The sequence below is a fragment of the Embleya sp. NPDC020630 genome, from assembly GCF_044334985.1.
Classification (GTDB): Bacteria; Actinomycetota; Actinomycetes; order Streptomycetales; family Streptomycetaceae; genus Embleya.
Genome location: NZ_JBIRUB010000005.1, coordinates 366,672 through 424,026 on the forward strand (window position 1 = coordinate 366,672; position 57,355 = coordinate 424,026).

General features: G+C 72.7%; 49 protein-coding genes and 1 riboswitch (2 of these 50 only partly in view). Of the genes, 23 read left to right on the forward strand and 26 right to left on the reverse strand.

Annotated elements, in window-relative coordinates; all coding sequences use genetic code 11:
• Together ACH4XV_RS20415 and ACH4XV_RS20420 are read right to left on the reverse strand one after the other, a co-directional pair.
• Positions 1-1,286 carry the 5' portion of a sensor histidine kinase gene (locus tag ACH4XV_RS20415; protein WP_395791666.1) on the reverse strand. Its footprint begins 112 nt before the window's first position, so the window shows 1,286 of its 1,398 coding nt (coding positions 1-1,286); it begins with the start codon at positions 1,284-1,286; its stop codon lies off the left edge, out of view.
• A complete protein-coding gene (locus tag ACH4XV_RS20420; protein WP_078979118.1) occupies positions 1,286-2,017 on the reverse strand; it encodes a response regulator transcription factor in 732 nt (243 codons plus the stop codon). The genes ACH4XV_RS20415 and ACH4XV_RS20420 overlap by 1 nt, the downstream gene beginning before the upstream one ends.
• A 376-nt stretch (positions 2,018-2,393) precedes the next feature.
• On the opposite strand from ACH4XV_RS20420, the gene ACH4XV_RS20425 reads away from it, so the two are divergent.
• Both ACH4XV_RS20425 and ACH4XV_RS20430 read left to right on the forward strand, forming a co-directional pair.
• Positions 2,394-3,233: an enoyl-CoA hydratase family protein gene (locus ACH4XV_RS20425; RefSeq protein ID WP_395791668.1), complete on the forward strand. Its 840-nt coding sequence runs from the start codon at positions 2,394-2,396 to the stop codon at positions 3,231-3,233.
• A gap of 52 nt (positions 3,234-3,285) precedes the next feature.
• Entirely contained in the window at positions 3,286-3,948 is a 663-nt protein-coding gene (locus ACH4XV_RS20430) for an alpha-ketoglutarate-dependent dioxygenase AlkB family protein (RefSeq protein ID WP_395791670.1), read from the forward strand.
• A gap of 4 nt (positions 3,949-3,952) precedes the next feature.
• Here ACH4XV_RS20430 and ACH4XV_RS20435 read toward each other — a convergent pair whose 3' ends face one another.
• Positions 3,953-4,303 (reverse strand): MarR family winged helix-turn-helix transcriptional regulator, encoded by a 351-nt coding sequence (locus tag ACH4XV_RS20435; protein ID WP_395791672.1) that lies wholly within the window; start codon positions 4,301-4,303, stop codon positions 3,953-3,955.
• Positions 4,304-4,448: 145 nt separating this feature from the next.
• Here ACH4XV_RS20435 and ACH4XV_RS20440 point away from each other — a divergent pair, with 145 nt between their 5' ends.
• Positions 4,449-4,943 carry a polyketide cyclase gene (locus ACH4XV_RS20440; RefSeq protein ID WP_395791674.1) on the forward strand — a complete coding sequence of 165 codons (495 nt, stop codon included), beginning with the start codon at positions 4,449-4,451 and terminating at the stop codon, positions 4,941-4,943.
• Between the two features lie 16 nt (positions 4,944-4,959).
• On the opposite strand, the gene ACH4XV_RS20445 is transcribed toward ACH4XV_RS20440, so the two are convergent.
• Positions 4,960-5,304, reverse strand: a complete 345-nt coding sequence (locus ACH4XV_RS20445) for a hypothetical protein (protein WP_395791675.1) — start codon at positions 5,302-5,304, stop codon at positions 4,960-4,962.
• 684 nt (positions 5,305-5,988) lie between these two features.
• A complete protein-coding gene (locus ACH4XV_RS20450; protein WP_379996926.1) occupies positions 5,989-6,549 on the reverse strand; it encodes a TetR/AcrR family transcriptional regulator in 561 nt (186 codons plus the stop codon).
• A 77-nt stretch (positions 6,550-6,626) separates the two neighbouring features.
• On the opposite strand from ACH4XV_RS20450, the gene ACH4XV_RS20455 reads away from it, so the two are divergent.
• The 4 genes from ACH4XV_RS20455 to ACH4XV_RS20470 all read left to right on the forward strand — a co-directional run bounded on the left by ACH4XV_RS20455 (position 6,627) and on the right by ACH4XV_RS20470 (position 12,530).
• Positions 6,627-8,231, forward strand: a complete 1,605-nt coding sequence (locus ACH4XV_RS20455) for a carboxyl transferase domain-containing protein (RefSeq protein ID WP_395791677.1) — start codon at positions 6,627-6,629, stop codon at positions 8,229-8,231.
• Positions 8,232-8,243: 12 nt separating this feature from the next.
• Positions 8,244-10,244, forward strand: coding sequence for an acetyl/propionyl/methylcrotonyl-CoA carboxylase subunit alpha (locus ACH4XV_RS20460; RefSeq protein ID WP_395791679.1), 2,001 nt, complete (start codon positions 8,244-8,246; stop codon positions 10,242-10,244).
• Positions 10,241-11,263 carry a hydroxymethylglutaryl-CoA lyase gene (locus ACH4XV_RS20465; RefSeq protein WP_395791681.1) on the forward strand — a complete coding sequence of 341 codons (1,023 nt, stop codon included), beginning with the start codon at positions 10,241-10,243 and terminating at the stop codon, positions 11,261-11,263. The genes ACH4XV_RS20460 and ACH4XV_RS20465 overlap by 4 nt, the downstream gene beginning before the upstream one ends.
• A 103-nt stretch (positions 11,264-11,366) precedes the next feature.
• Positions 11,367-12,530, forward strand: coding sequence for an acyl-CoA dehydrogenase family protein (locus tag ACH4XV_RS20470; protein WP_395791683.1), 1,164 nt, complete (start codon positions 11,367-11,369; stop codon positions 12,528-12,530).
• 114 nt (positions 12,531-12,644) lie between these two features.
• Here the strand turns inward: ACH4XV_RS20470 and ACH4XV_RS20475 are convergent, their stop codons facing one another.
• Positions 12,645-12,977 carry an ArsR/SmtB family transcription factor gene (locus ACH4XV_RS20475; protein ID WP_395791685.1) on the reverse strand — a complete coding sequence of 111 codons (333 nt, stop codon included), beginning with the start codon at positions 12,975-12,977 and terminating at the stop codon, positions 12,645-12,647.
• 218 nt (positions 12,978-13,195) lie between these two features.
• Here ACH4XV_RS20475 and ACH4XV_RS20480 point away from each other — a divergent pair, with 218 nt between their 5' ends.
• Complete coding sequence (locus ACH4XV_RS20480; protein ID WP_395791687.1) at positions 13,196-14,407, forward strand: MFS transporter; 1,212 nt, start codon at positions 13,196-13,198, stop codon at positions 14,405-14,407.
• 66 nt (positions 14,408-14,473) lie between these two features.
• Positions 14,474-14,815 (forward strand): HAD family hydrolase, encoded by a 342-nt coding sequence (locus tag ACH4XV_RS20485; RefSeq protein WP_395791689.1) that lies wholly within the window; start codon positions 14,474-14,476, stop codon positions 14,813-14,815.
• 208 nt (positions 14,816-15,023) lie between these two features.
• On the opposite strand, the gene ACH4XV_RS20490 is transcribed toward ACH4XV_RS20485, so the two are convergent.
• Both ACH4XV_RS20490 and ACH4XV_RS20495 read right to left on the reverse strand, forming a co-directional pair.
• On the reverse strand, positions 15,024-15,206 hold the full coding sequence (locus ACH4XV_RS20490) for a DUF397 domain-containing protein (protein ID WP_395791691.1): 183 nt from the start codon (positions 15,204-15,206) through the stop codon (positions 15,024-15,026).
• On the reverse strand, positions 15,203-16,018 hold the full coding sequence (locus tag ACH4XV_RS20495; RefSeq protein ID WP_395791693.1) for a Scr1 family TA system antitoxin-like transcriptional regulator: 816 nt from the start codon (positions 16,016-16,018) through the stop codon (positions 15,203-15,205). The genes ACH4XV_RS20490 and ACH4XV_RS20495 overlap by 4 nt, the downstream gene beginning before the upstream one ends.
• A gap of 594 nt (positions 16,019-16,612) precedes the next feature.
• On the opposite strand from ACH4XV_RS20495, the gene ACH4XV_RS20500 reads away from it, so the two are divergent.
• Positions 16,613-17,155, forward strand: coding sequence for a hypothetical protein (locus ACH4XV_RS20500; protein ID WP_395791695.1), 543 nt, complete (start codon positions 16,613-16,615; stop codon positions 17,153-17,155).
• Positions 17,156-19,034: 1,879 nt separating this feature from the next.
• Here the strand turns inward: ACH4XV_RS20500 and ACH4XV_RS20505 are convergent.
• The 3 genes from ACH4XV_RS20505 to pruA form a co-directional block, all read right to left on the reverse strand.
• Positions 19,035-19,502: a GNAT family N-acetyltransferase gene (locus tag ACH4XV_RS20505; protein WP_395791697.1), complete on the reverse strand. Its 468-nt coding sequence runs from the start codon at positions 19,500-19,502 to the stop codon at positions 19,035-19,037.
• Positions 19,503-19,634: 132 nt separating this feature from the next.
• Positions 19,635-20,564: a proline dehydrogenase family protein gene (locus ACH4XV_RS20510; RefSeq protein ID WP_380038195.1), complete on the reverse strand. Its 930-nt coding sequence runs from the start codon at positions 20,562-20,564 to the stop codon at positions 19,635-19,637.
• Between the two features lie 31 nt (positions 20,565-20,595).
• Entirely contained in the window at positions 20,596-22,224 is a 1,629-nt protein-coding gene (gene pruA / locus ACH4XV_RS20515; RefSeq protein ID WP_395791699.1) for an L-glutamate gamma-semialdehyde dehydrogenase, read from the reverse strand.
• Positions 22,225-22,468: 244 nt separating this feature from the next.
• On the opposite strand from pruA, the gene ACH4XV_RS20520 reads away from it, so the two are divergent.
• Positions 22,469-24,058: a PucR family transcriptional regulator gene (locus tag ACH4XV_RS20520; RefSeq protein WP_395791701.1), complete on the forward strand. Its 1,590-nt coding sequence runs from the start codon at positions 22,469-22,471 to the stop codon at positions 24,056-24,058.
• Between the two features lie 70 nt (positions 24,059-24,128).
• Here the strand turns inward: ACH4XV_RS20520 and ACH4XV_RS20525 are convergent, their stop codons facing one another.
• The 3 genes from ACH4XV_RS20525 to ACH4XV_RS20535 form a co-directional block, all read right to left on the reverse strand.
• Positions 24,129-24,920, reverse strand: a complete 792-nt coding sequence (locus ACH4XV_RS20525) for an SDR family NAD(P)-dependent oxidoreductase (protein WP_395791703.1) — start codon at positions 24,918-24,920, stop codon at positions 24,129-24,131.
• A 2,322-nt stretch (positions 24,921-27,242) separates the two neighbouring features.
• Entirely contained in the window at positions 27,243-27,665 is a 423-nt protein-coding gene (locus ACH4XV_RS20530) for a hypothetical protein (RefSeq protein ID WP_395791705.1), read from the reverse strand.
• 165 nt (positions 27,666-27,830) lie between these two features.
• Positions 27,831-32,786 (reverse strand): tetratricopeptide repeat protein, encoded by a 4,956-nt coding sequence (locus ACH4XV_RS20535; RefSeq protein ID WP_395791707.1) that lies wholly within the window; start codon positions 32,784-32,786, stop codon positions 27,831-27,833.
• A gap of 220 nt (positions 32,787-33,006) precedes the next feature.
• Here ACH4XV_RS20535 and ACH4XV_RS20540 point away from each other — a divergent pair, with 220 nt between their 5' ends.
• Positions 33,007-33,570, forward strand: a complete 564-nt coding sequence (locus ACH4XV_RS20540) for a hypothetical protein (protein WP_395791709.1) — start codon at positions 33,007-33,009, stop codon at positions 33,568-33,570.
• Positions 33,571-33,577: 7 nt separating this feature from the next.
• On the opposite strand, the gene ACH4XV_RS20545 is transcribed toward ACH4XV_RS20540, so the two are convergent.
• Positions 33,578-34,519, reverse strand: a complete 942-nt coding sequence (locus ACH4XV_RS20545; protein ID WP_395791711.1) for a LysR family transcriptional regulator — start codon at positions 34,517-34,519, stop codon at positions 33,578-33,580.
• A gap of 243 nt (positions 34,520-34,762) precedes the next feature.
• Between ACH4XV_RS20545 and ACH4XV_RS20550 the strand changes: the two genes are divergently transcribed.
• From ACH4XV_RS20550 to ACH4XV_RS20565, 4 genes are all read left to right on the forward strand, one after another.
• Complete coding sequence (locus ACH4XV_RS20550) at positions 34,763-35,683, forward strand: zinc-binding dehydrogenase (protein ID WP_395791713.1); 921 nt, start codon at positions 34,763-34,765, stop codon at positions 35,681-35,683.
• A gap of 56 nt (positions 35,684-35,739) precedes the next feature.
• A complete protein-coding gene (locus ACH4XV_RS20555; protein WP_395791715.1) occupies positions 35,740-36,159 on the forward strand; it encodes a nuclear transport factor 2 family protein in 420 nt (139 codons plus the stop codon).
• A gap of 74 nt (positions 36,160-36,233) precedes the next feature.
• Positions 36,234-37,184 carry an alpha/beta hydrolase family protein gene (locus tag ACH4XV_RS20560; protein WP_395791717.1) on the forward strand — a complete coding sequence of 317 codons (951 nt, stop codon included), beginning with the start codon at positions 36,234-36,236 and terminating at the stop codon, positions 37,182-37,184.
• Entirely contained in the window at positions 37,130-37,303 is a 174-nt protein-coding gene (locus ACH4XV_RS20565; protein WP_395791719.1) for a hypothetical protein, read from the forward strand. The genes ACH4XV_RS20560 and ACH4XV_RS20565 overlap by 55 nt, the downstream gene beginning before the upstream one ends.
• 21 nt (positions 37,304-37,324) lie before the next feature.
• On the opposite strand, the gene ACH4XV_RS20570 is transcribed toward ACH4XV_RS20565, so the two are convergent.
• The 3 genes from ACH4XV_RS20570 to ACH4XV_RS20580 all read right to left on the reverse strand — a co-directional run bounded on the left by ACH4XV_RS20570 (position 37,325) and on the right by ACH4XV_RS20580 (position 41,839).
• On the reverse strand, positions 37,325-38,023 hold the full coding sequence (locus ACH4XV_RS20570; RefSeq protein ID WP_395791721.1) for a response regulator: 699 nt from the start codon (positions 38,021-38,023) through the stop codon (positions 37,325-37,327).
• Positions 38,020-39,228, reverse strand: a complete 1,209-nt coding sequence (locus tag ACH4XV_RS20575; protein WP_395791723.1) for a sensor histidine kinase — start codon at positions 39,226-39,228, stop codon at positions 38,020-38,022. Before ACH4XV_RS20575 ends, ACH4XV_RS20570 begins: the two co-directional genes overlap by 4 nt.
• A gap of 85 nt (positions 39,229-39,313) precedes the next feature.
• On the reverse strand, positions 39,314-41,839 hold the full coding sequence (locus tag ACH4XV_RS20580) for an ABC transporter permease (protein ID WP_395791725.1): 2,526 nt from the start codon (positions 41,837-41,839) through the stop codon (positions 39,314-39,316).
• A gap of 247 nt (positions 41,840-42,086) precedes the next feature.
• On the opposite strand from ACH4XV_RS20580, the gene ACH4XV_RS20585 reads away from it, so the two are divergent.
• Positions 42,087-43,502: a tetratricopeptide repeat protein gene (locus tag ACH4XV_RS20585; RefSeq protein ID WP_395791727.1), complete on the forward strand. Its 1,416-nt coding sequence runs from the start codon at positions 42,087-42,089 to the stop codon at positions 43,500-43,502.
• 130 nt (positions 43,503-43,632) lie between these two features.
• Positions 43,633-44,295: a hypothetical protein gene (locus ACH4XV_RS20590; protein WP_395791729.1), complete on the forward strand. Its 663-nt coding sequence runs from the start codon at positions 43,633-43,635 to the stop codon at positions 44,293-44,295.
• Positions 44,296-44,330: 35 nt separating this feature from the next.
• Here ACH4XV_RS20590 and ACH4XV_RS20595 read toward each other — a convergent pair whose 3' ends face one another.
• The 6 genes from ACH4XV_RS20595 to ACH4XV_RS20620 are packed head-to-tail and all read right to left on the reverse strand — an operon-like array spanning position 44,331 to position 49,158.
• Positions 44,331-45,434 carry a DNA cytosine methyltransferase gene (locus ACH4XV_RS20595; RefSeq protein WP_395791731.1) on the reverse strand — a complete coding sequence of 368 codons (1,104 nt, stop codon included), beginning with the start codon at positions 45,432-45,434 and terminating at the stop codon, positions 44,331-44,333.
• 9 nt (positions 45,435-45,443) lie between these two features.
• Positions 45,444-45,875, reverse strand: coding sequence for a very short patch repair endonuclease (locus ACH4XV_RS20600; protein WP_395791733.1), 432 nt, complete (start codon positions 45,873-45,875; stop codon positions 45,444-45,446).
• 39 nt (positions 45,876-45,914) lie between these two features.
• Complete coding sequence (locus ACH4XV_RS20605; RefSeq protein ID WP_395791735.1) at positions 45,915-47,039, reverse strand: ABC transporter ATP-binding protein; 1,125 nt, start codon at positions 47,037-47,039, stop codon at positions 45,915-45,917.
• Entirely contained in the window at positions 47,036-47,866 is an 831-nt protein-coding gene (locus tag ACH4XV_RS20610) for an ABC transporter permease (RefSeq protein WP_395791737.1), read from the reverse strand. Before ACH4XV_RS20610 ends, ACH4XV_RS20605 begins: the two co-directional genes overlap by 4 nt.
• The gene (modA, locus tag ACH4XV_RS20615; protein ID WP_395791739.1) at positions 47,863-48,714 is read right to left on the reverse strand and encodes a molybdate ABC transporter substrate-binding protein; all 852 of its coding nucleotides are present in this window, start codon (positions 48,712-48,714) and stop codon (positions 47,863-47,865) included. The genes ACH4XV_RS20610 and modA overlap by 4 nt, the downstream gene beginning before the upstream one ends.
• A gap of 15 nt (positions 48,715-48,729) precedes the next feature.
• The gene (locus ACH4XV_RS20620) at positions 48,730-49,158 is read right to left on the reverse strand and encodes a molybdopterin-binding protein (RefSeq protein ID WP_078974592.1); all 429 of its coding nucleotides are present in this window, start codon (positions 49,156-49,158) and stop codon (positions 48,730-48,732) included.
• Between the two features lie 115 nt (positions 49,159-49,273).
• Here ACH4XV_RS20620 and ACH4XV_RS20625 point away from each other — a divergent pair, with 115 nt between their 5' ends.
• A complete protein-coding gene (locus ACH4XV_RS20625; protein ID WP_395791741.1) occupies positions 49,274-49,915 on the forward strand; it encodes a DUF4240 domain-containing protein in 642 nt (213 codons plus the stop codon).
• Positions 49,916-50,131: 216 nt separating this feature from the next.
• On the opposite strand, the gene ACH4XV_RS20630 is transcribed toward ACH4XV_RS20625, so the two are convergent.
• Positions 50,132-50,617, reverse strand: a complete 486-nt coding sequence (locus tag ACH4XV_RS20630) for a DUF4344 domain-containing metallopeptidase (protein ID WP_395792010.1) — start codon at positions 50,615-50,617, stop codon at positions 50,132-50,134.
• 94 nt (positions 50,618-50,711) lie between these two features.
• The gene (locus tag ACH4XV_RS20635) at positions 50,712-51,464 is read right to left on the reverse strand and encodes an ArsR/SmtB family transcription factor (protein ID WP_395791743.1); all 753 of its coding nucleotides are present in this window, start codon (positions 51,462-51,464) and stop codon (positions 50,712-50,714) included.
• A gap of 95 nt (positions 51,465-51,559) precedes the next feature.
• On the opposite strand from ACH4XV_RS20635, the gene ACH4XV_RS20640 reads away from it, so the two are divergent.
• From ACH4XV_RS20640 to cobN, 4 genes are all read left to right on the forward strand, one after another.
• The gene (locus tag ACH4XV_RS20640; RefSeq protein WP_395791745.1) at positions 51,560-52,759 is read left to right on the forward strand and encodes a CaiB/BaiF CoA transferase family protein; all 1,200 of its coding nucleotides are present in this window, start codon (positions 51,560-51,562) and stop codon (positions 52,757-52,759) included.
• Positions 52,760-52,998: 239 nt separating this feature from the next.
• Positions 52,999-53,199, forward strand: a complete 201-nt coding sequence (locus ACH4XV_RS20645) for a cold-shock protein (RefSeq protein ID WP_395791747.1) — start codon at positions 52,999-53,001, stop codon at positions 53,197-53,199.
• A gap of 111 nt (positions 53,200-53,310) precedes the next feature.
• Positions 53,311-54,438, forward strand: coding sequence for a threonine aldolase family protein (locus tag ACH4XV_RS20650; RefSeq protein WP_395791749.1), 1,128 nt, complete (start codon positions 53,311-53,313; stop codon positions 54,436-54,438).
• Between the two features lie 137 nt (positions 54,439-54,575).
• A riboswitch (cobalamin riboswitch) is annotated at positions 54,576-54,677 on the forward strand.
• A 219-nt stretch (positions 54,678-54,896) separates the two neighbouring features.
• A protein-coding gene (gene cobN / locus ACH4XV_RS20655; RefSeq protein ID WP_395791751.1) for a cobaltochelatase subunit CobN crosses the window boundary here: on the forward strand, positions 54,897-57,355 show its 5' portion. 1,189 nt of this gene lie beyond the right edge of the window; only the first 2,459 of its 3,648 coding nucleotides appear in the window; the start codon lies at positions 54,897-54,899; the stop codon falls past the right edge of the window.

Sequence of the window (57,355 nt, forward strand, 5' to 3'; positions counted from 1 at the left end):
AGGCCCAGTCCGGAGCCGGGCAGGCCGCGGGCGGCGGGCGCGCGCCAGAAACGTTCGAACACGTAGGGGGCGTCGGCGGCGGCGATGCCCGGGCCGTGGTCGCGCACGGTGAGGCGGCCGTCCGCGAGCCGGACCGTCACGACCCCCTCCGGGCCGCCGAACTTGAGCGCGTTGTCCAGCAGGTTGACCACCGCCCGCTCCAGCGCGGCCGGCTCGCCGCGTACGTACCAGGGGCTGACGTCCACCTCGATCCGCGCGTCGGGCGCCCGCAACCGGGCCCGCTCCGCCGCGCGTTCGACCGCGGTGTGCAGCGCGGCGGGCTCGGCCGGCGGTTGGCCGGCCACGTGGTCCGGGCGGGCCAGCAGCAGCAGATCGCCGACCAGGTCGGAGAGTTCGACCAGTTGCGCCTTCACGTTGTGCAGCAGGCGTTCCTTGTCGGCCGGCGGGATCGAGCGGCCGGTCTGTTCGCTGCGCAGCAGCAGATCGGTATTGGTGCGCAACGAGGTGAGCGGTGTGCGCAGTTCGTGCCCCGCGTCGGCGATCAGCCGCTGCTGGCGCAGCCGGGACGCCTTGAGCGAGGCCGTCATCGCGTTGAACGAGCGCCCCAGGCGGGCGATCTCGTCCTTGCCCGCGATCGGGATCACCGTGTCCAAGTCCTCGGTGCGGGCCACGTGTTCGGCCGCCTCGGTGAGCCGGTCCACCGGCCCCAGCGCGGCCCGGGCGACCAGCAGGCCCAGCGTGGCCGCGCCCAGGATGCCGATCGCGCTCACCGTGACGAGCCACGTGGCCAGGCTGTCCAGCGAACTCTCGATCTCGTCGAGTGGCCGGGACACGGACACCGCGGTGTCCCGGCTGACGTGCTGCGTCATCACCCGTACGTGCTGCCCGCTCTTGGTGGTGGCGTCGTGGAAGACCACCTTCTTCGTGCCCGACGTGTCCGCCGCCACCGCCTTGTCGTCCTCGTTCACCGGGACCGGACTGACCGGCACCGCGCTGCTGCCCTGCTGGGTGCAGAACCAGCCGTCGCCGCGCACCACCTGATACGTCAACAGGCCGCGCTGGAACGGCGGCGCGGGGCGCAGGCAGATGTCCGCGATGGTCGTCGCCTGGCCCCCGCGCGGGTTCAGGAACGGCGTCCCGGTGGTGGCCAGGGTCCGGTCCATCTGTTCGCGCAGCTGATTGCGGGTCAGCACCCAGCAGGTGACCGCCGCCGCCGCGACCGCGAGGGCGACGGCGAGCGCGGTGAGCAGCGCCAGGCGGGCGCGCAGCGGCAGATGACGGCTCATCAGGACGGCGCCTCCGCGGTACGCAGGACGTAGCCGACGCCGCGAACGGTGTGCACGAGCCGGGGCAGGCCGCCGGCCTCGGTCTTGCGCCGCAGGTACATCACGTACACGTCGAGCGAATTGGACGCGGGTTCGAAGTCGAACCCCCATACGTTGTGCAGGATCTGCTCCCGGGTCAGCACCTGGCGCGGGTGGGTGAGCAACAGTTCGAGCAGGGTGTACTCGGTGCGGGTCAGGTCGATCGTCCGGCCCGCGCGGGTGACCTCGCGCGAGGCGGTGTCCATCCGCAGGTCGGCGTAGGCGAGCGCGTCGTCGCGGGCCTCCTCGCGCGTGCCGGCCATCGCGCTGCGGCGCAGCAGCGCGCGTACCCGAGCCAGCAACTCGTCCAGCTCGAACGGCTTGACCAGGTAGTCGTCCGCGCCCGCGTCGAGCCCGGTGACCCGGTCGCCGACCGCGTCGCGCGCGGTGAGCATCAGTACCGGGAGCGTGTCGCCCCGGGCGCGCAGCCGGCGGCACGCGGTCAGCCCGTCCATGCGGGGCATCAGTACGTCGAGCAGCACCAGGTCCGGCTCGTCGCCCGCGATCGCGGTGAGCGCGGCCACCCCCTCGTCGGCGAGGGTGACCCGGTAGCCCTCGAAGCGCAGGCTGGATTCGAGGGCCTCGCGGACGGCGGGTTCGTCGTCCACGACGAGGATGTGCGGCGGCGTTCCGGTGTCGGCGGCGGGCGTCATCGCGGGCGTCATGGCGGGCGACTCCTTCATTCGGCGGCGGATCCCGGGGGATCCGGTTACTCCGGGTCGCCCCACGGTCGCACGCGGACACCTTCCGTGTGGACTCGGTACAAAGCGTGTCGTGCCAATGTGCGCGCTCGACATGAAAGGAACATGAATGCGACGTGGTTCGATCGAAGCCGACCCTCGCATGTGAGGATCGAGGTAGCGCGGCGGGCCCTCGCGCGTGCCGATCGAGGTGGTGGCCTCGGTCGACCGAACGAGGGGCCGACGACACACGCGGGTGCCGCGACCGGCAACATACGCGGCACCGGGCGCGCGGTCCGGGCCACCCCCGAGTCCCCGCGCCGATCGCCCTCGAACCCGGAGGTACACCGTGGAGCCCGAGCCGGTACGCACGAGCCTGGACGACAAGCCCGGCCACCCGCACTCGACCGACGACCCGGTCCGGATGACGGTGGACGACGGCATCGCCACCATCACGCTGGACTCGCCCGCCAACCGCAACGCGCTGTCCGCGCGCCTGGTCGCCCGGCTGCGCCACCACCTCGCCGAGGCGGGCGTGGACGAGCGGGTGCGGGCGGTGGTGCTCACCCACACCGGGCCGACCTTCTGTTCGGGCATGGACCTGCGCGAGGCGGCGGCGGGCGGGATGGCCCAGGGCGCGGAGCAACTGCTCGCGCTGCTGCGCCTGGTGGTGGAGGTGCCGGTGCCGGTGGTCGCACACCTGCGTGGCAATGCGCGCGCCGGCGGGATCGGCCTGGTCGGCGCGGCGGATCTGGCGATCGCGCCGGCGCAGGCGACGTTCGCGTTCACCGAGGCGCGGCTCGGGCTGAGCCCGGCGGTGATCTCGCTGACCACGGCGCCCCGGATGGATCCGCGGTCGGTGTCGCGGTACTACCTCACGGGCGATGTGTTCGACGGCGCGGAGGCGGAGCGGATCGGCCTGCTGACCCGCGCGGTGGACGGGCCCGAGGGCGCGGACGAGGCGGTGGCGGCGCTGGTGGCGTCGTTCCGGCTGTGCTCGCGGCAGGGGTTGGTCGAGTCGAAGAAGTTGACGATCGGTGCGTTGCAGGCCGGTTTCGACCGGGACGGGCGGGAGTTGGCCCGGCGCTCGGCGGAACTGTTCGCCTCGGCCGACGCGATGGAGGGCATGGCGGCGTTCCGGGAGAAGCGGGCGCCGAAGTGGGTGAGCGAGGGGAGCGCGGAGCGGTGACGGGTCCTGCGCGGTGTGTAACCGTTCGTGGTCGGGCGGGAGTTGCCGCGACGTGACCGGCGAACTCTTCCCGGTACCCCGGGAGCGGGTCGAACTCGCTCCCGGGGCCTGGCACGTGCCGGACTGGCTTTCGCTCGACGAGCAGCGGGAGTTGGTGGTCGCCGCCCGCGAGTGGGCCGCGCCGCCGGCCGGCATGCGGCAGGTGGTGATGCCCTCGGGCGGGGTGATGAGCGTGCGCACTGTGTGTCTCGGGCTGCACTGGGAGCCGTACCGCTACAGCGAGTTCCTGCCGGACGGCACGCCGGTCAAGCCGTTCCCGGCACTGCTCGGGGCGCTGGCGCGGCGGGCGGTGGTCGAGGTGTACGGGTCCGTTCCGGCCGACCCGTACGACATCGGCCTGGTCAACCACTACGACGCCAAGGCGAGCATGGGCCTGCACCGCGACGCGGACGAGGCGTCGCCGGCGCCGGTGGTGTCGCTGAGCATCGGCGACAGGTGTGTGTTCCGCTTCGGCAACACCGAGACGCGGACCCGCCCGTGGACGGACGTGGAACTGCACAGCGGCGACCTGATCGTCTTCGGCGGCCCGTCCCGACTCGCGTACCACGGCGTGCCGAGGATCCGCCCGGGCACGGGCGACCCGGCAACGGGCCTGGCGGGCGGCCGGCTCAACATCACCATCCGGGCTTCGGGGCGGCGGCCTGCCGGGTCGTAGGGCCTTACCCCGGTTCGTGGTGGGCGAGAACCTGCCCGAGTAGGCGGGTCAGGGTCCGCCGGTCCTCGGCCGACAGCGGCGCGAGGAGGTCGTCCTGGGCCCGATCGAGCAGTTCGTCCATGCGGCGCAGTTGACGCAGGCCGTCCTCGGTGAGGGTGACCCGGTTGCGCCGGCCGTGGCCGGGGTCGGGGGAGCGGTCGACGAAGCCCTCCGCGACGAGGGCGTTGACCGCCGCCACGATGTCGCTGCGGTCGACGCGGCACCTTCGGCCGAGCTGGGCCTGGCTCGCGGGCCCGAACTCGTGCAGCGCGGCCAGGATCCGGTAGTGGTAGCGCTTCAGCGAAATGCGGATCACCCTCGTCTGGACGCACGACGTGTGACCGATGACGTGACCGATGAGTTTCCCCGCTCCGCACGGTCTCCATGGGAAACGACGCAACACGACGCAACACGAGACGACACGAGACGAGACGACGAGGAGCGTGCGGAGCGTGGGGACCATGAAGCAGGACGCCGTGAAGCAGGCGGACACCGTGAGCGCCACCCTGACCATGGCGCTGCCCACCGCGAAGGTGTTCGCGGTGCTGGCCGATCCGACGACCCACGCCTCCATCGACGGCACCGGCTGGGTCCGGGAGTGCGTCGACCGGGCGCCGCTGACCGAGGTGGGGCAAGTCTTCCGGATGGCCATGTATCACGCCGATCACCCGGACGGCGACTACCGGATAGCCAACCAGGTCCGCGTCCTCGACGCGCCACACGCCATCGGCTGGGCGCCCGGGATGGAACAGGTCGACGGCGGCTTGCGGTTCGGCGGCTGGACCTGGCGCTACGACCTCAAGCCGCTCGACGCGTCACAAACCGAGGTCACCCTCACCTACGACTGGTCGGAGGCGTCGGAGCCCGCCCGGGAGCGCTTCCAATTCCCACCCTTCGGCCCCGAACACCTTCCCAACTCCCTACAGCACCTGGCCGAGGTCGCCGCCGCCGGCTGACGAGACCGCCCGCCGGTCAAACGGGTCGGGTCATGGGCCCTTCGCGGTACATCCCGGCGGCAGGTGCGGTCGTGATCCTGTCGGCGCGTGCGCCGTATGCGTATTCGACCATCCACCGGTCCCCGTCGTGCCGGACACGGGTGATGGTCCCGAGGTGGTGATGTCGCCCGTGGCGGTCGACCTTGCGCCAGAGGGGTTCGCCCACCGCCCATGGAGGCGTAGGCGTGTCGGTCATGATCTCTCCTTGCGTATGGAACGGGACGACGGGGTCGGCGACTTCGGCACGCGGCGCACGGTGCGCGATCATGCGCACGCAGCCCGGGGAAAACCCGGTCGCGCGGGCAATGACCTCCACCGACATGCCGCTTCGATACGCATCGGCCACGGCGCCCCGCAACGCGGCCCCGGCGGCGCGGCAGTGCCGGTGGTGGGCGCGCTGCCGATGCGGTGGGGCGGTCGCGGGGTCGGGCCGGCGGCCCGCAAGTCGATGGCGTTCGGCGGCGGTTGCACCGAGACGTTCAAGAAGCGGCGGGTACACGGACCTGCTTTCGGTGGTGGATCGGCGGACGGCCCGGCCCGGCCGGGTGCGCGGGGGTCTTCAGGCACCCAGCCGGACACGGGATCGAGAGCCCCCGGTCCCGCAGCCGCGCCGGTGGCCGCAGGACCGGGGGGTGCCGCCCGCAGGAAACGGTCGGAGCGGGCGGCATCGGGCGGGGCTCAGCCGCCCGAGTCCAAACCGCGCCCGACCGACGGCGCCGGAAAGGTCCGTATCAAATCAGGTCCTGCCGGCGTACGCCGAGCCATGACCAGGGCAGGAAGCCGAAGCGAGCAACTTCGCCTGCACGTGGGTGCAGACACGGTGGGCGGCGGGGTGCCCGGCTCACCGAGCCGTATCGAGGACTTCTGTCCAGTGACGGTGTCGGCGCTGTTCGCGACCGCCACCGCGGGCCGCGTCGGCATCACGATGACGGCCGGGCCGCCGACTCGCGCTTCCAGGCCGGACTGCGGGCGGGCGAACTGGGGCTGTCCCGCTGAAGCCGCCCGGCTACCCCGTCGCCGCTGCCAATGCCGCCAGGGCCATTCGGCTCAGCATCGGGGCCAGGATGCGTTGGGGGGTGCGTAGCGTGTGGGGGGTGGAGTTGATCAGGCCGAAGGCGGCGTGGACCGCGGCGCGGGCCTCTCGGTCGTCCAAGCGGTTCGGGTGGGCCTTCATCGCCACCTCGACCCACAGCTCCACGTAAGCGCGCTGGACGCGGCGGATCCGGTGTCGCTCGGCCGTGGGGACCTGGTTGAGCGCGTGGTCGTGCAGCGTGATCAGGTCCGGGTGGCGCAGCGCGAACTCGACCTGGCCCTCGATCAGCGCCGCCAGCGCCTGCGCCGGGTCCTCGATCGACGCCCGCAGCTCGCCCCGGGCCAGCAGCTGCTCGCTGATGTCGACCAGCAGCTCGGTGAGCATCGCCTCCTTGCCCCGGAAGTGTTTGTACAGCGCGGGGCCGCTGATGCCCACCGCCGCGCCGATGTCGTCCATGCCCACGCTGTGATAGCCGCGCTCGGCGAACAGCCGGGCGGCCACCTGCAGGATCTGGTCTCGACGGCTCACGGTCATGTGTCCATGCTAGACACTCGGATTAACCGTGGTTAACCTCGGGGGCAGGTGAACGAAGGTTAACTCGAGGCGGTGTCATGGAAAACGTGCTCGGCACAGCCGCCGACCCGGGGTCGCAGACCTACCGGGCCAACGCGGAAGCCCACGAACGCGCGGTCGGCGAACTGCGCGCCCGGTTGGCGACCACCGCGTTGGGCGGCGGCGAACGGGCCCGGGAACGGCACACCGCGCGGGGCAAGCTGCTCCCGCGCGACCGGGTGGAGACCCTGTTGGACCCCGGCACGCCGTTCCTGGAGATCGCGCCGCTGGCCGCCGACGGGATGTACGGCGGCGACGCGCCGGCCGCCGGGATCATCGCGGGCGTGGGCCGGGTCGCCGGCCGCGAGTGCGTGATCGCGGCCAACGACGCGACGGTCAAGGGCGGCACCTACTACCCGATGACGGTCAAGAAGCACCTGCGGGCCCAGGAGATCGCGCTGGAGAACCGACTCCCGTGCCTGTACCTGGTCGACTCCGGCGGCGCGTTCCTGCCCATGCAGGACGAGGTCTTCCCGGACCGGGAGCACTTCGGGCGGATCTTCTACAACCAGGCGCAGATGAGCGCCCGGGGCATCCCGCAGATCTCCGCCGTGCTCGGCTCGTGCACCGCCGGCGGCGCGTACGTGCCGGCCATGAGCGACGAGACGGTGATCGTGCGTGACCAGGGCACCATCTTCCTCGGCGGCCCGCCGCTGGTGAAGGCCGCCACCGGCGAGGTGGTCAGCGCCGAGGAGCTGGGCGGCGGCGACGTACACGCCCGCATCTCCGGTGTCGTCGACCACCTCGCGGCCGACGACAAGGACGCGCTACGGATCGTCCGCGACATCGTCGGCACCCTCGGCGCCCGGCCGCAACTGCCCTGGGACGTACGGGAAGTGGAGCCGCCGGCCGTCGACCCGGCCGGGCTGTACGGGGTCGTGCCGCCCGACGCGCGCACCCCCTACGACGTGCACGAGGTGATCGCCCGCATCGTCGACGGCTCGCGCTTCCACGAGTTCAAGGGCGAATACGGCACCACCCTGGTCACCGGCTTCGCCCGGATCCACGGCCACCCGGTCGGGATCGTCGCCAACAACGGCATCCTGTTCGCCGAATCCGCGGTCAAGGGCGCGCACTTCATCGAACTGTGCGACCAGCGCGGCATCCCGCTGCTGTTCCTCCAGAACATCACCGGCTTCATGGTCGGCAAGGACTACGAGCACGGCGGCATCGCCAAGCACGGCGCCAAGATGGTCACCGCGGTGGCCACCACCCGCGTGCCCAAGCTGACCGTCGTCATCGGCGGCTCGCACGGCGCGGGCAACTACTCGATGTGCGGACGCGCCTACAGTCCGCGCTTCTTGTGGATGTGGCCCACCGCCAAGATCTCGGTGATGGGCGGCGAACAAGCCGCCACCGTGCTCGCCACCGTCAAGCGCGACCAGATCGAGGCGCGCGGCGAGAGCTGGGACGGCGAGGAGGAGTTCAAGCAGCCGATCCGCGAGCAGTACGAGCGGCAGGGCAACGCCTATTACGCGACCGCGCGCCTGTGGGACGACGGGATCATCGACCCCCTCGACACCCGCACCGTGTTGGGCCTGGCCCTGACGGCGTGCGCCAACGCGCCGCTGGCCGAGCCGCGCTTCGGTCTGTTCCGGATGTAGAGGGGTCACGACGTGTTCGACGCAGTACTGGTCGCCAACCGAGGCGAGATCGCGGTCCGGGTCATCCGCACGCTGCGCCGTCTGGGCGTGCGCGCGGTCACCGTGTACGGGCCGGGCGACGCCGCCGCGCGGCACGTGCGCGAGGCCGACGCGGCGGTCGAGGTGCCGAGCTACCTGGACGTGGACGCGGTGGTCGCGGCCGCCGTGCGCGCCGGGGCCGGGGCGGTTCACCCCGGCTACGGATTCCTGTCCGAGAACGCCGCGTTCGCCGCCGCCGTGGCGCGCGCCGGGCTGGTCTTCGTCGGCCCGCCGGCGGGCGTGATCGAGTTGATGGGCGACAAGATCCGGGCCAAGGAAACGGTCGCCGCGTACGGCGTCCCGGTGGTTCCCGGCGGGGGCGCGGCGGGTATGACCGACGCCGAACTCGTGGACATCGCCCGGGAGATCGGCTTCCCGGTGCTGATCAAGCCGTCGGCGGGCGGCGGCGGCAAGGGCATGCGCCTGGTGCACGACGGCGCGCTGCTCGCCGACGAGATCGCCGCGGCCCGGCGCCAGGCCAAGGGCGCCTTCGGTGACGACACGCTGCTGATCGAGCGCTGGATCGACCGCCCCCGGCACATCGAGATCCAGGTGCTCGCGGACACCCACGGCACGGTCGTACACCTGGGCGAACGCGAGTGCAGCCTGCAGCGCCGGCACCAGAAGATCATCGAGGAGGCGCCGTCGGCGCTGCTCGACGCGGACACCCGCGCCGCGATGGGCGCCGCCGCCGTGCGCGCCGCCCGGGCCTGCGGATACGTCGGCGCGGGCACCATCGAGTTCATCGTGCCGTCGGAGGATCCCGGCTCGTTCTACTTCATGGAGATGAACACCCGCCTCCAGGTCGAGCACCCGGTGACCGAACTGGTCACCCGCGTCGACCTGGTGGAGAGCCAACTGCGGATCGCCGCGGGCGCCGCGATCGGCAAGTCGGACGTGTCGATGCACGGGCACGCGGTCGAGGCACGGATCTACGCCGAGGACCCCGATCGGGGTTTCCTGCCCACGGGTGGGCGGGTGTTGACGGTGTGTGAGCCGGAACTCGAAGGCGTCCGGGTCGACTCCGGGCTGCGCGAGGGCGGCGAGGTCGGCAGTTCGTACGACCCGATGCTGGCCAAGGTGATCGCCTACGGCGACGACCGGGCGACGGCGATCAGCCGACTGCGGGCGGCACTTGCCCAGACCCGGGTCCTTGGGGTGACCACCAACCTCGGTTTCCTGTACCGCCTGCTGGGCGACCCGGCGGTGCTCGCGGGCGACCTGGACACCGGTCTCGTCGAGGCCAGGACGGACGCGCTGACGGGGCATCCGGCGCCGCCGGAGGTGGCGGTCGCCGCGGCGCTCGCGGCGCGGGCCGAGCGGGTGCCGGCCGACGGCTGGGCGGACCCGTTCGCGGCGCAGACCGGCTGGCGGGTGGGCGGACCGGCCTGGGACACGCACGTGTTGCGGATCGGGCCGGGCGAGCCGATCGAGGTGCGGGTGCGCGACGGCGAGGTCTCGGTCGACGGCGGCCCGGCCGTGTCGGCCTCGGTCTCGGCGGTGCCGGGCGGGCTCTCCGTCGGGTACGACGGGCTGACCCGGCGCTTCGACTACGTCGCCGAGTCGTCGGGCGTGCGCTGGCTCGCCTACGGCCCGGACACCTGGCGAGTCAGCGAGGTGGACACCGTACGGGCCGAGGCGGCGGGCGGCGCGGCGCACACCGGCGCGCTGACCTCGCCGATGCCGGGCACGGTGACGGTGGTCAAGGCCGCCGTCGGGGACCGGGTCGCTCGCGGACAGACCGTGGTCGTGGTCGAGGCGATGAAGATGGAACACGCGTTGACCGCGCCGTTCGCCGGCGTGGTCGCCGAACTGGGCGCGGTGGTCGGCGCGTCGGTGGCGATGGACCAGACGCTTGCGGTGGTGGAGCCGGACCCCGACGGGGACGACCCGGAAGCGGCGGCGGGGGCCGAAGGAGAGGCGACGGAACGATGACGCGTCGACTGCCGGATGTGCGCCGCGAACCCGGGCTGCCGGAGCGGGTGTTCATCCACGAGGTGGGTGCCCGGGACGGACTCCAGAACGAGTCCGGTGTGGTGCCCACCGAGGCCAAGATCGAGTTCGTCCGCCGGCTGGCCCGCGCGGGTCTGGGCACGATCGAGGTGACCAGCTTCGTACCGCCCAAGTGGGTGCCCCAACTCGCCGACGCCGCCGAGGTCTTCGCGGCGGTCCGGGCCGACGCCGAGATCACCGCCGGCGATCGCCGCCTGCCGGTCCTGGTGCCCAACGAGCGCGGCTTCGACCGCGCCGTCGAGCTGGGCGCCGATCGCATCGCGGTGTTCGGCAGCGCCACCGAGACCTTCGCCCGGCGCAACCTCAACCGCACGGTGGCCGAATCGTTGGCCATGTTCGCCCCCGTGGTCGAGCGGGCCGGCGCCGCCGGGATCGACACACGCGGCTACCTGTCCATGTGCTGGGGTGACCCGTGGGAGGGGCCCGTCCCGCTCGACCAGGTGGTGCGCGTCGGCAAGGCCTTGGTGGACATGGGCTGTTCGCAGCTCAGCCTGGGCGACACGATCGGCGTGGCCACCCCCGGTCATGTCACCGCGCTGCTGACCGCGTTCGCCGAGGCGGGCGTACCCGCGTCGCGCATCGCGGTGCACTTCCATGACAGTTACGGCCAGGCGCTGGCCAACACCCTCGCCGCGCTGCGCTTCGGGGTGAGAACCGTGGACGCGTCGGCGGGTGGCCTGGGCGGATGCCCGTACGCGGAGAGCGCGACCGGCAACCTCGCCACCGAGGACCTGGTGTGGATGCTGCACGGCCTCGGCATCGAGACCGGCGTGGACCTCGGCGCGCTGGTGGCCACCAGCGCCTGGATGGCCGACCTGCTCGGCCGCCCCAGCCCCTCGCGCGCGGTCCAGGCGCTGCTCGGCAAGCGGGTGGACGCGCACGGCCTGGTGCTCGCCGACCCGACCACCACGACCGCCGCCGGCACCGCCGCCGACGCGTAGCCGCGACCGCCCGCCCGGCCGCCGACCGAACCACCCCCGACGCACCGAAGCCGCCACGAGCGGCCCGGTCCGTCCCCCGCCACCGAACCCGGGAGCCCGGATCATGCTGGACCACCGCCTCGACGAGGAATACGAGCAACTGCGGCGCACGGTCGCCGAGTTCGCCAAGGACGTGATCGCGCCCGCGATCGGCGACCTGTACGAGAAGCACGAGTTCCCGTACACGATCATCCGGGAGATGGGCCGGATGGGCCTGTTCGGCCTGCCGTTCCCGGAGGAGTACGGCGGCATGGGCGGCGACTACCTCGCGCTCGGCCTGGTCCTGGAGGAGTTGGCCCGGGTCGACTCCTCCGTGGCGATCACCCTGGAGGCGGCGGTCTCGCTGGGCGCGATGCCGATCTACCGCTTCGGTACCGAGGAGCAGAAGCAGACCTGGCTGCCCAAGCTGACCAGCGGCGAGATGCTGGGCGCCTTCGGCCTGACCGAGCCCGGCGGCGGCTCCGACGCGGGCGCCACGCGCACCACCGCCCGTCTGGACGAGGCGACGGGGGAGTGGGTGATCAACGGCGGCAAGTGCTTCATCACCAACTCCGGCACCGACATCACCGGCTTCGTCACGGTCACCGCGGTTACCGGCACCAAGGGCGACGGCGGCAAGGAGATCAGCACGATCATCGTGCCGGCGGGCACGAAGGGCTTCACCGTCGCACCGCCCTACTCCAAGGTCGGCTGGAACTGCTCGGACACCCGCGAGTTGTCGTTCACCGACGTGCGCGTCCCGGCGGACAACCTGCTCGGCGAACGTGGACGCGGCTACGCCCAGTTCCTGTCCATCCTGGACGAGGGCCGGGTGGCCATCGCGGCGCTGGCCACGGGGTTGGCCCAGGGCTGCGTGGACGAGTCGGTGCGCTACGCCGGTGAGCGCGAGGCGTTCGGCCGGCCGATCGGGGCCAACCAGGCGATCGCGTTCAAGCTCGCCGACATGGAACTGCGCGCGCACAACTCGCGGTTGGGCTGGCGGCACGCGGCCTCGCTGCTCGTACACGGCGAGGGCTTCAAGAAGGAGGCCGCGCTGGCCAAGCTGTACAGCTCGGAGAGCGCGGTGGACAACGCCCGCGACGCCACCCAGATCCACGGCGGCTACGGCTTCATGAACGAGTATCCGGTGGCCCGCTTCTGGCGCGACGCCAAGATCCTGGAGATCGGCGAGGGCACCAGCGAGGTGCAACGCATGCTGATCGCGCGGGAGTTGGGCCTGCCGCGCTGAAGCGACGACGGCTCTTTCGGCACCGACCCTCCTGGACGGCATCCGTCCGGGAGGGTCGGTTTTCGGTATTCCGGGCGAATGAACGTGTTCACCGTGCGACGGCGCGGGTGGGGGTCAGCGGTCGACGGCCGGCCGGGCTCGGCGTGCTCCGGCCAGGACCGAATCGAGCAGGCCGGGGAAGAGGTCGTCCAAGTCGTCGCGGCGTACCCGCACCAGCCGGGTCCGGCCCTCGATGGTCGTCCAGGTGACCCCGGCTTCGCGCAGCACCCGGTAGTGGTGGGACAACGTCGTCTGGTGGACGTCGAGCTCCTCGCCGGCCGCGGAGCAGTTGTCCGGGCCGGTGCGGTCGAGCCGCTGCACGAGTTCGAGCCGCACGGGATCACCGAGCGCCCGCAGCACGTCCACGAGCCGGATAGCCTCCCGGGTCGGCTGTGATACCTCGCGCATTGTCGGCCTCCTGCCCCTGCCTCGTGCTGCTGATGCTCATCGCGTCGGGGCGAGTCTATCCGACACATTGATACATGGACAAGCGTCCATGCATTGCCTACGCTGCCGACTCGTCAGCTCTTGCGATCGCTCCTGCAGATCGCTCTCGCGGTCCGCTCATGCGACCCGTTTGTGCGATCCGTTTTGGCGGTCCGCCGCACCGGAAGGCAGTGCCGCCCATGTCCAAACGTCTCGCGCCGTTGGCGCTGGCGACCTTCGCCGTCGGCACCGACAGCTACGTCATCGCCGGTCTGCTCCCATCCATCGCCGCCGACCTGGATGTCTCGACACCCGCCGCCGGGCAGCTGGTCACGGTCTTCGCCCTGGTCCTCGCCGTATCGGCACCCGTCATGGCGGCGATGGCCGGCGCGCTGGACCGCCGTACGGCCCTGCTCGTCGCACTCGGCGTGTTCGTCGTCGGCAACGCCCTCACCGCGGTCGGCACCGGCTACGAGGTGGTCATGGCCGCCCGCGTCCTCACCGCGATCGGCGCCGGCACAATCACCTCGACCGCGTCCAGCACGGCCGCCGCCATCGTCGAGCCCGAACGCCGGGGCCGGGCACTGGCGTTCGTCCTCGGCGGCCTGACCCTGGCCACCGCCGTCGGCCTGCCGCTGGGCACGCTGATCGGCCGCACCGACTGGCGCATCACCCTGTGGGCCGTCGCCGCCCTCGGCCTGCTCGCCGCGGCCGGCGTGGCACTCGGCCTGCCCAAGGTGGTCCTACCGGCGGCATCCCTGGCCGACCGCCTACGCCCACTACGGCAGCGTCGTGTCCTGAGCCTGCTGGCAATCACGGCGATGACGTTCCTGGCCTCCTACACGCTCTACACGTACATCGCACCCGCACTCGACGACGCCACCGACGGCTCCGACGGACGACTGACCCTGATCCTGACGGCCTGGGGCACCGGCACCCTGGCCGGCAACCTCACCGCCGGCCGCCTGGTAGACCGCCGCGACCCCACCCGAGTCCTCACGGTCGCACTCGCGCTGGCCACGATCGCGCTGGCCCTCACCCCCGTCGCGGTACACACCCTGGCCTCGGCAATGGTGTGGGCCATGATCTGGGGTGGATCCGTCGGCATCATCGTCGTCCCCCAACAACACCGTCTGATCGCCCTACACCCGGCCGCCGCACCCATACTCCTCGGCCTCAACTCCTGCGCCATCTACACCGGAATCGCCTTGGGCGGCGCCCTCGGCGGCCTGGCCCAACAATGGCCGTCCCTGACCCCACCCCAACTCGGCTACGTGGCTGCCGCCATCACCGCGATCACCCTGCTCCACCACATAACGGCCACCCGCCGGGCCCGGGCCCGGGCCCGGAGCCACGCCCAGGCCCCCGCTCCCGCGACGCCGCCACAGGACAAGCACCGATCCACCATCTGATGGGCGCCCGACTCGCTTTGCCTGCGTCGGCGGCGAGCCTTCGGGACGGCGTCGACGGGCGTGTGGGTGGGGGTCGCGGGCAACCAGACACGGCGAGCGGGCGAGCTGTTGCGTGCGTTGGACCTGCCGGTGGATGCGGTGGCGGTGTCCGAGGAGCGGGGCGTTGTCAAGCCCGATGATGCCTTCTTCGCGCGGCTGCTCGCATGGGCTCCCGGGGAGCCCCACGAGATCCTGTATGTAGGCGATCATCCGGCGAACGACCACGTCCCGGCAGCCCGGGCCGGGTTGCGCACGGCCTTGGTGCGGCGTGGCCCTTGGGGTTACCTGTGGGCGGGTGATCCCGAGATGAATCGCGCCGACTGGACGATCGATTCGCTGTCCGAAATCGCGAACCTCATCGGGCGGTAACCACACGAATCGCCACCCCATGCGCACCGGCGAGGGTAGCGTGCAAGACACGCCACCATCCCCGCGAAGACGATGAGCGCGAGCGCGACGGAGCGCTGCCGATTCGGGAGATCACCGTCGGAAGTCGGCGTACCAAGCCGGCGGGGAAGCTTGGACCCGCCATCCGCCCCGTCGCATGCCGATCGGAGGCGGGGCGGATGGGGGTTGCTCAGCGGTGCGAGTCGAGGAGTGTATTCCATGCCTGGGCGCAGGTCCGGACCACCGGCGAGTCGCCGATCTTGCTGTCGCGGACGCCGATCGCACCGGTCAGTGCGGCGACCTCGACGCAGTCGTCCCCCTGGGTGCCGCTGTAACTGCTCTTACGCCACGTCGGGTTGATATCTGACTTCATAGCTCTCCTGCCATCTTCCGGATGAGCGCGGTCGAGTCCGCCATCGTGAGCGCCTGTGCTCGGATGATTCCATATCGCTGACGCAAGACTCTGACCAGTTCGGGATCGGTCACCTGCGCGCCTCCGGCTTGGGACTCAAGGTGAGCGATCACCTGCCCGTTCGGCATCTCCAGCAAGAGCATCGGCCCGTCCAGCCCGACGTGCTCCATGCACTGCGTCGGCATCAGTTGGATCGACACATTGCGCATGGCCGAGCATTCGAGAAGTCTTCCCAGCTGGGCCTTCAGGATTGCCTTGCTGCCGATGGGCCGTCGAAGGACCTGCTCTTCGATGACGTAGCTACAGATTGCCGTCGGCTTCCGCATGAGCAACTTCTGCCGCTCGATGCGACCTTGGACACGCGCTTCGATGTCGTCGTCCTCCAACGGTGGGCGAGCGGCGCGAAGCAAAGCGCGCATGTAGTCCTCGGTCTGTAGCAATCCTGGGATGAGTGAGAGTTGGAACGAATCCGCAGCGACGCACTGCTTCTCCAACTCGGCTGTGTCAACGAAGGATTCGGCAACCTTCTCGCCGACCAGGTACCCGGCCGCGTCCACGAGGGCGCCGCCGGCGTCGAGTTCTCGGTCGAGTTGTTCCAACAGAGGTGAGAGCGCGGGCCGCCTACCGCACTCGATGGCGTGGATGAGGGACGCGGATTGGTTCACGAACTTCGCCAGTTGTTCCTGTGTGAGTCCCTTCCTCTTGCGCAAGAAACGCACTTGTCCCCCGAAGAGTCGTTGGGCAGCGCTCGGGGATTTGGGCTTCGGCGGCATGGTTTCTGCCTCCCGGTTGACGTGATTACAGGAGATTGCCCGGCGAGGACACGTGGTTACGGATTTCGCGACGAAGGTTACGAATCCTGTTGTAACCGCCGGATATCTCCTCACCGTATGTGGTCACGGGCAGTATTGGGGTCATGACAGCGAAACAACCCACGAGCGGGTTGCCCATCGCCCACCAGGCGTCAGGGGTGCCTCGTGGGCGCATCGGACGGACCTTCGTGGGCCCCGGCTTCGATGTGGCTCGCATCCTTGGACCGTGCTTACCGCATGTCGACGGCACCTGAACTGTCCCCTGCCGCCGCCCGATTCCGGTTATACCCGGCGGGCGGCACCCGGCCCCCGTAGCCACCGGCGCGGATGCGGGGGCCGGGTCTCACATCCCTGCTGGAGCCCCACATGATTTCCGTGTCCCCGTCCGGCGACGAGGTTCGTCCGATCCGGATCACCACAACCGGTCGCGATCCCTTGGATGTCACGCGGGCCGAACTGATCGCTCTGGTACATGAGTCGCGGATGTATCTGATGCGGACGTTCTCGACTCCTTCGGTCGGGCGCGTCTCGGATTCGAGCGGCTGAGTCCCGCCGATGCTGTCCGCCATTGTCGAAGGCAGCTCCGTGTACCGGTTGTTGCTCGACCGCCTCGTCGCAACTGCCGCCGAGCGCAATCGACGTCAGGGAATCCGACCCGATCCCGCGATCGCTTCATCGCACTGGCAGCGCGCCCACCAGCGATACCGCCGTGCCGCCGGGGTTGGGTTGCGGGCCGCCGTGGCCGATGCGCACCGGGGTGGCATGTCGGTGGAGGTCATTGCCCGTGCGACCGGGTTTTCCCCGGGCTACGTGCGGATGATCGTGCACCGTGCGCGTGCCGAAGTCCGCGACCTTGTCGTCCCCTTCCATATGCAAGGAGAGATCATGACCGACACGCCTCCCTGTGCTGTTGGTGAACACCTGTGGCGCAAGGTCGACCACCACGGGCGACATCACCACCTCGGGACCATCACCCGCGTCCGGCACGACGGTGACCGGTGGATGGTCGAATACGTATACGGCGCAGGCGCCGACAGGATCACCACCGCACCCGCCGACGAGATGTACCGCGAAGGACCCATGACCCGACCTGTCTGAGCATCGAAGCGGAAGCGGAAGTCGATCAAGCTGTTGGGGCGTTGCCAAGGCTGATCGCGAACCTCTCGGGTTGGGTGGGTGTTTGCGACGGGGGTTGGTCTTTGGGTTGCGGGGTGCCGGTGCCGGTGCCGGTGCCGGGTCGGTCCGGCACCAGGGATTGGTCGCCGCCGGCGTGCGGGGCTCCGAGCCCCGAAGCTCTTGACGAGGCGGGGTGCTTTGGTCGGCCAGAACCGGCCGGCAGCGGGGAGCGGGTGAGGGCCGGGTCGGGCTCTCCGGGAAGGCTTCCCGGGTGGGTCGGGTGTTTCCGGCGTGCGTTGCGCTTGTGGTTGCGGGTGGCTGGTGCGGGGCGGCCTGAGTCGGTGGTGGGCCGCCGCCGGCGTGCGGGGCTCCGAGACTGAGGGCTCCCGACGAGACGGGTGCGTTGGTCGGCGGAAAAGCGGCCGGCAGAGGCGGGCAGGGAGGGGCTCGGGTCGAATCCGCCGGTGGGCCCTTCCGAGTGGGTCGGGTGTTTCCGGTGATGGTCACGTCCTTGGCTGCGGAGGGGTGGTCCGGGGCTGGTCAGAGTCGTCGAGGCGGGCCGCCGCCAGCGTGCGGGGCTTTGAGACTCGAAGCTCCCGACGAGACTGCCGTGTTGGTCGGCGGAAAAGCGGCCGGCAGCGGCGGGGAGGGTGGGGCTCGGGTCGAATCCGCCGGAGAGGCTTCCCGGGTGGGTTGGGCGGCCGGGTGTTTTCGGGGTGCGGTGGGCATGTGGGTGGCGGAGGTTCACGAAACCGGATCCCGTGCGGTGCGGCAGCCTGCGCGCGAGGGAAACCCGCAGGTCGGCGCTGGCAGCTGCCGTTTCGAGCGCCTCGGGATCCGGTTTCGACGCTCACAGAGCAGTTTCGGTCTCCTCGACGGCCTCTGAGAGGCCGCAGCGCCCGAGATCGCCTTCGACCGAGCGGTTTCGGTCTCCAGACCGGAGCCGAGGGGCCAGAGCACAGGAAATCGGCACTCGACAACCGACTTTCCCTCCGGACCCCACAAAACCGCAGGTCACCGACATCTCGACACCCCTAACCACCCACCGAGATCCGGTTCCGAGCCCCAACCTGTCCCCAGACGCCCCCGAAACGCCCCAACCGACCGCAAGGCCCCTCAGCGATCTCAACCCGACCCTGCACCCTGCCCGCCGCTGCCGGCCGGTTTTTCGCTGAGCAATGTGGCGGTCTCGTCGGGAGCCCTCAGTCTGGGAGCCCCGCACGCCGGCGGCGGCCCGCTCGGCGACTCTGGCCGGCCCCGCACAGCCGGCCGAGACGCGACTCTCGCCGGAAGCTCCCGGCCCACTGCGGAAGCGCCTCGGCGGACTCGACCCGACCCTTCTCCCTGCCCGCCGCTGCCGGCTGCTTTTCCCGCCGAGCAATGCCGGGGTCTCGTCGGGAGCCCTCAGTCTGGGAGCCCCGCACGCTGGCGGCGGCCTTGCTCGGCGACTCTGGCCCGCCTCGCACAGCCGGCCGAGACGCGACTTTCGCCGCATGCACCCGGCCCACTCGGGGAGCCGCCTCGGCGGACTCGACCCGAGCCCCCACCCTGCCCGCCGCTGCCGGCCGGTTTTCCGCTGAGCAACGCGGTGGTGTCGTCGGGAACCCGTCGCCTCGCAGCCCCGCACGCTGGCGGCGGCCCCGTTCGGCGACTCTGGCCCGCCCCGCACAACCGACCCAGGCGCGATTCTCGTCGGAAGCCCCCTCGGCGGACTCGACCCGACCCTTCCCCCTCCCCGCCGCTGCCGGTTGGGCGTTCCTCGCCGCCGAGCGGAGCAGCTTCATCCTCGGCGCCAACCTGTACATCGACGGCGGCGGGAACCAGGTCCAACCCGACCCAACCCGACCCACCACGTCACCGGTCACCGATGCGTCGACCCGCCGCCCCGCTGTCCGCAGAGGTAGAACAGCTCGGGGTCGCCGTCGTCCAGACCGTGTACCAGGCCCACCGGGCTCCATCCGGCTCGCCCGAGGAGTCGCTGCATCGGCTGGTTGGAAACGTTGGTCGACGTGAACAGCTTCGGGGTCGTACACGAGGCCGCCGCGACGTCCAACAACCCGCGCCCCACACCCCTGCCGCGCGCCGACGGCGTCACCATCAGCATCGCGACGAAGCCCTGTTCGAAGAAGGTGTACTCCACGACGCAGTAGCCGAGCAGGCCGGACGCGTCCTCCGCCACGGTCGCCGAGCCCTCCCGGCACCACCTGGCGATGTTGGTCCGCCGCTCGGCGTCACCCGTGCTCGCGATCGCGTCGATCCCGGCCAACGTGTCCGCGTCCGACTCGTCCGCGCGGCGCACCGTGAAGTCGCCGAGGCCCACTGCATCCATGCGCCCATGCTGTCAGGCCGCCCCGAACACCGATTCCGCGGACGTCGCGTGATACCCGAAACGACGGCGGGCGCCGGACGGGAGAATCTGCTCCCGTCCGGCGCCCGTGCGAACCGCCCTGCCCTGCCCTGCCTAGCTCTTCGTGGCCATCGCGCGCAGGAAGAAGGTCAGGTTGGCGGGGCGTTCGGCGAGTCGGCGCATGAAGTAGCCGTACCATTCGGCGCCGTAGGGAAGGTAGATCCGCATCAGGTCGCCCTGCTCGACGATCCGGGTCTGCTCCTCGGGGCGGATGCCGTACAACATCTGGAACTCGAAGCTGCCGGGCGCCCGCCCCGCCCGGTCCGCCAGGTGCCTCGCGATGGCGATCAGGCGCGGGTCGTGCGAGGCCACCATCGGGTAGCCCTTGCCCTCCATCAGGATCCGCAGGCAGCGCACGTACGACCGGTCCACGTCGCCCTTGTCCTGGAACGCGACCGACTCCGGCTCCTGGTAGGCGCCCTTGCACAGCCGCACCCGCGAGCCCTCGTAGGCCAGATCCCGGCAGTCCTGTTCGGTGCGCCGCAGGTAGGCCTGGAGCACCGCGCCCACCCACGGGAAGTCCACGCGCAACTCGCGCAGGATGCCCAGGGTCGAGTCGGTCGTGGTGTGGTCCTCCATGTCGAGGGTGACCGTGGTGCCCACCCGCGCGGCGGCGGTACAGATCCGCCGGGCGTTCTCCAGCGCGATCCGTTCGCCGATGCCGGGCAGGAACTGGCCCACCGCGGACAGCTTGACCGACACCTCCGCGTCGCGGGCCAGGCCGGTCTCGCCGAGCGTGTCGAGCAGCGCGTCGTACGCGTCCACCGTGGCGTCCGCCTGCGCGCGGTCGGTGGTGTCCTCGCCGAGGTGATCGAGCGTCACCTTGCGCCCGGTTTCGACGAGTTCGCGGGTGACCCGGACGGCGTCGTCGAGCACGTCGCCCGCGACGAAGCGGTCCACGATGGCCCGGGTCGGCGGCAGGTGCTCGACCAGGGAGCGGGTCCGCGGCGAGCGGGCCGCCGCGAGGATGGGGCTGCGGAGCATCTTCTTCTCCCGAAGTACCGGTGGGGTGGGGTCAGCCCATGTGCGGGTAGCGGTGGTCCGTCGCCGGGACGAACGTCTCCTTGATCGAGCGCGAGCTGATCCAGCGGGTGAGGTTCTGCATCGCGCCGGCCTTGTCGTTGGTGCCCGACGCGCGCCCGCCGCCGAATGGCTGCTGCCCCACGACCGCACCGGTGGGTCGGTCGTTGATGTAGAAGTTGCCCGCCGCGAACCGCAACACGTGGGCGGTGTGCGCGATGACCTCGCGGTCCTGGGCGATGATCGCGCCGGTCAGGCCGTACGCGGAGACCGACTCCATCTGGGCCAGCATCATGTCGTAGGCGTCGTCCTCGTAGACGTGCACGGCCAGGATCGGGCCGAAGTACTCGTCCTTGAAGATCTCGTGGTCGGCGTTGGCGGAGACCAGCACGGTCGGACGGACGAACCAGCCGACGCTGTCGTCGTAGGTCCCGCCGGCCGCGACCTCCACCGTCTCGTCGGCGTGCGCCCGGTCGATCGCGGCCTTGTTCTTGGCGAACGCGCGCTCGTCGATCACCGCGCCCAGGAAGTGGCTCAGGTCGGTCGGGTCGCCCATCGACAGCCCGTCGACGGTGGCCAGGAAGTCGGCCTTGAAGTCGGACTCCCAGATCGAGCGCGGGATGTAGGCGCGCGAGGCGGCCGAGCACTTCTGACCCTGGTACTCGAACGCGCCGCGGACGAGGGCGGTGCGCAGCACGGCGGGGTCGGCGCTGGGGTGGGCGACCACGAAGTCCTTGCCGCCGGTCTCGCCGACGATCCTCGGGTAGGTGCGGTAGTTCGCGATGTTCTCGCCGACCGTGCGCCACAGGTGCTGGAAGGTGGCGGTGGAGCCGGTGAAGTGGATGCCCGCCAGGTCCGGGTGGCGCAGCGCCACCTCGGAGACCGCGATGCCGTCGCCGGTGACCAGGTTGATCACGCCCGGGGGCAGCCCGGCCTCTTCGAGCAGTTCCATCAGCAGTACGGCCGAGAAGGTCTGCGTCGGCGACGGCTTCCAGACCACGACGTTGCCCATCAGGGCGGGCGCGGTGGGCAGGTTGCCCGCGATGGCGGTGAAGTTGAACGGGGTGATCGCGTAGACGAAGCCTTCGAGCGGGCGGTGGTCGGTGCGGTTCCACACGCCGGGGCTGCTGATCGGCTGCTCGGCCAGCGCGCGGCGGGCGAAGTGCACGTTGAAGCGCCAGAAGTCGATCAGCTCGCACGAGGAGTCGATCTCGGCCTGCTGGGCGTTCTTGCCCTGGCCGAGCATGGTCGCCGCGGCCAGTGTTTCGCGCCACGGGCCGGCGAGCAGGTCGGCGGCCTTGAGGAAGATCGCGGCGCGGTCGTCGAAGGACAGGTCGCGCCAGCCCGGCGCGGCGGCGAGGGCCGCGTCGACGGCGTCCTGCGCGTCGGCGGTGTCGGCGTGCGCGAAGGTGCCCAGGCGCGCGGCGTGGTTGTGCGGCTGGACCACGTCCTCGCGCTTGCCGGCGCCCATGCGCCGCTTGCCGCCGATGGTCATCGGGAGGTCGATCGGGGCCGCGGCCAGTTCCGCGAGCTTCGCTTCGAGGCGGGCCCGGGCGGGCGTGCCGGGGGCGTAGTCGTGTACCGGCTCGTTGACCGGGACGGGAACCTGGGTCACAGCGTCCAAGACGGCGCTCCTGTTCGGTGATCTGCGGCGGGTGCGGGTGCGGGTGCGGGTGCCGTGCGGTGCGGTGCGGTGCGGTGTGGCGCCGGATGGTGCCGGGTGGCGCCGTACGGCCGGGGGGCGGACACGGATCTCGCGCTCAACGGTAGGCCGCGACCGCCGTCGCGTGTTTATCCGATCGTTTAAACTCGAAACTCCCCGCTTGGCCCATCGGCCAACACCCGCGACATCCACGAAGGGGCCGAACGTGCCCGAGTCCGGCGTCCCGCTGCGCGAACTGCTTGCCGCCCTCGGCGGCCCGGTCGGTGACGGCCCGATCCGGGTCGCGGCGGCGGCCGGTGGCCTGGAGGCGGTGGTCCGGCACGTGTCGATCCTGGATCCGGAGGAGGAGCCGCACGTGATGCCGGGCGACCTGCTGCTCGCGGTCGGCCTGCGCGGCCGGGCCGCGGCCGGCACGGTGCGGGCGGCGGGCGCGGCCGGCGCGACGGCGATCGCGGTCAAGGGCGAGAGCGCGGCGCTGCGCGAGGTGGCGGACGCGGCGGGTGTGGTGCTGCTGTCGGTGCGCCCCGAGGCCCGCTGGGAACAGGTGGCCGCACTCGCGCACGCCGCCCTCGACGAGCGGCCCGAGACCGAACCGCCCGACGGCGGCGACCTGTTCTCGCTCGCCCAGACCACCGCGATGCTCACCGGCGGCGGGGTCAGCATCGAGGACAGCGCCAACCGCGTGCTGGCCTACTCGCGGGCGACCGGGCCGGACGAGGCCGACGAGTTGCGGCGGTTGTCCATCCTGGGGTGGCAGGGGCCGGAGGAGTACATGGCCCGGCTGCGCGACTGGGGCGTGTTCCACCGGCTCCGCACCACCACGCAGGTGGTCGCCGTGGAGGAGCGGCCCGACCTGGGCATTCGGCGCCGGCTCGCGGTCGGGGTGCACGCCGGTGGGCGGTGGCTGGGCACGATCTGGGTCCAGGAGGGCCGCCGGCCGCTCGCCGATCGGGCCGAGGAGGTGCTGGTCGGCGCGGCGCGGGTGGCCACGCTGCACCTGGTGCGCCGGCGGGCCAGGTCGGCCGCGGATGCCGGGCCGACCCGGGAGAGCGTGGCGGGCCTGCTCGGCGGCTCGATCGCGGCTCGGGCCGCCGCCGCGCAACTCGGCCTGGACCCGGTGCGGCCGGTGCTCGTGCTCGGCTTCGCGGTGCGGGCGGACGTACCCGACGAGTCGGCGCAGGAGCTGGCCCGGACCGAACTGGCGAACCTGGTCTCGGTGTACGCGGCGGCGCGACACAGCCACGCCCGGGTCGCGCCGCTGGGCCCGAGGGTCTACGTGCTGCTGTCCGCGCCGCCGACCGAGGCGGTCGCGCTCGGCTGGGCGCACGAGATCGCCGCCGCCGCGCACGGCCACCTCGACCTGGTGGTGCGCGGCGCGGTCGGCGATCCGGCGCCGAGCCTGGCGCGTACCGTCGCGGCCCGGGAGTCGGCCGACCGGGTCCTGGACGCGATGGCGACCGGCGGGGTGCCGGCCGAGGTCGCGGCGCTGTCGGAGGTACGGCCGGAGGTGCTGCACGGGGAGGTCCAGGCGCTGCTGGCCGAGCACCGGGAAATCCGCGACCCGCGCCTGATCGCGCTGCAGGCGCACGACGGCGAGCACGACACGGAGTACGCGGACTCGGTGCTGGCCTGGCTGGACGCGCTGGGCGATGTGCGCGCCGCCGCCGCGGCGCTGCACATCCACCCGAACACGCTGCGCTACCGGATCCGCCGGGCGGGCGAACTGACCGGCCTGGACTGGGCCGACCCGAAGACCCGCCTGCTCGCGGCGCTGCTGCTGCGCCTGCCGGGGTGACCCGGCCGTCCGCCCGGCCGTCCGCCCGGCCGGCCGGCCGGGCGGGGGCGGTGGGGTCGGCGGCGTCGGCTCAGACCTTGATGCCCAGCTCGGAGAGCAGGTCCAGGCTTACGTACTCGCCACCGGTGCGCGCCGCCGGCCCGTCGCACAACTCCAGCGTGGCGGAGACCATCTGGTCCATCGTCTCGATCTGATCGGGCCGCAACTGCCCGCCGACCAACTCCTCGGCGCCCTCGCTGAGTACGGCGGCCCGGGGCTCGATCGTGTTCACCCGGATCCCGGTCCCGTACAGCTCCGCCGCCAGCGCGTTGGTGATCCTGTTGAGCGCCGCCTTGGACGCCCCGTACACCGCGCTCTTGGTCCCGAGCACCCCCAATTCGAACGGCGGCCCCGCCCACGGCCGGGCGGTGCCGCTGGTCACGTTGACGATCCAGCCCTCGCCACGCGTCGCCATGGCCGGTATCACGGCCTGACACAACTCCATCGGGGCCAGCACGTTCACCTCGAAGTGCAGCCGCGCGCGGCGTTGCGGGTACACCCGAAGCGAGGCGTACGAGGCCATCGCCGCGTTGTTGACCAGGATGTCGATCGGCCCGCCCAGCCCCTCCTCGGCGGCGGGCACGATTTTGGCCCGCTGCGTCTCGTCGGACAGGTCGGCCGGCACCACGGCGGTGCGGCGACCGTGCCGGGCGATCAGCGTCTCCGTCCGCTCCAACGACCCGGCCAGATTCCCCTGCCGCACGGTACGCGCGGTCACCGCCACATCGGCTCCCTCGGCCGCGAGCCGCACCGCCAACGCCGCCCCGATTCCCCTGCTGGCCCCGGTGATCAATGCCCTACGTCCCTCGAACCGCTTGGCCACGGCGTCCCTCCCCTGCTCCGGACAACTGCCTGCCACCATCCTCACAACAGTGGACTAGGTCAACCATCAGAACGCGAAATCCCACCCGTTGGAGGTCGAGGGGAGGGATGATCCGGGCGGGCGGGGCGGCGGGCCAGCTGGTGCGGGCTGGGGGCGGAGCAGCGGGGCGGGGAGGGTGGGTGGTCGGGTCGGGTCCGCCGGGGCCTTGCCGTGTTGGCGGGGCCTTGCCGGGTGGGTGGGGCGTTCCCGGCGTGCGTGGCTCCGAGACGGGGGCTTCCGGCGAGGCGGGTGTGTTGCTCGGCGGGAAAAGCGGCTGGCAGCGGGCGCAGGGAGGGTGCTCGGGTTGGGTTCGCCGGTGTGCGTTCCCGAGTGGGTCGGGTGTTCCGGTGCGCGTTGCACTTGGGGTTGCGGGTGGCCGGTGCGGGCCGGCCAGAGTCGGTGGTGGGCCGCCGCCGGCGTGCGGGGCTCCAAAGCCCGAAGCTCCCAACGAAGCAGGTGTGTTGGTCGGCGAAAACCGGCCGGCAGCGAGGGAGCAGGAGGTGGTCGGGTCGGGTTCTCCAGGGGCTTTCCAGGGTGGATCGGGGCGTTTTGGGGGGCGTTTGGAGGGGAGTTGGGATTCGAAACCGGATCGCGGTGGGTGGTTGTGGGACTTGGAGCTTCGGTGACCTGCGGTTTTGTGGGGTCGGGGCGGAAAGTCGGGCGTCGAGCGTTGGTTTCGTGCGCTCCGGCCTCCTCAACGCCACTGAGGGGACCGAAACTGCCCGCTCGGGGTCGGCTTCGGGCGCTGCGACCTCGCAGAGGCCGTTCGAGGAGACCGAAAGCGCCCAATGGGCGCCGAAACCGGATGCCGAGGCACTGCAGAAGCGCTCGCCGCGCGCTGACCTGCGGTTTTCTCTCGCGCTGAGTCCACGGCACATCCGGCCGTCCGGTTTCGTGAACTCCCGCTCCCACACGCCCAACAGCACCTCGAAATGCCCTGCCCGGCCCACTCGGGAAGGCTCTCCGGCGGGCTCGACTCGAGTGCCCTCCCTGCCCGCCGCTGCCGGCCGGTTTTCGCCGACCAACACACCTGCTTCGTTGGGAGCTTCGGGCTTTGGAGCCCCGCACGCCGGCGGCGGCCCACCACCGACTCAGACCCGCCCCGCACCAGCCACCCCCGGCCAAAGGCGCAACGCGCGTCGGGAACGCCCGACCCACTCGACAAGGCGCCCCGGAGGACTCGACCCGAGCGCCCTCCCTGCCCGCCGCTGCCGGCCGGTTTTTGCCGGGCAACACGCCCGTCTCGTCGGAAGCCCCGGTCTCGGAGCCCCGCACGCTGGCGGCGGCCCACCACCGACTCAGACCCGCCCCGGACCGGCCATCACGCAACCAAAGGCGCGACTCTCGCCGGAAACGCCCGACCCGCTCAGAAAGGCACCCGGCAGACTCGACCCGAGCGCCCTCCCCACCCGCCGCTGCCGGCCGGTTTTTGCCGGGCAACATGCCCGTCTCGCCGGAAGCCCCGGTCTCGGAGCCCCGCACGCTGGCGGCGGCCCACCACCGACTCGGGCGAGCCCCGCACCCGCCACCCGTAGCCCAAGGCGCAGCGCGCGCCGGAAACACCCGACCCACTCGGGAAGGCCCCTTGGCAGACTCGACCCGAGTGCCCTCCCTTCCCGTTGCTGCCGGCCGGTTTTTGCCGGGCAACACACCCGTCTCGTCGGGAGCTTCGGGTCTCGGAGTCCCGCACGCCGGCGGCGGCCCACCGCCGACTCTGACCCGCCCCGCACCAGCCACCCTGGGCCAAAGGCGCAACGCGCGCCGGGAACGCCCCACCCACTCGACAAGGCCCCCGGCGGACCCGACCCGAGCGCCCTCCCTGCCCGCCGCTGCCGGCCGGTTTTTGCCGGGCAACACGCCCGCCTCGCCGGAAGCCCCGGTCTCGGAGTCCCGCACGCCGGCGGCGGCCCACCGCCGACTCTGACCCGCCCCGCACCAGCCACCCCCGGCCAAAGGCGCAACGCGTGCCGGGAACGCCCGACCCACTCGACAAGGCGCCCCGGAGGACTCGACCCGAGTCCCCTCCCGCTCCCTCGCTGCCAGCCGGGTTCCGCCGAGCAACACACCCGCCTCGTCGGGAGCTTCGGGTCTCGGAGTCCCGCACGCCGGCGGCGGCCCACCTCCGACTCTGACCTGCCCCGCACCGGTCACCCGCAGCGCAAAGCGCAACGCGTGCCGAAAGCGACCGGCCCACTCGGAACCGCATCCGGTGAACCCGACCGGACCGCCCTCCCCCCGCACGCACCAGCGGCGGCGGCGACGGATGCCCGCCCCCGCCCCGCCTCAGCGGGGGATGTCCACCGGGGGCAATACCTCCGCCGTGGCGGTGAAGCGGGCCGGGGTGGCGAAGGTGGTGTCGGTGGGTCGGGGTTCGCGGTGGTCCTCGGCGGTCGCGGAGCGGCGCAGGACGACCAGGGTCGTGATCGGTGGGGCCGGGGCGTCCTGGGGGAGGAAGCGTTGTTCGGCGACGCCCGCGAAGGCCTCGCGCGCCGTGGTGGACGGGTCGGGGGCGGCGTACTCCAGGATGTCGGCGCCCAGGCGGCGGCCGGTGTTGCGCAGGTGTAGGTAGGCCGTGGTGCAGGCTTCGCGGGCGGGGGCGCCCGTGGCCGCCGCCAACGCGCGCTCGTAGGCGGCGTGTACCTCGGGTGGCGTGGCGGCCGGGGTGATGCCGAGGACGTCGTATGGGGAGGGTTCGGCTGCGGGCATGCTCCGGGCTCCGAGAGGGTGGGGAAGGGGCGGGACGGGCGGTGGCAGGCGGTGGCGGTGGGTGCCATGGCACTGATGGCATCGATGGCACTGGTGAGATGGCGTGATGGGCACCTGGGCGCCTGGGCGCCTCGGTGCCTCGGCGCGGTAAGTGTGCGCTTTCGGTCAGTAGTAGCCGTGGATTCGGGAGCGGACCTCGGCCAGGATTTCCCGCGTGCCGTCTGTCGGGTGGTACTCGTGGGCCCGCTCCAGGTGTACCAGTGCGGTGTGGTTGTGGCCCATGTTTGCCTGCCGTACCCCCTCGTTGTGTAGTGCCAGGGCCAGGAGGCGGGTGTTCTCCGGGGTCAGCTCGATCGCCTCCAGTGTGCGGATCGCGTCCTGGTAGCGCTCCTCGCCCAGGTACACCGCCACCAGCGCGTCCCGCAGCCTCGGCTCCTCGTGTTCGCGCAGCGCCGCCGACAGGACCTCGATCGCGTCGTACGCGCGGCCCTTGGCCAGCAGGTCGTAGCCCCAGTCGACGGCCACCACCACCCACGCCTCGCGCAGTGTGTCGATTTCCAGGCCGGTGCCGATCTCCTGCCGCAACAACCGCTCCGCGACCTCGTAGTGCCGCGCGTAGTAGTGGTTGAACGCCAGCGCCCGGCGGGTGGGCGGGTCGTCGCCGTAGTGCCGGGCCTCCTCCAGGAGTGTGATCGCGCGGTCGAAGTCCTCGTCCCGCTCGCTCGCCCCCGCCGTCTCCACCAACAGCGCGGCCACCCGCCGGCGGGCCTCGGCGGCCACGGAGTCGGTCTCGCCCCCGGGGTCGGCCAGCGCGATCGCCTCGGCCATCGCCGCCACCGCCTGCTCGCGGGCGCCCCCGCGCAGGGCCAGCCGCTCCGCGCTCAGGAACAGTGCGTTGGTCAGCCCGATCCGGCTCGCCTCGCCCGGATCCAGCGCGAACGCCTCGCGCATCGCCCCGACCGCCTCGGCCGCCGCCGCGTCGGTGTCGGCCGCCAGCAACTCCATCACCAACCCGCGCAACGCCGCGCCCGCCAGCGCCCGGGTCGCCGGATCCGCCGGGGTCAGCTCCAGTGCCTGCCGCACCAGCGCGATCGCGTCGCGATGCCGCCTGCCCTCGTGCGCCCGCCGGGCCAGTCGCGCGTACGCCCCGGCCAACTCCCCCCGCAGGCCGGGGCCGTCGGGAGCCAGTGCCCATGCGCGCTCCAACAGCCGCGCGGCCTCGTCCTCTTCGGCCGGATCGGCGGAAAGTACCGTCTCGGCGGCGCGGATTCCCACCTCGGCCGCCAACTCCACCGCCTCCGCCGGGATCGGCGCGGCCTGCTCCAGACATCCCAGCGCCTGCGCCCACTCCCCGCGCCCGCCCAGATCCCGTGCCTTGGCCAGATGTGCCCGCGCCAACAGCGCGGCCACCCCCGGCGTCGCGTCCGGCCCGGCCAGTCCCGCGAGTCCGGTCAGCCCCGCCACCGCCTCGTCGAAGCGGCCCACATCGATCAGGTGGTGGTACATCCCCAGCGGCCCGAGCAGGTCGCCGGTATGCGGATCGGCGGCGGCGCGCACGGTCTCGGCCAACGCCCGACCCGCGTCCGAGCCCCGCTCCGGATCGGCCACCCGCGCCAGGAACAGCGGCCCGCACACGATCGGCGCCGGCGCCGGATCCAGCGCCGCCATCCGCTCGGTCGCGGCCACCTCCCACGCCCAGTGCAGGTCCAGCCTGCGATACAGCGAGGCCACCGAGCCCTCGCTGTGCGCGGCGCGCTCGCGCAACTCCCGGTACACCCGCTCGATCTGCTCCTGGCGCGCGGCGTGAATCTGCTCGGCGGAGATCTCCCGCCCGGTCCGCGCCTCCAGGTCGGTCCAAAACCTCGGGCTGTACAACACCGTCGCCCACGTCCCGCAGACCAGCCGCCACAGCCCGGTGGTGTGCCCCGCGTCGCCCGCCTGCCCGGCGCGCAGCGCGGACAGCGCCAGGCATTGCAGGTTGCGCACATCCGTCGGGTCGATCCGCTCCGACTCGAGGCGGATCTCGATCGACGCCCCGTGCCTGCCCGCCAACGCGTGGGCGAGCGCCTGCCACGAGCGCAGCAGCGGTCGGGCCCGGCGCACCTCCGGCAACTCCGGTACCAGCCGCGCGGCCCGCTCCACGTCCGCCGACGCGGCGACCAGGTCCTCGCTGTGGGCGGCGGCCCGATGCACATACACCCGGGCCGCGATCAGTCGGCCCTCGTCACTCGCCATCGGCCCGGCCAACAGCCGCTCCAGACCGGCGAGCGCCGCGTCGTGGTCGCCCCGCTGCGCCCGCAACAGCGCCAGCAGGTGATGCGCGGCGGCCCGCCCACCGTCGCCCGCCCACCGGGTCGCCTCGGCCTCCGCCGCCGCCCCCGTGCCCGCCAGGTGCGCACAGGACGCCAACGCGGCCAGGACCGCGTCCACGCAACTCCCGCAGCGGGCCGGCAACGCGGCCGGCAGGACTCCGTGTTCGGCGCAGTACGCCCGCCCGCACTGCCCACATCCCGCCCGCGCCGACGCCGTGCACTCGGCCGCCTCGCACACCGCCGCGTGCGGCTCCGGCTCGACCGGCCCCGGCACCACCAGCGCCTGCCGATACGCCTCCGCCGCGTCCGCCCACCGCCGACCCCGCGCGGCGTGCATCCCGCGTACCGCCCACGCCGCCGGCTCCGCCTCGACCAGCGCGCCCAGCGACACGGTGCCCGCGCCGAGCGCCAGCCGGGCCAGCGGCGCCAGATGCCCCACACGCGGATCGGCCAGCGGATCCAGCGCCGCCGACAACCGCACCGCCAGCGCCGGTTCGCCCGCGTACAACGCCGCGACCGCCAGGTGCAGCCGGACCCGGCGATCGCCCGGGATCAGCGCGCCGGCCGCGCCGAGCCGGTCCCGGGCGGTGGCCAGGTGCGCGCCCCCGTCGCGGCCGAACCGCAACAACTCGGCGCCTTCGCGGAACAACGTCTCGGCCAGCGCGGTGCGGTAGCCGTCGTGCTCGGGAAACGCGTCCCGACAGGCCTGCCAGTGCTCCCGGGCGAGCGCGTGGTCCCCTGCGGCCAGCGCCGCCCGGGCCAGCAGATCACGCGCGGTGGCCACATTGTGCGCGCGTATCGCGTCGTCGATCCCGCCCGGCGCCGCCCACAACTCGTCCGCGCGCTCCACCCGACCCTGCCGGGCGTAGCCCAGGGCCAGATGGAAGCGGGCCGACCCGGTCGGCTCGCCGCGCACCCGCCCCAGCACCTCGATGCCGTCCGCGAGCCGCCCCGCCGCGATCCGGGCCGCCCCCAGGCGCACCACGGCCGGCGTCCAGTCCGCCCGGCGCGCCAACCCCTGCTCGTACGCCTCGGCCGCGTCCTCGTGTTCGCCCGCGTGCTCCCGGACCAGACCCAGCCCGAACCGGGCCGGCGCATAGTCCGGGTCGAGCCGCACGGCGGTCTCGAACGCGCCCCGGGCGGTAGCCCATTCGTCCTCCAGGACGGCCAACTGCCCGCGCGCGTAGTGGGCCCGGGCGTCGCGCGGCGCGGCGGCCACCGCGGCGTCCGCGTCGGCCCGCGCCGCGCCGAGGTCGCCCTCCTCGCGATATGCGATGCCGCGAAAGAGCAACGCCTCCGCGGCCAACGGCGAATCGTCGTCCGCCCGGTCCAACACCCGCCAGAACGAGGCGATCGCGTCCTGCCGCAACTCGCGCCGCAACCGCACACATGCCTGCCGGTGGTGGGCGATCGCGCTGTCGTCGCCCGCCTCGATCGCGGCCGAGAACGCCGCGTCGGCCGCGGCCGGTTCGCCCGCCGCGCTGTACGCCCGCGCCAACAGGTGGTGCTGCGCCGCGTCCCGCTCGGGCACCGCGGCCAGGTGCGGGATCGCCCGCTGTGCCTCGCCCTGCTCGAACAGCGCCCGGCCCAGACCGAACCGGGCCCGCGCATGGCCCGGTTCGACCGCGACCACCCGCTCGAAACAGGGCGCCGCCGCGACGAAGTCGCCGTCCTCGTCGTGGAGCGTGCCCAGGATCAGGTTGGCCGCGACATGCCGGGGCCGGCCGGCCACCACGCGGCGCAACACCGGGATCGCGGCAGCCCGTTGCCCCCGGGCCAGCGCCAGGTCGACGAACTCCATCTGCACGTCGACGTGTTCGGGCATCAACTCGCATGCCCGGAGCAGCGGCTCGAATGCCGCGTCGTCGTGGCCGAGCGCGTGCTGCGCCCGGCCCAGGCCCAGCCAGGCCTGGGCGTGGGTGGGGGCGAGCGTGCAGGTGCGGGTGAGCAGGCCGACGGCGGCCTCCAGGGCGGCGACGCGCTGCGCCTTGTCGGCGGGTGTGCGGCGCAGATGGGTCAGCGCCATCGCGTACAGCACCTCGGGCCGCTCCGGCTCGATGGTCAGCGAACGCTCGAAGGCGGCCAGCGCCTCGTCCGGGCGGCCCGCGTCGCGGTGCAAGCGGCCCAACTCGTAACCGGTGGCCGCCCGCGGCACCAGCCGGTCGGCCCGCTCGAACGCGGCGATCGCCTCGGCGCCACGGCCCAGATCGCGCAGCGCGCACGCGCGGCCGTACACCGCCCACTCCAGCCGCGGCGCGCCCGCCTCGATCCGCGCCGCCAGCGCCTCCACCGCGATCAGCTCGGCCTCGGACGCCCCGGGGGCGACCACACACCGGGCCTCCAGGAAGTCGTAGGCGGGATGGTCGGGGTCGGTGTCGGTGCGGGTGACCAGGTCGACGCACAACGCGACCTCCAACGGCCCCGGATCGGCCCGCCGGGTCGCGTCGGCCGCGGTCAGCTCCAGCGCGCCGGGCGGCAGCGTGGTCAGCGCGAACGCGGCCCGGAAGGCGGCGAGCGCGTCGGCCGAGTGCCCCTGGCGGCTCGCCACCTCGCCGAGACCGACCAGCGCCCGGCCCCGGGTCGCGGCCAGGCCGGTCGGCGCGCCCGGCTTGCCGAGCGCGTCCGCGACGCGCCGATAGCCGCGATCGGCCGCGGCGAGCCGTCCCGCCCGATGCGCCCCCTCGGCCTGGGCCAACAGCGTGTCGGCACGGGCCGCCACGGAGGCGGGCCTGCGCCGGAATCCGAACCACATCAGCGCGGCCACCAAGGCGAGGAGGGCCGCGACGGCGGCGAGAAGCGGGACCGTCATCGGGCGGCCCGCGGGGCATGCCGAACTTCGTCGATCAACGGGTCCCCCGACCGTTCAACAGCACCGTTCAATCAGCACTTCATCCCAGCATCGAGCGCTCATGCTAGAACACCGGTCAGCCGACTTTCAGGTGCTTGCCGGGCCGGTTCCGATAAAATCCGGCCGCGTGCCGCCCCGGTGGTCCCGAAGCGGCCACCGGCGCCGACTACGCTCGGTGGCCATGACCAGCACACCGCCCCCGGATCGACCGACCGAGCGGGACTTCCGCCTGCTTCTGGAGCGGACCGGCGCCGACCTCCTGCCCGGCCTGACCGGGGCCGAGTTCGAGACCGTGGAGCAGGACCTCGGGTTCCGCTTCGCCGCCGACCACAGGTCGATGTTGTCGGCCGCGCTGCCGACCGGCAAAGGGTGGCCGAATTGGCGCTACGGCGGCGCGCGCGACCTGAGGGCCCGACTGGCCCTGCCCGCCGAGGGTGTGCTGTTCGACGTCGAGCACAACGCGTTCTGGCCCGAGGCGTGGGGCGCCCGGCCGGCACAGCGCAAACACGCGCTCAAGTCGGCGCGGTACCACCTGGCGCGGGTGCCGCGGATGGTGCCGGTGTACGGCCACCGCTACCTGCCCGGGACCGAGGGCCAGTGGGGGCATCCGGTGTTGTCGATGATGCAGACCGACATCGTGGTGTACGGCGCGAACCTGACCAACTACCTCACCGCGGAGTTCCTGGACGGCGGCATCGAGTACGCGGAGCCGACGGTGCCGTTCTGGCGCGACCTGGTGTCCTGAGGCGGGTTCACGCGTCGTCGGGCCCCGGGAGCCAGTCCCGGGACGGGTCGTGGTCGAGCCAGCGGTTGGCGGCGCCTACCCGGCCGAACTCGCGGAGCAGGGCGTCCAGCCGCGGGTGTGGGCGGTCCGGGGGCCACAGCAGGGACCACGCGTACAGCGGGGTGGGTGCGACCAGCGGGATGGACCGTACGGCGAGGCCCTCGGGCAGCGGGCCGTCGGCGGGCAGCAGCGCGAAGCACGTGGGGTCGTCGCGCAGGTGCTCCAGGAAGGGCGTCAGGCCCAGGTTGGGTCCGGCCGCCCACTCGACGATTCCGAACGCGGCGGCGAATCGGGCCAGGAAGTCCAGCCGGTCCACGGCCGCCGGGCACCACAGGACGCTGTCGCGCAGCTGACTCGGGCGCAGCTCGGCGGCGTCGGCCAGGGGATGGTCCGGGCCGACGACGGCGTCCACCGGTTCGAGGCGGACCAGGCGATGGGTCAGCCCGAGCGGGGCGTGTCCGGGCAGCGGGTGTACCCGGCCGAAGCCGGCGTCCACGTCGCCGCGCAGGATCGCCGAGGCCACCGACGGCAGGTCGCGCCCGGCACTCGGCTCCAGGCCGAGGCCGGGGGCGGCGTCGAGTACCCGTGCGACGGTGCGCATCGGCGCGTACAGGTGCCCCCACACGTCGAGGCGCAGCGCCGGCCGGGCGTCCCGGACCGCGCCGACCGCGAGTTCGCCCGCCGCCAGCGCCCGGCGGGCCGGCTCCAGGAAACGTGCGCCGGCCTCGGTGAGGGTGACGCCCCGGCCGCCGCCGCGGTCGACCAGCGCGGCGCCCAACTCGGCCTCCAGGCGGGCCAGCCGCTTGGACAGCGCCTGCTGGGTGATCGCCAGCTGCTCGGCGGCGCGGCCGAAGTGCCGGAGGTCGGCCACCGCGACGAATGCGCGCACCCGGGCGAGGTCCAGATCCATGCCGCTCACCATAGGCGACAACCGTTGGTTGTCGGGTGGGTCGGTCGGTTGTTGGACCGGCCGACGTGCGGGGCGTTGTGTTGATCCCGACGGGGAGGCGGGGTCGGCGCACCCGACCGGGGGCGTCCGGCGGGCAGCCCCGCACACGGCAGGCAGCCCCGCACACGGCGAGCGCCCTGGCGCACGGCGAGCGACCCGGCGCACGGCGAGCGGCCCGGCACAGGGCTGGAAGAGGGCATCGAGATGAAGGCGTTGACGCCGAGCGGCGGGATCGGGTCCTGGGTCGTCGCCGAGGAGGTGCCGCAGCCCCGGCCGCGTCCCGACGAGGCGTTGGTCAAGGTGGAGGCGTTCGCGGTGAACCGGGGCGAGACCTTCCTGCTGGAGCAGCCGCGCGCGGGACACCGGCCGGGCAAGGACGTGGCGGGGCTGGTGGTCCAGGCCGCGGCGGACGGCTCGGGGCCGGCGGTGTGCACCCGCGTCGTGGGGCACCCGATGGGAGGCGGCTGGGCCGAGTACGTGGCCGTGCCGACCTCCGCGCTCGCGCCGCTCCCCGAATCGATCGCCGCGACCACCGCCGCCGCACTGCCGCTGGCCGGGTTGACCGCGCTGCGGCTGCTGCGTACGGCGGGGCCGGTCGCGGGCCGCCGACTGCTGCTCACCGGAGCGTCCGGCGGGGTCGGCCACTACGTCACCGAACTGGCCGCCGCGGCCGGGGCCGAGGTCACCGCGGTCACCCGATCCCCGGAACGCGGCCGCCGCCTGGTCGAACTGGGCGCGGCGGCGGTCGTGCACGACGTCGGCGACGCGGTCGGCCCGTACGACGTGGTGCTCGAATCCACCGGCGGCACCGAACTGCCCCGAGCGCTGGCCAAGTTGCGCCGACGGGGGCTGCTGATCTGGTTCGGCCAGGCCAGTCGGACCCCGGTCACCCTCGACTTCTTCGACTTCTTCGCCGGCCCCGAGTCGGCCACGCTGCGCCACTTCCACTACATGGACTGCGACACGCCGTTCGCCGCCGACCTCGGCACGCTGGTGCGACTGGTCGCCGGGGGCCGGCTGAACCCCGAACTCGGCCTGGTCGCCGACTGGTCCGAGACCGCCGCGGTGCTCACCGACCTGCGCGAGCGGCGCGTGCGGGGCAAGGCGGTACTGACGGTGTCGTGATCCCGCCCGCCTGCCCCCGCACCCGCCCGATCCGTCCACACCCCCAGGAGTACGTCATGACCACCACCGCCCCCAAGGCCGTCGTCACCCGCTACGTCGAGGCGGTCGCCGAGGGCGATCTGACCACGATCCGGGCGAGCTTCGCCGAAGACGCCACCTGGACCTACCCCGGCGAACTGCCCATCTCCCGCACCTGGGTCGGCCGCGACACGATCATCGAGGACTTCCTCGGCGACGTCGGCGCGCTGTTGCGGCCGGAGACCGTACGGATCCGCCTGGTGTCGATCCACGCGGACGGCGACGTGGTGTTCGCCGAGTGGACCTCGGACGCGGTTACGGTCGGCGGCGTCGAGTACCACAACCGGTGCCTCGGGATCTTCGAGGTGGCGGACGGCCGGATCGTCTCGGTACGGGAGTACGCGGACACCGGCCACACGGGTCGCGTGTTGTTCCCGAACCACGTCGTCGCGGTCTGACGCCCACCGATCCGTTGCCACCCGCCGCATCCGCACACAGCGCCCGAAAGGCGATCACGACGACCATGGCATCCATGAACGTGCTCCCCGATGTCTCCACCGTCTTCGAAATCCCGGAATTCCTCCCGCAGTTCGTTGCCGGCAACCGTTCGCGGGCGATCGCCTGCGGGCTGGATCCGTACGAGTACGACCGGGTCACGGCGACCGACCCGGACACGCTCGCCGAGTGGCCGGCCGCGTTCCGTCGGGTCGGCGAGGCGTACCTGCGGGTGGGCGAGCGGTGCGCGGCGGGCGGCCACGAGGTGTCGGCGGGGGAGGCGTTCCGGACCGCCGCCCGGTGGCTGCACTGCGCGACGTTCCCGCCGGCCGCCGACCACGCGGGCACGATCGCGGCGGCGCGCGCGGCAGATGCGGCGATGCGGCGGGCGTTCGGATATCTGGATCCGGGCGCGGTGCGGATCGAGGGGGAGGGGTTCGCGGGACGGCTGCGCCGGCCGGTCGACGCGGCACTGCCGCCCCGGGTCGTGGTGGTGGCGCCGGGGTTGAACTCCGGCAAGGAGGAATTCCACGCCGTGGACGAGGCGTTGCTGCGCCGCGGCCTGGCCGTCTTCTCCTTCGACGGCCCGGGCCAGGGGGTGCTGGTCGACACCGCGCCGCGGGCCGACTACCACCGTGTGGTGAGCAGGGTGATCGACGCCCTCGACGCGCGGGCGGACCTGGACACACGCGGCGGGGTCGGACTGATCGGCCTGAGCCTGGGCGGCTTCTACGCCCTCCTGACCGCCGCTCACGAACCCCGCGTGGCGGCCGTCGTCGCGGTCAGCGGCCCGTACCGCCTGGACTGGCCGCAACTCCCGCTCTTCGTCCGGGAAACGCTCACGGTACGCACCGGAAGCCCGGCCGCCGCAGAGGAGTTCGCCCGCGAATCGACCTCACCGGCATCGCCGACCGCATCGAGGCGCCCCTTCGGGTGGTCGAGGGCGGCGAGGACATCACCCCCGGCGTACTGCCGGCCGCCCACGTGACCCACGACGCCCCCGAAGCAGAGATCCTGCTGATTCCCCACGGCGACCACCTCCTCTGCAACACCCAGGCCGCCTGGCTCCCCGACACAAGCGACTGGCTGACCGACCGCCTCGGCTAGGCCCTGTCCGGCGGACAGGACCTAGCGCTGGGTGCCGTCGGCGGCCGAACCGTCCAGGTGCGGCTGGGGCTTGTCGGGGGTCAGGCCCGCGTTGTGGGCGATCAGGCCGGCCTGGGTGCGGTTGGTGCAGGAGAGTTTGGTCAGGGTGCGGGAGACGTAGGCCTTGACCGTCGGTTCCGTGAGGTACAGACGCGCGGCGATTTGCGCGTTGGACATGCCCTCTCCCAGGCAGGCGAGGATCCGGGTCTCCTGCTCGGTCAGGTCGCGGATCGTGTGGCGGGCCTCGAGGCGGGCGGTCTCGCGGGCCGCGCTCGCCCCGATCAGGTTGCGGGCCGCCGCCGGGGACAACACGGTGTTGCCCTCGACGGCCACCCGGAGCAGCGCGACCAGATCCTCGGGCGGGGTGTCCTTGAGCAGGAAACCCACCGCGCCGGTGTGCAGCGCTCGCAGCACGTGGTCGTCGGTGTCGATCGTGGTCAGCACGACGACCTTGGGCGGCGCGTCGAGCCGGACCATCCGGCGCAGCGCGGTCAGCCCGTCCACGCCCGGCATGTGCAGGTCGAGCAGCACCAGGTCGGGCCGATGGCGGACTACGTGTTCCAGGGCCTCGGCGCCGTCGTAGGCCTCGCCGACGATGTCGATGTCCTCGGCGCCGCCGAGGATGGTGCGCAGGTGCGCGCACACCATACGTTCGTCGTCCACGAGCAGCAGTCGGATCATGCGGCACCTTCGTCGAGCACGGGATGGGCGATGGGACGGGGCGGGGCGTCGGCGCATTCGCCGATCGGGATCAGGGCCTCGACGGTGAACCCGCCGGAGTCGCCCGGCCCGGCCCGGAACCGGCCGCCGAGCAGTTCGACCCGCTCGCGCAGCCCGAGCAGGCCGGTGCCGCCCGTACCCAGGTCGACGTCGGGGGGCCGGGTACCGGCGGTGTTGGCGACGGTCACCGCGATGCCCTCGGGCTCGTGCCGCACGGCCACGGTCACGTGTGCGCCGGGGGCGTGCTTGTGCACGTTGGTCAGCGCCTCCTGGACCACCCGCCGTGCGCCGCGCACCGCGGCCGGCGCGTGGTCGGCGGGCGCCGATCCGGTCACCGTCAGGTCGACCTCGATGCCCGCCGCCCGCGAGTCGGCGACCAGGTCGGACACGTCCAGACCGGCCGGCTCCGCGTCCCGCGCGGGTGTACCGGTCGGCGTCGGGTCGTCGGGATCGCGCAGGATGGCCACCAACTCGCGCAGTTCGGCGAGCGCCTGACAGCCCGTAAGCCGCAACTCCTCGGCGGCGCAACGCACGTTGTCCCGTTCGGCGATGGTGCGCAACGCGCCCGCCTGAAGCACCATCAGGCTGACCCGGTGGGTGATCATGTCGTGCATCTCGCCCGCCAACCGGCGGCGTTCCTCGAGCCGCGCCTGCCGGTCCCGTTCGGCCTGTTCGCGCTCGACCCGCTCGGCGCGTTCGGCCAGCGCGAGGATCAGGCCGCGCCGCGAAGCGAGGTACTTCCCGAGCAGCAGCGGCGTGACGACGACCAGGAGCTCGACGAACACGTCCGACCCCGACTGCGCCCGCCACGGCTCGCACATGGTCACCGCGAGCCCGGCGGCGAGCGCCCACGCGGCGCGCCGGGGCGGGGCGTAGGCGCCGAGCGCGTAGGCCGCGAAGGGCCCGGCCAGCACGGGGTCGCCGAGGGAGAGTGCGAGGACGACGCCGGCGGAGGCGATCGGTCGGCGCCGCCGCTGTACGAGCGCGGCGCCGGCGGCGACTTGGACGAGCATGCCCCACCACGGCAGCGCATCCGGCCGATGTATCCCATCGTCGTCGAACGAGCCGAGCGCGCGGAGCAGTCCGGACACCACGGCGACCGAGGCGGCCAAGACGACGTCGAACACGACGGCGCGGGCGATCGTCGCGGGTGGTGGCGGGTGCACGTTCGCCAAGGTACCGGCAGCCGTCCAGGCGTCCGGCCAGTCGGCGGGAGTCGGGGACGCACACCGCCACGGGTGGACCGGCACCTCACTCGGACCCGAGCGCGCCGAGCACCGACATGCGCGCCGCGCGCCGCGCGGGCCAGGCGGCCGCGAGCAGCCCGACACCAAGCGCGCCCAGTACGAACAGGGCGATCCGCGGCCAAGGGATCGTCGCGCCGAGCGGGACGTTGCCCAGGTCGATCCCGCGCACCGCCAGCACCCCCACCGTGGTGCCGAGCCCGACCCCGAGCAGCGCGCCGAACAGCGAGATCAGCGCCGCCTCCAGGCGGATCAGCGCGCGCACCCGGCGGGCATCCAGGCCGATCGCGCGCAACAGGCCGATTTCCCGGGTGCGTTCGAGCACCGACATCGCCAGCGTGTTGACGATGCCGATGACCGCGATCAGCACGGCCATCGCCAACAGGCCGTAGACGACGTTCAGGAGCAGGTCGATGGCCGCGCCCAGACCCCGGCGCAGTTCGTCCTTCGACTGCACGCGCAGGGCCGGATCGGCCCCGAAGGTGTCCTTCAGCGTCGCCTCCAGGGCCCGCGCCTCGCCCGGTGCACTCTTGACGAACACCTGGCGGCCGAGCGGGCGTTCGAGGTGCGGATCGAGGGTGCGGGTGGAGACGAGGTAGGGGAGCACGATCGGATTGGCCCGGTAGATCCCGCCGACGCGCAGGGTGCCGGACGTGCCGTCGGGGTACGTCACCGGCACGCTCGCGCCGATGCCCAGCCCCCGCGACTCGGCCTCGACCCGCTCCACGAGCAGGTCCGTGCCCAGCGCCTCGGGGCCGCCCGCGACGAAGTCGAGGCGCATCACCTTCGGGCCCGCGACCGGGTCCAGCGCGGCGACCTCCTGCTCGGCGTCGCCGATCCGCGCGGTCGCCGTGCGGTACACGCTCGCCGCCTCGACGTGCGGCAACCGGCCGATGCGGTCCACCGTCGCGGCGGCCATCGGGTCGCGCAGCGTGGTGGACACCGCGTAGTCGGCGGTCAGCCCGCGCGCCGCCGCGTTGTCGAGGCTGTCCTTGAGCGACGCGCCGATCACGGTCAGGCCGGTGACCAGGAACAGGCCGACCATCAGTGCGGAGGCGGTCGCGGCCGTGCGGCGCGGATCCCGCAGCGCGTTGCGGCTCGCCAGCGTCCCGGTCACCCCGAACACCCGGGTCAGCGGTCGCGCGAGCACCCCGATGACGCCGACCGAAAGCAGCGGGATCAGCATCAGCACGCCGGTGGCGGCCAGCACGCCGCACACCGTGACCAGAACCGGCTCGCCGTTGCCGCCCGGGGCTGCCTTGACCGTGGCATAACCGCCGCCGACACCCCCGCCGATCAGGAGCAGGCCGGCCAGATTGCGCCGGAACAGCCCGGCCGGGTTCGGCGGATTCGCGCGCAGCGCCGCCATCGGAGCGATCCGGGCCACCTTGCGGGTGGGCAGCCACGCGGCGGCGACGGTCACCCCGATGCCCACCACGAGCGACCACAGGATCGTGCCCGGCCGCACCACGAGCGGGCCGCGCGGCGGTGCGGCGTCGGTGCCGCGCAGCAGCGCGAGCAGACCGGCGGCCAGCGCGACCCCGAGCAGCAGCCCGAGCAGCGCGCCGACCAGGCCGGTGATCAGCGCCTCCAGGCGCACCGAGCGGGTGACCTGCCGCCGGGTGGCGCCGACCGCGCGCAGCAGCGCGAGTTCGCGGGTGCGGCGGCCGATGAGCATGGTGAAGGTGTTGGTGATGATGAACGTCCCGACGAACAGCGCGATACCCGCGAACACCAGCAGCCCGGTGGCCAGTCCCGCGGTCCCGGCCGAGGCCAGGTCGCGGCGCTCGGCGGTGAGCGCGGCACCGGTGACCGCCTCGGCGCCGGCGGGGACGAGGGGGCGGACGGCGTTCAGGAGCGCGGCGTCGGGTGTGCCGGGGCGGGCGGCGACGGTGATCAGGTCGTAGGTGTCGGGGGCGGCGAACAGCCGCTGTGCGGTGGGGGTGTCGAACAGGGTGAGGGTGGCGCCGAGCCGGATCCGGGCGTCGACGGCGTGCACGGTGCCGACGAGGGTGGCGTCCAGGGTGCCGCCGCCGGCGACCACGCGCAGCCGGTCGCCGATCCGGTAGCCGGCCGCCCGGGCCCCGGCCTCGTCCAGGGCGACCTCGCCGGCGGCGCTCGGCGCGCGGCCCTCGGCGAGCCGGTACAGCGGATCGAAACCCTCCGGCCCGGGCGCGTAGTTGGTACCTGCGGACTCCTCCACCCGACCGACCAGGTCCCCGTCGCGGTCGACCACCACGGCGGGTCCGGTGACGGAGCCGCGCACGGCCGCCACGCCGGGCAGCCCGCGCAGCCGCTCCACCAGCCGGGGTCCCAAGGCAGCCGGATCGCCGGCGCCGTGCTCCGAGTCGGCGCGAACCCCCACGCCCACCCCCGCGAAGTCGTCCGCGGCCGAGGTGGCGGCGGCCTCCGTGATGGTGTCCTTGAGCGTGAGCACACCGGCCACGAAGGCGACACCGAAGACGATCGCCAGCACGGTGAGCGCCAACCGCATGCGCTGCGCGGCAAGCGTACGAAGAGCATTCCTGAACATGGGCAACGTCCCGAGGCCGACCTGGTCCCGGCCGATACCGGGTCACCCCCAGCCTCGCCGCGCGCACGATCCGCCCGATACGGCCGACGGTGGGCACCGGCCTCGCCGGTTCACCCGAGGCCGATCCGATCGTTCCACCCGAATCAACGAAGGCATCGATCCCGACAAATCACCCGATGAGCTCCGGCCCGGGCACGCGCGGCGTGTTTAATCGGGGTGGGGCTCGGGTGTGGCGGAAGGAATCTCTGTGGGCGTGGTGGATCGGCAGGGGCTCGGGTTGTCCGGGATGGGGGCGGAGGCGGCCGGGCACTTCGAGCGTGGGCTTGATGCGTTGTTGTTCTTTCGGCCTGAGGTTTCCGCCGAGGTGGAGGGCGTGTTGTCGGCGGCTCCCGAGGCGCCGATGGGGCATGCGTTCGCCGCCTATCTCGGGTTGCTGGGTACCGAGCCGGGCGATGCCGCCGCCGCGCGGGAGCGTTTTGCGGCGTTCGCGGCCGGCGGGGTGCGGGGGGATGCGCGCGAGTCGGCCCACCTCGAGGCCGCCGAGGCGTGGTTGGCGGGTGACATCCACCGGGCCGGCGACATCCTGCGCGAGCTGGTCGTGGCGCATCCCCGGGATACGCTCGCGCTCGCGATCGGCCATCAGATCGACTTCTTCACCGGCGACGCGACCCGGCTGCGCGACCGTGTAGGCGGCGCGCTGAGCGCGTGGGATCCGCACGATCCGCACTACGGGCCCCTGCTCGGGATGTCCGCGTTCGGCCTGGAGGAGACCGGCCACTACGAGCGTTCCGAACAGGCCGGATTGGCCGCCGTGGCGGCGCACCCGCGCGATGTGTGGGCGATCCACGCGGTGGTGCACACGTACGAGATGCAGGGCCGCTTCGCCGAGGGCATCCGTTTCCTGGACGCCCGGGTCGGCGACTGGTCCGGCGGCAACTACCTCAACGTGCACAACTGGTGGCACTACGGCCTGTACGCGATCGAGGCCGGTGCGATCGACCGGGCGCTGGCGATCTACGACGCCGTGCTGCACAACGACCGCTCGATCGGCGCCGCGATGGAACTCCTGGACGCCTCCGCCCTGTTGTGGCGCATCCACCTCGCGGGCGGCGAACAGTCGAAGCGCTGGGCCCGACTGGCCGACGCGTGGGCGGCCCGCGCGGACGGCCCGTACTACGCCTTCAACGACGTGCACGCGGTGATGGCCCATCTCGGCGCCGGCCGGATCGCCGACGCCGAGGCGGTGGTCCGCGACCGGGAGCGGTGGCTGGCCGATCCGCATCCCGGGGTGAGCAACCACGCCATGACCGCCGAGGTCGGCCTGCCGGTGTGCCGCGCGCTGGTCGCCTTCGAACAGGGACGCTACCCGGACACCGTCGACATCCTCGTCCCGATCCGGCACCGCCTGAACACCTTCGGCGGCAGCCACGCGCAGCGCGACGCGATCCAGCAGACCCTGGTCGAGGCGGCCCTGCGCGCACACCGGCACAACCTGGCCCGCACCCTCCTGAGCGAGCGGGTCAACCTGCGACCGAGCAGCCCGTACAACTGGCTGGGCCGGGCCCGGCTGGCCGAGGAACTGGGCCGGGCGGCCGAGGCGGCCACGGCCCGGGAGCAGGCGGCCGAGCATACGAAGGCGATCACCGTCGCCTGGGGGCGCTGACGGCGGGCCGGAGCGGGTCGCCCGGGGGCCGACCGCCCACGGTCGTGCGCGAGAATGGCCGACCTGTCCGGGGCCGCGCGGATGAGCCGAGCGCTCCGACACCGTCGACGAGCGCTGGAGAGTGGTAGGCATGGGTGAGCCCCCGGTGACCGGTTCCGTGGTACGACGCGAGCCCCCGGACGACCCCGGACTCGTCGCCGCCGCCGCGCAGTCGCCCGGTGGCTCGGTCGCCGAGATCGACCCGGCCTATGCCGACGACCCGAACGGCTACGTGCCCGGCGAGGCGATCCGCGGTGCCTGGCTGGTCGGCCCCGACGGGGTACTCACCGGGGAGTACCGGGAGAACCCGCACCACGGGCGGCCGCGGGACGACTTCGGCAAACTGCTCGACCAGGACGCCTGGTTCGACTGGCTCGGCGACGACCCGGCCGCCGCGCTGCGCGAAGCGGTCACCGACTGCTTCGCGGGTCAGGCCCCGGGCGCGACGCTGACCTGGATGAAGGTCCTCGAACCCCCACGCGCGGCCACCACCGGCCGGCCCGACCCGGACAACGAGCAGTACCTGATCCCCACCCGCACCGCGCTCGCCGTCTGCTTCGCCGCGCAGATCCAGGCACCGGACCGGGAGCGGGCCACCGTATGCGGCATCTTCACCTGGGCCGCGAGCGGCCTCGACCGCCCCGCCGAGCGCCGCGATCGGGTGTGGCTCGACCTGGACGGGACCGACCTGGACCTGGCCGAGAAGCAGCTACCGCCCCGGATGTACGCCCTGGACGAGGAAACGCCCTCCTGACCGGTCGCGGGCGCCGATCGCCCCCCGACCACCGATCACCCCGCCTCGCGCAACCTCGGCTTCAGCTGCCGGGCGATCGCCTCCGCCAACCCCGGCGGCACCGCGTTGCCGATCTGCCGCGCGATCTCGGTCTTGGACCCGCACCATACGAAGGTCTCCGGGAAGGACTGGAGCCGGGCCGCCTCGCGGTGTGTGATCGGCCGGTTGACCCGGTCGGCCGGGTCGTCCGGGTTCCACTGCGGGTGCAGATACTGGCCCTTCTCGGGCTTGTAGAACTCGGTCCGGATGGTCAGCGACGGGTGGCCCCAGCGCATCCGGCCCATCACGTCCGTCGTGCCCGTCTTCTTGTTCCGCCAGCAGTCGGGAAGCAGATGGTCGGGCAGGTCGAATCGGCCGCCGCCGGGAGGCACGCAGTCGTAGCGCAGCAGCGAGCGCTCGGTCGGCGTGCGGCCGAGGTGCAGGTCGGCCTCCTTGAACACGCCGGGCACCGGGCGGCCGAAGAACTCGGTCTTCGACGTGGGCAGGCTGGTCGTCCCGGGCACGCGCGGCAGATCCGCGATCGCGTCGTGGACGGTGCTCCAGCGCAGCCGCCGGCCGGGGCCGTGGGTCGGCTCGGGCGCCTCGATCCGGCCGATCCGCGAGCCGATCACGATCGCCCGCTTGCGGCGCTGCGGAACGCCGTAGTCCACCGCCGGGAGCAGCGCGTCGGTCAGCTCGTACCCCTCCAGGAGGCCGCCGGGCTGCGCCTCGGCGAGCAACAGCGCGAACTCGGCGGACTTCTGGAAGCGGTCCACGTTCTCGATCACGAACACCTTGGGCTTGGCCCGACGCACGAAGCGCAGGTATTCCTTCCAGAGCTTGTTGCGCGGATCCTCCACGTTGCGGCTGCCGAGGTTGGAGAAACCCTGGCAGGGCGGGCCGCCGATGATCACGTCGGCGCGCGGGATGTCCCGGTCCGGGATCTCCGCGATGTCGCCCCAGCGCATGTGCGCCTCGCCGAAGTTGGCGGCGTAGGTCGCGGCCGCGTGCAGGTTCCACTCGACCGCCATGACCGGCCGAAAGCCCTTCGCGGTGGCGAACCCGGACGTCATTCCACCGCAGCCCGCGAACAGGTCGATCATGGTGATGGGTCGTGCCATGCGGACAGGTTAGCCGGCCGCGCGCCTGGCGATCACCGCATCCCGAACCCTGGCCGCCGCGACGACCGCGTCCTCGTGCTCCCAGACCCGCACGACCAACCAGCCGGCTTCCGCCATCCGCCGGTCGGTGTCCGCGTCGCGGGTGCGGTTTCCCTCGATCTTGGTCTTCCAGAACTCGGCGTTGCGCTTGGGCCAGGTCGCGTGCACCGGGCAGCCGTGCCAGAAGCAGCCGTCGACGTAGACGGCGACCTTGGCCGGGCCGAAGACGACGTCGGCCTCGCGGCGGATGCCCTTGAGCGGGCGGCGGTGCACCCGGTAGCGCAGTCCCATGCCGTGCAGGACACGGCGCAGCGCGACCTCGACGTCGGTGTCCTTGCTGCGTTGGCGACTCATCCGGGCACGGGTCGCGTCGGTGGTGGTCAGGCTCGTCACGGGGACCATCGTGCACGCTCGCACCGTCATCGCGCGCGGCAACGGTGTTCAGGCCGGGTACGCACGCGCCTCGGTGGCCTTCACCGCCGCCCATACCGGCTTCCCGGGCGCGAGTTCGAGTTCGGCGACGGCCAGTGGCGTGACGTCGGCGAGCAGCGGCACCGGGCCGGTCAGCTCGACGCGCACCGTGTCGCCGTGCAGTTCCATGCCGTCCACCTCGGCCTGCCACAGGTTGCGCGGGCTGCCGTCGGGGCGGCTGCGGTACAGCGTCACCGCCGACGGCGGGAAGGCCACGAACACCTCGGCCGCGTCCGGGATTTCGGCGACCACCAGCCGCTGCCCGGCGGCCAGCTCGACGCCGCCGGCGGAGGTGGTGCCGCGGTACAGGTTCAGGCCGACCAGGCGGGCCACGTAATCGGTGCGCGGATGCCGGGCCACCTCCGCCGGGGTGCCGTCCTGGACCGCGCGGCCCGCCTCGATCACGGTGAGCCGGTCGGCCAGCACCATGGCGTCGAGCGGGTCGTGGGTGATCACCACCGCGACGCCGTCGAAGTCGGCGAGATGCCGGCGCAGCGTGGCGCGGATCTCCACCCTGGTGCGCGCGTCGAGGGCGGCCAGCGGCTCGTCCAGGAGCAGCAACCGGGGGTGGGTGGCCAGCGCCCGGGCGAGCGCGACCCGCTGCGCCTGGCCGCCGGAGAGCCGACCCGGCTTGACGCCGGCGTGCTCGGCCAGGCCGACCCGCTCCAGCCACCCGGCCGCCGCGGCGCGCGCCTCGCGCCGGCCGACGCCCTGGCAGCGTAGGCCGAAGGCGACGTTGTCCAGCGCGGACAGGTGCGGGAAGAGCAGGTAGTCCTGGAACACCACGCCCACCGGTCGCCGCTCGGGCGGGGTGTACCGGCGTCGGCCCGGATCCTCCAGGTCGACGCCGGCGAGCCGGGTGTGCCCGCCGCCGAGGGGAGTCAGGCCCGCCAGGGCGCGCAGCGCGGTGGTCTTGCCGGCGCCGTTGGGGCCGAGCAGCGCGACCACCTCGCCGGGCGCGGCGCTCAGGTGTACGTCGAGACGGAACGCGTCGCGGGCGACGACGAGATGCGCGTCGAGACCGGAGGTCGCGTCGGCTGCCGGGTCGGGTGCCGCGCCGGGCGCCGGGTCGGGTGTCTTGTCGAGGCCGGTCACGACGTGGTCATCCAACGCTCGCGCAGGCCGGCCAGGATCAGCACGGACACCGCCAACAACACCAGGGAGAGCACGATCGCCGCCTCCGGATCGGTTTCGAGCGCGAGGTAGACGGCGAGCGGCATCGTCTGGGTCTTGCCCGGGAAATTGCCGGCGAAGGTGATGGTGGCGCCGAACTCGCCGAGCGCACGGGCCCACGCGAGTACCGCGCCCGCCGCCACGCCCGGGGCGATCAGCGGCAGGGTGACCCGGCGGAACGCGGTCCAGCGGGACGCGCCCAGCGTGGCCGCGGCCTCCTCGTACCGCGGATCCGCCGCCCGCAGCGCGCCCTCGACGCTGATCACCAAAAACGGCATCGCCACGAACGCCTCGGCCACGATCACCCCGGTGGTGGTGAACGGCAGCGTGTAGCCGAACGTGTCGTCCAGCCACTCGCCGACGAGGCCCCTGCGGCCCAGCACCAGGAGCAGCGCCACACCACCCACCACCGGCGGCAACACCAGCGGCAGGGTGACCAGCGCCCGGACCAGGCGTCGCCCGGGGAAGTCGGTACGGGCGAGCAGCCACGCCAGCGGCACACCGAGCACGAGCACGATGCCGGTGGCCATCGTCGCGGTGAACAGGGAGAGCTTCAGCGCCTCGCGGACCTCGCCGCTGCCGAGTTGGCTCCCCAGGTTGCTCCACGGCGCCCGGATCAGCAGTCCGAGCAGCGGCAGCACCAGGAACACCAGGCCGATCAGGCCGGGGACGAGCAGGGCCAGGGGCGCGCCGCCGCGGCGCGGACGTTCGGCCCGCACGCGGCGGCGGACCCGGGGAGAGCCGATCACGGGGCCTGGAAACCCGCTGCGGTCAGCGCGGTGCGGCCGGGCTCGGCCAGGACGAAGGCGACGAACGCCTTGGCCGCGTCGGCGTTGGGCGCCTTCGCGAGCGGGACGATCGGGTACGTGTTGACGGCCTGGGCGGATTCGGGGAAGTCCACGCCGACCACCTTGGCACCCGCGGCCTTGACGTCGGTGCGGTACACGAGCGCGGCGTCCACCTCGCCGAGGGTGAGCTTGGTCAGCGCGGCCTTGACGTCCTGTTCGAGCGTCGACGGGGTGAACTTGACGCCGCCCGCGTCGAGCGCGGTCTTGGCGGCGGCGCCGCACGGGACCTGCGGGGCGCACTGGGCGACCTTGAGGCCGTCCCGCTTGAGGTCGGCGAGCGACTTGACGTTCTTCGGGTTGCCCGGGGCCACCGCGATCTGGAGGGTGTTCTTCGCGAACGCGGTGGGTGTGCCGTCGGCGCTCTTGCCATCGGTGACGAGCTTCATGTTCTTCTCGTCGGCGGAGGCGAACACGTCGGCGGGCGCACCCTGGTTGATGCTCGCGGCGAGCGCCGAGCTGCCCCCGTAGTTGAACTTGACGGTGACGCCGGGGTGGGCGGTCTCGAACTGCTTGCCCAGTGCGGTGAACGTCTCGGTCAGCGAGGCGGCGGCGAACACGGTGACGGTGCCCTTGAGCGGCTTGGCGTCGGCGGCGGGCGTGCTGCCGGGAGCCTGCGGGGCGGCCTTCGGGGCGTCCTTGTCGCTCTTCTTCCCGTCGTCGTCGCCGCACGCGGCAAGGGTCACCATCGCCCCCGCGAGCAGCGTCGCCGCGATCGCCCGCCTGGCTCGCACCGTCCCGATTGCGCCCACTGTGCCCACTCCCAGCTATTCGAGGGAGTGCTCGCGCGCGCCCTCGGTCCGCTCCACCATGACATTCGTCGACTTCACGACCGCGGTGGCGAGGACGCCGACCCGCAGGCCGAGTTCGTCCGCGGCCTCGGCGCTCATCAGCGAGACCACCCGGTACGGTCCGGCCTGGATCTCGACCTGGGCCATCACCGTGTCCTTGCGGACGTCGGTGACGATGCCGCGGAAGCGGTTGCGCGCCGACGACCAGCCGAGCCGTTCGCTGTCCGCGCGGGCGTCGCCGGCGGCCGTCGAGCGGGCGAACGCGGCCAACGCCGCACCGTCCACCACCCGCCGGCCGTTCTCGTCCCGCCGCGCGTCGAGTCGACCGGAGTCCACCCATCGCCGCACCGTGTCCGCGCTCACACCGAGCAGAGCCGCCGCGTCACCGATCCCGAACGTGTTCACGGCCGGATCCTAGCCACGCGCGTCTCTCCCGCCGGAGCGAAGCCGATGTACGCAGGCGGCGGCCGGGCCGTCGCCTGCGGAGCGTCATCCTTGCAGATGCCAGGATGTTTACGCCATGGGCCTCGCAGATTCGATCCGTTTGGCCATCGGCAGCGGCGTCGTGGCGGCGGTGTCGGACCCGGCCGGCAGGGTGGCGATCGTGCATCGAGACGACGTGTGGAACCTGATCGAGGAAGCCCGCCGGACCGGCGCCGACCCGAACGAACGCCTGCGCGTGTTGTGCGATCGGCTCTCGGGCCTTCCGCTGCCGGAGATCGTGGGCTTCCAGGTCGGCCTGGACGAGGTGCGCCGGCCGCTGGACACACGGGTGTCGTGGGCCGCCGCCGCGCGGATCATGGGTGGCTTCTGCTCCGACGACGGCTTTTGGTACTTCCAACCCTGGGTGATCGGCCTGGGCCGCGACGCCTACGAGCGGGTGGTCGCGGACCCGGACGCGCTCGCCGACCTGCCGGAGGTGCGGTGCCTGGCCGGCCGGCCGTTCGAATCCTGGTCCGACGCGGAATGGCCGCAGTGGGAGGAACTGGCCTACGTCGCCGCAGAGGCGTACGAGGCGCGAACGGGACAGGAGGACGGCCTGGAAAACGCGTTGGACGCCCTGGGTATCGACCTCCCGGCCGATCCGAGCCCACCGGACGACGGCCTCACCGACACCACCCGAGCCCGACTCCTCCCCAAGCTCCACGCCCTCTTCCCCTGACCCGAGACGGCGCGGCGGGCGAAGGCCGCGATCAACTGCCCTAAGCATCAAGGTAGTTGCGCAAACGCCGCCGGCGATGGCGACGACCGAACCGAACCAAGTGGACGGGGCCACGTCACGGATGTCTCCGATCGACGATTCCCACGGGGCGGTGCCATGTCGATGCGTCGTGCGTTGCGAGCGGCAACGGACCCGGCCACGCGATGGGCGCCGACCCTATCGGCGCAGGATGGGCGCGAGGTCCTTCAGCCAGGCGTCGCGCGCACTCGTCCATTCGGCCGCGCAGCCGGCGGCGCGTTCCCGGGGGAGGAGGCTCGTGTTCGCCAGGTCGGGATTCCGGTCGGGGGCGGCGCCGTAGAGCCGGCAGAGGTGATCGGCGGCGCGCACGAGATCCGGTGCGTGTTCGTCCTTCGCGTCGCGATCGGCCCTGCCCGCCTCCGCCGCCGAAAGCCGATACTCCTCCACCGCCGCCCGCAACTGCCGCTCCCCGCCCACCCCTTGGCGCAGCAACATCAGGGCGGCGAACCGATCCGCCGCATCCTCCTCGGCCCGCTCGTCGAGGGGCAACCGCAGGACGTCGACAAGGGCGTGACCGGCCTCGTGGTACAGGGTCTCCACCACTACGGCGACAACCTCGTCGTCGGCCGGCCGCCGGCCACCACGCTCGAACAGACCCCGCTCGTCCGCTGCCGGTTCGGGCAGGGCGGTGTTCGTGGAGGTGGGGGTGGCTCCTTCGCCGACGCGTCGACCGGGAGCGGGAGTTGGTGGAAGCGGCGGTGAGGTCGGTGACTTTCGGTCAGATCGGAGCCGTGTTGCTCGTCGTCGGCTCGAATTCCTCCGGGTGGATGCCCAGTAGTCGGTTCAGTTCGGTGCGACCGGTTTCGGTGGCTCGGACCGCGCGGCCCGTACCGACACGTTCGGTCCAGCCCCGGGACAGGAAAAGCCGGCACAGTTCGGCGCCGGCCGTGCCGGCCAGGTGGTGGCGGCGTTCGGTCCAGTCCAGGCAGGGGCGGGCCAGGGGTCGTTTGCCGGAGGTGGTGAGGTCGGCGCCGAGGTCCGTGAGCCAGGCCAGGCCCGCGTCGGTGATCGCGAAGCCGGCGTCCTGGCGGAGCAGGCCCCGAGCGGTGAGCGCGTCGGTGATCGCCACGCCGAGCCGGCCGGCCAGGTGGTCGTAGCAGGTACGCCCCCGGGCCAGGGCCGCGCCGGCCGAGTGCGCCCGCAGCGACGCCGCCGGCCGGAGGGTCGCCGGCGTGGTGTACGCGGCCAGGTCCTCGACCAGCCGCGCCACCCCCGCATCGGCCAACCGCACATACCGGTGCCGCCCCTGCCGCTCCCCGACCAGCAGGCCACCCTCGACGAGGCGGGTCAGGTGCTCGCTGATCGTGGACGGCGCGACCCCGCAGTGCCGGGCCAACTCGCCGGCGGTCCAGGCCCGCCGATCCAGCAGGGCCAGGCACACCGCCGCCCGCGTCTCGTCCGCGAGCAAAGCGGCGAGCGCGGCGAGGCGAGGCACCGAATCCGGATCGGAGGCACGTGCGATCGAGTCCATGCCGCCATCATCACCCCGGGACGCTTCGGCCCGGACCGAAGGGTTCGCCGCCGCCGAGCGGCCGTGCGCGCGCCCGGCTCTGTCAGGATGGGGGCGTGTTCCTACCGCTCACGGGTGTCACCGTCGTCTCGCTCGAACAGGCCATCGCCGCGCCGTACGCCACACGCCATCTGGCGGATCTCGGCGCTCGGGTGATCAAGATCGAGCGGCCCGGCGCGGGGGATTTCGCCCGGGCCTACGACGAGACCGTCGAGGGTTTGTCCAGCCACTTCGTCTGGGCCAATCGGGGGAAGGAAAGTCTGACGCTCGACGTGAAGGACGAGCGGGCGCCGGAGATTTTGGATCGATTGCTGGCCCGGGCCGATGTGTTCGTGCAGAACCTGGCTCCGGGCGCGGCCGATCGGCTCGGGCTCGGTGCGACGGAATTGCGGGCCAGATTTCCTCGGCTGATCGTCTGTGGAATATCGGGTTATGGGACTGCGGGACCCTATCGGGACAAGAAGGCGTACGACCTGCTCGTGCAGTGCGAGGCGGGACTGCTGTCGGTCACCGGTACCGCCGAGGAGCCGGCCAAGGCGGGGATTCCGATCGCCGACATCGCCGCCGCGATGTACGCCTTCACCGGATTGCTGACCGCGCTCTACGAGCGGCAACTCACGGGCGAGGGCAGCTCGTTCGAGGTTTCGATGCTCGACGCGCTCGGCGAGTGGATGGGGTTCCCCTACTACTTCGCGACCTACGGCGGCACGCCCCCGCCACGAACCGGGGCCCGGCATGCGGCGATCGCGCCCTACGGGCCGTACCGCGTGGGCGGCGGCGGGCAGGTGTTCGTGGGTGTGCAGAACGATCGGGAGTGGGCCGCGCTCTGCGAACGGGTGCTCGGGCGGCCGGATTTGGTCGAGGATCCGGACTTTCGCAGCAATTCGCTGCGGGTGGCGGCCAACGAGCGGCTGACCGCGCTGATCGAGGCCGCGTTCGCGGACCGTACGGCCGACGAGATCGTGGCGAGCCTGGACGCGGTCGGCATCGCCAACGCCCGGATGCGTACCGTCGCCGAGTTCGCCGACCACCCGCAACTCGCCGCCCGCGACCGACTGCGCACCGTCGACTCCCCGGCCGGCCCGCTGCGCGCGCTGCTGCCGCCGGTCACGGTGGCCGGCCGCGAACCGGCGATGGGCCCGATCCCGGCGGTCGGCGAGCACACGGCGGCCATCCTCGCGGAGCTGGGGTTCACCGAGCCGAAGCCGAAGTCGGCACCGCAGCCGGAACCCGAGCCGAAGGCGCCCCGCGAGTAGCCGACACGCGGCCCTCGACCGGAAATATTTCTCCGCCTCCCGAGCCCCGCGACATTTCCGTGCTAGCCTCGAGGCAGTTGCAGTAGTGGTTCCCATGAATTTTGTGAGCGCCTTACGGTCGTGACCGTCGGGCGCTTTTTGTTTATCCAGACCGGATTCGTGTGAAGAGTGAATTGCTGTTGCGGCCTGTGGATGTGCGTGTGTGCACGTCCGCATTCGGCACCACGAAGGAGATTTGTATGGCTACTGGAACCGTGAAGTGGTTCAACGCGGAAAAGGGCTTCGGCTTCATCCAGGCGGACGACGGCGGCCCGGATGTCTTCGCGCACTACTCGGCGATCCAGTCGCAGGGCTTCCGTGAGCTGACCGAAGGTCAGAAGGTCTCGTACGACGCCGTTCAGGGCCAGAAGGGCCCGCAGGCGGAGAACATCGTCGTCTGATCCACGACGCACCTCTCACCACCCACACGGTCCGTCCCCTTCCCGGGGCGGACCGTGTGTGCGTACCGGTCACCGGCGCGAGATTGCGGGCGCGCGTTGGATGATGCCCTCATGGCAAACATCGGCAACGACGAACTCGTCGGTCGCCTGCGCGCGATCCGCGCCTGCGGCCGGATCCTGTCCGGGGTACGGCCCGCCACGGTCGCCGAGCGGCTGGCCCGGCTCGACGCCTACGCGCGGGAGCACCTCGATCCCGACGAGTTTCCTGACTTCTACGGCGACGGCGGCGCGGTCGCCCGCCTTGAGGCCCGAACCGCCGAACTGCTCGGGACCGAGGCGGCGCTGCTCTTCCCGACCGGCACGATGGCCCAGCAGGCCGCGCTGCGCATTCACGCCGGAGCCACGGGATCCGACGTGGTCGCCATCCACCCCCGCGCCCACCCGCTGACCTACGAGCGCGACGCGATCTCGGTCCTGTCCGGGCTGCGGCCACTCGTACTCACCCACGGGCCGGGGCAGATCACCGCCGAGGACGTCCGGGGCAGCGCCGAGCGGTTCGGCACGCTCTTCTACGAACTCCCGCTGCGCGACCACGGCTTCGTGCTGCCCGCCTGGGACGACCTGATCGCCGTCGTACAGGCCGCCCGGGATCGGGACGCCGCGCTGCACCTGGACGGCGCCCGGCTGTGGGAGAGCGCCACGGGGCTCGGGCACGGGCTGACCGAGATCGTCGACCTGTTCGACTCGGTGTACGTGTCCTATTACAAGGGCCTCGGCGCGAGCGCCGGGGCCGCTCTCGCGGGCGACGCCGAACTGATCGAGGAGGCGCACGCGTGGCGCCACCGCTACGGCGGGCGGTCGTTCCAGGCCTGGCCGATGGCGTTGGAGGCGCTGGCCGCGCTGGACGAGACGCTGCCCCGGCTGGCGGGCTACGTCGGCCACGCCGCGACGGTCGCCGCCGGTCTGGCCCGGGTGCCGCAGACGCGGGTGTTCCCGGCGGTCCCGCACACCCACCAGTTCCAGGTGTGGCTGCCGTACCCGGCCGAACTGCTCAATCGCATCACCGTCGAGTACGCCGTCGAGCGCGAGGTGTGGCTGGCCGGCCGCTGGATCGAGCCCGGCCTGCCGGGCCTGTCGTACACAGAGATCACCGTTGCCGAACCCGCCCTGGAGTGGACCGAGGACGAGGTCGCCGACGAGTTCGGCGCGTTCGTGGAGCAGGTCCGCAAGAACGCCTGACACCCATGTGGAGCCCCGCCACCGGCGGTGACATGTGTCACCCCCGCCGCCCACGCCGATCCGGGCATGTTGCGTCAAGGCGGGCCACTGAGCAATGCTGGCCCCGCGCCGGCCCTACCGGCGCGGGGAGGGCGTGGCAGGAACCCGGTGTGATCCCGGGACGGTCCCGCCACTGTGACCGGCTCCGCCGTACGACGTCGTTCGACGTCGACCACGGCGCGACCGGGAGTCAGGAACTGCGCGTCTCACCCCGAGTCCGATGGGGCGCGGACCCCGGAGAGGCGCTTCCAGGTGACGATTTCGTCCTGCCGGCGTTCTTGCACACCCAGCCGACGTACACCCAGCCGACGTACACCCGGCCGACGTACGCCCGGCGGCCACACGCCCGCCCACTCCACGCACGGCGGCCACACGCCCCGCCGGTCGGCCCGCGGCATGGTCCCCGCCGGAGGCTCCCGGTGATCCTCCTCCTCTCCACCTCCGACACCGACCTGCTCAGCGCCAAGGCGAGCGAGGGCGACTGGCGCCTGGCCAACCCCTCCCGGGTCGACGTGGCCGACCTGCCCGCGCTCCTCGACGGCACCGACCTCGTCGTGGTCCGCCTGCTCGGCGGCCGGCGCGCCTGGGAGGCGGGCCTGGACGCGCTGCTCGCCGGACCGCGCCCGGTGGTCGTGGTCAGCGGCGAACTCGCCGCCGACGCGGCGCTGATGGAACTGGCCACGGTGCCCGCCGGGGTGAGCGCGCAGGCGCACGCCTACCTCGCCCAGGGCGGCCCGGCCAACCTGACCCAGCTGTACCGCTTCCTCTCCGACACCCTGCTGCTCACCGGCTTCGGCTTCGAGCCGCCCGTCGAGGTGCCCTCCTGGGGGCGGCTCGACCGCACGGCGTCCGGCGGCGACGGTCCGGCCGTGGGCGTGCTGTACTACCGCGCGCACCACCTGGCCGGGAACACCGCGTTCGTGGCCGACCTGTGCACGGCGATCGAGAACGCGGGCGGGCGGCCGGTACCGATCTGGTGCGCCTCGCTGCGCGGCGCCGACGAGTCGTTGTTCGCCGCGCTCGGCGAATTGGACGCGCTCCTGGTCACCGTGCTCGCCGCGGGCGGCGCCGGTGGGGCCAAGCCCGCCGAGGTGTCCGCCGGCGGCGACGACGAGCAGTGGGACGTCGGCGCGCTGGCCGGACTCGACATCACCATCCTCCAGGCGCTCAACCTCACCACCAGCCGGGCCGAGTGGGAGGCCGGCGACGCGGGCCTTTCGCCGCTGGACGCGGCCACCCAGGTGGCCGTACCGGAGTTCGACGGCCGGCTGATCACCGTCCCGTTCTCGTTCAAGGAGACCGGCGCGGACGGCCTCACCCACTACGCCGCCGACCCCGAACGGGCCGCCCGGGTGGCCGGGATCGCGGTCCGACACGCCCTGCTCCGGCACGTACCGGCCGCGGAGCGCCGGGTCGGCGTGGTGCTCTCCGCGTACCCGACCAAACACTCCCGGATCGGCAACGCCGTCGGCCTGGACACCCCCGCCTCGGCGGTCGCGCTGCTGCGCGCGATGCGCGCGGCCGGCTACGACGTCGGCGCGCTCGACGGCGCCGACGCGCTGCCGGGCCTGGAACCCCCGGACGGCGACGCGCTGATCCACGCGCTGATCGCGGCCGGCGGACAGGACCCCGAATGGTTGACGGAGGGTCAGCTCGAAGGCAACCCGGTCCGGATCTCCGCCGCCGCTTACCGCGAGCGCTACGCCACCCTGCCGCTCGGGCTGCGCGCGAACATCGAGGAGCACTGGGGCCCACCGCCCGGCGAGCTGTACGTGGACCACTCGCGCGATCCGGAGGGCGAGATCGTGCTTGCCGCGCTGCGCGCGGGCAATGTCATCCTGATCATCCAGCCGCCGCGCGGCTTCGGCGAGAACCCGGTCGCCATCTACCACGACCCGGACCTGCCGCCGAGCCACCACTACCTGGCCGCCTACTGGTGGCTGGACGCGCCTGCCGGGCCGGGAGGCTTCGGCGCACACGCCCTCGTACACCTGGGCAAGCACGGCACGCTGGAGTGGCTGCCGGGCAAGAACCTGGGGTTGTCCGCGGAGTGCGGTCCCGACGCGGTGCTGGGCGACCTGCCGCTGGTGTACCCGTTCCTGGTCAACGACCCGGGCGAGGGCGCACAGGCCAAGCGGCGCGCGCACGCGATCATCGTCGACCACCTCGTGCCGCCGATGGCGCGCGCCGAGACGTACGGCGACCTGACCCGGTTGGAGCAACTGCTCGACGAATACGCCAACGTGCAGGCGCTCGACCCGGCCAAGGGCCCGGCCCTACAGAGCCAGATCTGGACGCTGATCCAGGCCACCAAGCTGGACCACGACCTCGGCATCACCGACCGGCCGCACGAGGCCGAGTTCGACGACCTGATCCTGCACCTGGACGGGTGGCTGTGCGAGGTCAAGGACGCGCAGATCCGCGAGGGCCTGCACATCCTGGGCAGCGCGCCCACCGGCGAGGGCCGGATCAACCTGGTCACCGCGATGTTGCGGGCGCGCCAGGTGTGGGGCGGACGGGCCGCCGCGCTGCCGGGGTTGCGCGAATCGCTCGGCCTGGTCGAGGGCGGCAGCGCCTCGCGCACCGAGACCGACGACGCCGAGGACCGGGCGCACCGGCTGGTCGCGGCGATGGAGGCGGCCGACTGGGATCCGACCCGGGCGGCGGCGGTCACCGCCGAGGTGCTGGGCGGCGAATCGCCCGCCGTCGCCGAGGTGTTGGCGTTCGCGGCGACCGAGATCGTGCCGCGCCTGGACCGCACCGGGGACGAGATCGGCGCGGTGCTGCATGCCCTGGAGGGCGGCTACGTCGCGGCCGGACCCAGCGGTTCGCCGCTGCGCGGGCTGGTCAACGTGCTGCCGACCGGCCGCAACTTCTA

Coding starts and splice junctions, on each gene's coding strand:
- ACH4XV_RS20420 (WP_078979118.1), bottom strand. CDS start 2,017: ATGACGCCCGCCGCCGACACCGGAACGCCGCCGCACATCCTCGTCGTG.
- ACH4XV_RS20440 (WP_395791674.1), top strand. CDS start 4,449: ATGAAGCAGGACGCCGTGAAGCAGGCGGACACCGTGAGCGCCACCCTG.
- ACH4XV_RS20445 (WP_395791675.1), bottom strand. CDS start 5,304: ATGTCGGTGGAGGTCATTGCCCGCGCGACCGGGTTTTCCCCGGGCTGC.
- ACH4XV_RS20450 (WP_379996926.1), bottom strand. CDS start 6,549: ATGACCGTGAGCCGTCGAGACCAGATCCTGCAGGTGGCCGCCCGGCTG.
- ACH4XV_RS20455 (WP_395791677.1), top strand. CDS start 6,627: ATGGAAAACGTGCTCGGCACAGCCGCCGACCCGGGGTCGCAGACCTAC.
- ACH4XV_RS20465 (WP_395791681.1), top strand. CDS start 10,241: ATGACGCGTCGACTGCCGGATGTGCGCCGCGAACCCGGGCTGCCGGAG.
- ACH4XV_RS20470 (WP_395791683.1), top strand. CDS start 11,367: ATGCTGGACCACCGCCTCGACGAGGAATACGAGCAACTGCGGCGCACG.
- ACH4XV_RS20475 (WP_395791685.1), bottom strand. CDS start 12,977: ATGCGCGAGGTATCACAGCCGACCCGGGAGGCTATCCGGCTCGTGGAC.
- ACH4XV_RS20480 (WP_395791687.1), top strand. CDS start 13,196: ATGTCCAAACGTCTCGCGCCGTTGGCGCTGGCGACCTTCGCCGTCGGC.
- ACH4XV_RS20490 (WP_395791691.1), bottom strand. CDS start 15,206: ATGAAGTCAGATATCAACCCGACGTGGCGTAAGAGCAGTTACAGCGGC.
- ACH4XV_RS20495 (WP_395791693.1), bottom strand. CDS start 16,018: ATGCCGCCGAAGCCCAAATCCCCGAGCGCTGCCCAACGACTCTTCGGG.
- ACH4XV_RS20500 (WP_395791695.1), top strand. CDS start 16,613: ATGCTGTCCGCCATTGTCGAAGGCAGCTCCGTGTACCGGTTGTTGCTC.
- ACH4XV_RS20505 (WP_395791697.1), bottom strand. CDS start 19,502: ATGGATGCAGTGGGCCTCGGCGACTTCACGGTGCGCCGCGCGGACGAG.
- ACH4XV_RS20510 (WP_380038195.1), bottom strand. CDS start 20,564: ATGCTCCGCAGCCCCATCCTCGCGGCGGCCCGCTCGCCGCGGACCCGC.
- ACH4XV_RS20530 (WP_395791705.1), bottom strand. CDS start 27,665: ATGCCCGCAGCCGAACCCTCCCCATACGACGTCCTCGGCATCACCCCG.
- ACH4XV_RS20535 (WP_395791707.1), bottom strand. CDS start 32,786: ATGACGGTCCCGCTTCTCGCCGCCGTCGCGGCCCTCCTCGCCTTGGTG.
- ACH4XV_RS20540 (WP_395791709.1), top strand. CDS start 33,007: ATGACCAGCACACCGCCCCCGGATCGACCGACCGAGCGGGACTTCCGC.
- ACH4XV_RS20545 (WP_395791711.1), bottom strand. CDS start 34,519: ATGGATCTGGACCTCGCCCGGGTGCGCGCATTCGTCGCGGTGGCCGAC.
- ACH4XV_RS20550 (WP_395791713.1), top strand. CDS start 34,763: ATGAAGGCGTTGACGCCGAGCGGCGGGATCGGGTCCTGGGTCGTCGCC.
- ACH4XV_RS20555 (WP_395791715.1), top strand. CDS start 35,740: ATGACCACCACCGCCCCCAAGGCCGTCGTCACCCGCTACGTCGAGGCG.
- ACH4XV_RS20560 (WP_395791717.1), top strand. CDS start 36,234: ATGAACGTGCTCCCCGATGTCTCCACCGTCTTCGAAATCCCGGAATTC.
- ACH4XV_RS20570 (WP_395791721.1), bottom strand. CDS start 38,023: ATGATCCGACTGCTGCTCGTGGACGACGAACGTATGGTGTGCGCGCAC.
- ACH4XV_RS20580 (WP_395791725.1), bottom strand. CDS start 41,839: ATGTTCAGGAATGCTCTTCGTACGCTTGCCGCGCAGCGCATGCGGTTG.
- ACH4XV_RS20590 (WP_395791729.1), top strand. CDS start 43,633: ATGGGTGAGCCCCCGGTGACCGGTTCCGTGGTACGACGCGAGCCCCCG.
- ACH4XV_RS20595 (WP_395791731.1), bottom strand. CDS start 45,434: ATGGCACGACCCATCACCATGATCGACCTGTTCGCGGGCTGCGGTGGA.
- ACH4XV_RS20600 (WP_395791733.1), bottom strand. CDS start 45,875: ATGGTCCCCGTGACGAGCCTGACCACCACCGACGCGACCCGTGCCCGG.
- ACH4XV_RS20625 (WP_395791741.1), top strand. CDS start 49,274: ATGGGCCTCGCAGATTCGATCCGTTTGGCCATCGGCAGCGGCGTCGTG.
- ACH4XV_RS20635 (WP_395791743.1), bottom strand. CDS start 51,464: ATGGACTCGATCGCACGTGCCTCCGATCCGGATTCGGTGCCTCGCCTC.
- ACH4XV_RS20645 (WP_395791747.1), top strand. CDS start 52,999: ATGGCTACTGGAACCGTGAAGTGGTTCAACGCGGAAAAGGGCTTCGGC.
- ACH4XV_RS20650 (WP_395791749.1), top strand. CDS start 53,311: ATGGCAAACATCGGCAACGACGAACTCGTCGGTCGCCTGCGCGCGATC.